This is a genomic window from Sphingobium baderi, assembly GCF_001456115.1.
In the GTDB taxonomy this organism is placed as follows: Bacteria; Pseudomonadota; Alphaproteobacteria; order Sphingomonadales; family Sphingomonadaceae; genus Sphingobium; species Sphingobium baderi_A.
Window position 1 is genome coordinate 3,601,413 of sequence record NZ_CP013264.1, and the last position, 55,824, is coordinate 3,657,236.

General features: G+C 61.6%; 58 protein-coding genes (2 of these 58 running past the window's edge). 36 read left to right on the top strand and 22 right to left on the bottom strand.

The genetic code is table 11. The annotated features are described in order from the left end of the window. On the bottom strand, positions 1-388 hold the 5' end (the start) of the coding sequence (locus ATN00_RS17590; RefSeq protein WP_062067045.1) for an acetyl-CoA C-acetyltransferase. 815 nt of this gene lie to the left of the window's left edge; only the first 388 of its 1,203 coding nucleotides appear in the window; it begins with the start codon at positions 386-388; its stop codon lies beyond the left edge, outside the window. Between the two features lie 154 nt (positions 389-542). Here ATN00_RS17590 and ATN00_RS17595 point away from each other — a divergent pair, with 154 nt between their 5' ends. Further along, complete coding sequence (locus ATN00_RS17595; protein WP_062067048.1) at positions 543-2,213, top strand: class I adenylate-forming enzyme family protein; 1,671 nt, start codon at positions 543-545, stop codon at positions 2,211-2,213. A 42-nt stretch (positions 2,214-2,255) separates the two neighbouring features. Next, a complete protein-coding gene (locus ATN00_RS17600; RefSeq protein WP_062067052.1) occupies positions 2,256-3,038 on the top strand; it encodes an SDR family NAD(P)-dependent oxidoreductase in 783 nt (260 codons plus the stop codon). 7 nt (positions 3,039-3,045) lie between these two features. Here ATN00_RS17600 and ATN00_RS17605 read toward each other — a convergent pair whose 3' ends face one another. Continuing rightward, complete coding sequence (locus ATN00_RS17605; RefSeq protein WP_062067055.1) at positions 3,046-3,756, bottom strand: FCD domain-containing protein; 711 nt, start codon at positions 3,754-3,756, stop codon at positions 3,046-3,048. Positions 3,757-3,883: 127 nt separating this feature from the next. Between ATN00_RS17605 and ATN00_RS17610 the strand changes: the two genes are divergently transcribed. The 10 genes from ATN00_RS17610 to ATN00_RS17655 all read left to right on the top strand — a co-directional run bounded on the left by ATN00_RS17610 (position 3,884) and on the right by ATN00_RS17655 (position 11,636). Further along, positions 3,884-4,735 carry a fumarylacetoacetate hydrolase family protein gene (locus ATN00_RS17610; protein ID WP_062067058.1) on the top strand — a complete coding sequence of 284 codons (852 nt, stop codon included), beginning with the start codon at positions 3,884-3,886 and terminating at the stop codon, positions 4,733-4,735. Positions 4,736-4,787: 52 nt separating this feature from the next. After that, a complete protein-coding gene (locus ATN00_RS17615) occupies positions 4,788-5,741 on the top strand; it encodes a VOC family protein (RefSeq protein WP_062067061.1) in 954 nt (317 codons plus the stop codon). A gap of 5 nt (positions 5,742-5,746) precedes the next feature. Then, positions 5,747-6,487, top strand: a complete 741-nt coding sequence (locus tag ATN00_RS17620; protein ID WP_082635241.1) for an alpha/beta fold hydrolase — start codon at positions 5,747-5,749, stop codon at positions 6,485-6,487. After that, entirely contained in the window at positions 6,484-7,260 is a 777-nt protein-coding gene (locus tag ATN00_RS17625; RefSeq protein ID WP_062067064.1) for an SDR family oxidoreductase, read from the top strand. Before ATN00_RS17620 ends, ATN00_RS17625 begins: the two co-directional genes overlap by 4 nt. A 176-nt stretch (positions 7,261-7,436) precedes the next feature. Then, a complete protein-coding gene (locus ATN00_RS17630; RefSeq protein ID WP_062067067.1) occupies positions 7,437-8,600 on the top strand; it encodes an acyl-CoA dehydrogenase family protein in 1,164 nt (387 codons plus the stop codon). A 9-nt stretch (positions 8,601-8,609) separates the two neighbouring features. Then, entirely contained in the window at positions 8,610-9,068 is a 459-nt protein-coding gene (locus ATN00_RS17635) for a hypothetical protein (protein ID WP_062067070.1), read from the top strand. Further along, the gene (locus ATN00_RS17640; RefSeq protein ID WP_062067074.1) at positions 9,065-9,454 is read left to right on the top strand and encodes a MaoC family dehydratase; all 390 of its coding nucleotides are present in this window, start codon (positions 9,065-9,067) and stop codon (positions 9,452-9,454) included. Before ATN00_RS17635 ends, ATN00_RS17640 begins: the two co-directional genes overlap by 4 nt. A gap of 20 nt (positions 9,455-9,474) precedes the next feature. Then, on the top strand, positions 9,475-10,029 hold the full coding sequence (locus ATN00_RS17645) for a VOC family protein (RefSeq protein WP_231746323.1): 555 nt from the start codon (positions 9,475-9,477) through the stop codon (positions 10,027-10,029). 15 nt (positions 10,030-10,044) lie between these two features. Next, on the top strand, positions 10,045-10,884 hold the full coding sequence (locus ATN00_RS17650) for an alpha/beta fold hydrolase (protein ID WP_062067077.1): 840 nt from the start codon (positions 10,045-10,047) through the stop codon (positions 10,882-10,884). Continuing rightward, positions 10,881-11,636 (top strand): SDR family NAD(P)-dependent oxidoreductase, encoded by a 756-nt coding sequence (locus tag ATN00_RS17655; RefSeq protein ID WP_062067080.1) that lies wholly within the window; start codon positions 10,881-10,883, stop codon positions 11,634-11,636. Before ATN00_RS17650 ends, ATN00_RS17655 begins: the two co-directional genes overlap by 4 nt. 244 nt (positions 11,637-11,880) lie before the next feature. Here ATN00_RS17655 and ATN00_RS17660 read toward each other — a convergent pair whose 3' ends face one another. After that, positions 11,881-12,405 (bottom strand): ester cyclase, encoded by a 525-nt coding sequence (locus ATN00_RS17660; RefSeq protein ID WP_062067083.1) that lies wholly within the window; start codon positions 12,403-12,405, stop codon positions 11,881-11,883. 147 nt (positions 12,406-12,552) lie between these two features. Between ATN00_RS17660 and ATN00_RS17665 the strand changes: the two genes are divergently transcribed. Both ATN00_RS17665 and ATN00_RS17670 read left to right on the top strand, forming a co-directional pair. Then, positions 12,553-13,008 (top strand): nuclear transport factor 2 family protein, encoded by a 456-nt coding sequence (locus ATN00_RS17665; protein WP_062067088.1) that lies wholly within the window; start codon positions 12,553-12,555, stop codon positions 13,006-13,008. A gap of 36 nt (positions 13,009-13,044) precedes the next feature. Beyond that, positions 13,045-15,384, top strand: coding sequence for a membrane-bound PQQ-dependent dehydrogenase, glucose/quinate/shikimate family (locus tag ATN00_RS17670; RefSeq protein WP_062067091.1), 2,340 nt, complete (start codon positions 13,045-13,047; stop codon positions 15,382-15,384). An 11-nt stretch (positions 15,385-15,395) separates the two neighbouring features. Here the strand turns inward: ATN00_RS17670 and ATN00_RS17675 are convergent, their stop codons facing one another. From ATN00_RS17675 to ATN00_RS17685, 3 genes are read right to left on the bottom strand one after another with little or no spacing between them, the layout of a single operon-like run. Then, the gene (locus ATN00_RS17675) at positions 15,396-16,994 is read right to left on the bottom strand and encodes a GMC family oxidoreductase (protein WP_062067095.1); all 1,599 of its coding nucleotides are present in this window, start codon (positions 16,992-16,994) and stop codon (positions 15,396-15,398) included. Positions 16,995-16,998: 4 nt separating this feature from the next. Beyond that, on the bottom strand, positions 16,999-18,147 hold the full coding sequence (locus ATN00_RS17680; protein ID WP_062067098.1) for a serine hydrolase domain-containing protein: 1,149 nt from the start codon (positions 18,145-18,147) through the stop codon (positions 16,999-17,001). After that, positions 18,144-18,461: a putative quinol monooxygenase gene (locus ATN00_RS17685; RefSeq protein WP_062067101.1), complete on the bottom strand. Its 318-nt coding sequence runs from the start codon at positions 18,459-18,461 to the stop codon at positions 18,144-18,146. Before ATN00_RS17685 ends, ATN00_RS17680 begins: the two co-directional genes overlap by 4 nt. Before the next feature lie 144 nt (positions 18,462-18,605). Between ATN00_RS17685 and ATN00_RS17690 the strand changes: the two genes are divergently transcribed. The 3 genes from ATN00_RS17690 to ATN00_RS17700 are packed head-to-tail and all read left to right on the top strand — an operon-like array spanning position 18,606 to position 20,797. After that, entirely contained in the window at positions 18,606-19,055 is a 450-nt protein-coding gene (locus ATN00_RS17690) for a nuclear transport factor 2 family protein (protein ID WP_231746324.1), read from the top strand. Next, positions 19,048-20,049: an NADP-dependent oxidoreductase gene (locus ATN00_RS17695; RefSeq protein WP_062067105.1), complete on the top strand. Its 1,002-nt coding sequence runs from the start codon at positions 19,048-19,050 to the stop codon at positions 20,047-20,049. Before ATN00_RS17690 ends, ATN00_RS17695 begins: the two co-directional genes overlap by 8 nt. A 22-nt stretch (positions 20,050-20,071) precedes the next feature. Further along, positions 20,072-20,797, top strand: coding sequence for an SDR family oxidoreductase (locus ATN00_RS17700; protein ID WP_062067108.1), 726 nt, complete (start codon positions 20,072-20,074; stop codon positions 20,795-20,797). 17 nt (positions 20,798-20,814) lie between these two features. Here the strand turns inward: ATN00_RS17700 and ATN00_RS17705 are convergent, their stop codons facing one another. Next, the gene (locus ATN00_RS17705; RefSeq protein ID WP_197413617.1) at positions 20,815-21,963 is read right to left on the bottom strand and encodes an oxidoreductase; all 1,149 of its coding nucleotides are present in this window, start codon (positions 21,961-21,963) and stop codon (positions 20,815-20,817) included. 114 nt (positions 21,964-22,077) lie between these two features. Continuing rightward, on the bottom strand, positions 22,078-22,284 hold the full coding sequence (locus tag ATN00_RS22990) for a ferredoxin (protein WP_082635242.1): 207 nt from the start codon (positions 22,282-22,284) through the stop codon (positions 22,078-22,080). A 99-nt stretch (positions 22,285-22,383) separates the two neighbouring features. On the opposite strand from ATN00_RS22990, the gene ATN00_RS17715 reads away from it, so the two are divergent. The 7 genes from ATN00_RS17715 (at position 22,384) to ATN00_RS17745 (ending at position 29,224) form a co-directional block, all read left to right on the top strand. Continuing rightward, positions 22,384-23,769 (top strand): aromatic ring-hydroxylating dioxygenase subunit alpha, encoded by a 1,386-nt coding sequence (locus ATN00_RS17715; RefSeq protein ID WP_062067115.1) that lies wholly within the window; start codon positions 22,384-22,386, stop codon positions 23,767-23,769. A gap of 26 nt (positions 23,770-23,795) precedes the next feature. Further along, on the top strand, positions 23,796-24,371 hold the full coding sequence (locus ATN00_RS17720) for an aromatic-ring-hydroxylating dioxygenase subunit beta (RefSeq protein ID WP_062067118.1): 576 nt from the start codon (positions 23,796-23,798) through the stop codon (positions 24,369-24,371). 16 nt (positions 24,372-24,387) lie between these two features. After that, positions 24,388-25,557 carry an NAD(P)/FAD-dependent oxidoreductase gene (locus ATN00_RS17725; RefSeq protein WP_062067120.1) on the top strand — a complete coding sequence of 390 codons (1,170 nt, stop codon included), beginning with the start codon at positions 24,388-24,390 and terminating at the stop codon, positions 25,555-25,557. Further along, a complete protein-coding gene (locus ATN00_RS17730; RefSeq protein WP_062067123.1) occupies positions 25,554-26,366 on the top strand; it encodes an SDR family NAD(P)-dependent oxidoreductase in 813 nt (270 codons plus the stop codon). Before ATN00_RS17725 ends, ATN00_RS17730 begins: the two co-directional genes overlap by 4 nt. Further along, positions 26,363-26,995: a TetR/AcrR family transcriptional regulator gene (locus ATN00_RS17735; RefSeq protein WP_062067125.1), complete on the top strand. Its 633-nt coding sequence runs from the start codon at positions 26,363-26,365 to the stop codon at positions 26,993-26,995. Before ATN00_RS17730 ends, ATN00_RS17735 begins: the two co-directional genes overlap by 4 nt. Positions 26,996-26,999: 4 nt before the next feature. Beyond that, positions 27,000-28,226 carry an acyl-CoA dehydrogenase family protein gene (locus ATN00_RS17740; RefSeq protein WP_231746325.1) on the top strand — a complete coding sequence of 409 codons (1,227 nt, stop codon included), beginning with the start codon at positions 27,000-27,002 and terminating at the stop codon, positions 28,224-28,226. A gap of 104 nt (positions 28,227-28,330) precedes the next feature. Further along, positions 28,331-29,224 carry a quinone oxidoreductase family protein gene (locus tag ATN00_RS17745; protein ID WP_062067128.1) on the top strand — a complete coding sequence of 298 codons (894 nt, stop codon included), beginning with the start codon at positions 28,331-28,333 and terminating at the stop codon, positions 29,222-29,224. Between the two features lie 83 nt (positions 29,225-29,307). Here ATN00_RS17745 and istB read toward each other — a convergent pair whose 3' ends face one another. Then, a complete protein-coding gene (gene istB / locus ATN00_RS17750) occupies positions 29,308-30,075 on the bottom strand; it encodes an IS21-like element ISSsp5 family helper ATPase IstB (RefSeq protein ID WP_007686288.1) in 768 nt (255 codons plus the stop codon). After that, positions 30,072-31,565 carry an IS21 family transposase gene (istA, locus tag ATN00_RS17755; protein ID WP_011950768.1) on the bottom strand — a complete coding sequence of 498 codons (1,494 nt, stop codon included), beginning with the start codon at positions 31,563-31,565 and terminating at the stop codon, positions 30,072-30,074. Before istA ends, istB begins: the two co-directional genes overlap by 4 nt. Before the next feature lie 307 nt (positions 31,566-31,872). On the opposite strand from istA, the gene ATN00_RS17760 reads away from it, so the two are divergent. From ATN00_RS17760 to ATN00_RS17770, 3 genes are read left to right on the top strand one after another with little or no spacing between them, the layout of a single operon-like run. Continuing rightward, positions 31,873-33,249 (top strand): hypothetical protein, encoded by a 1,377-nt coding sequence (locus ATN00_RS17760; protein WP_062067131.1) that lies wholly within the window; start codon positions 31,873-31,875, stop codon positions 33,247-33,249. A gap of 16 nt (positions 33,250-33,265) precedes the next feature. After that, a complete protein-coding gene (locus ATN00_RS17765) occupies positions 33,266-34,678 on the top strand; it encodes an acyl-CoA reductase (RefSeq protein WP_062067134.1) in 1,413 nt (470 codons plus the stop codon). Continuing rightward, positions 34,675-35,754 (top strand): aldo/keto reductase, encoded by a 1,080-nt coding sequence (locus tag ATN00_RS17770; protein ID WP_062067137.1) that lies wholly within the window; start codon positions 34,675-34,677, stop codon positions 35,752-35,754. Before ATN00_RS17765 ends, ATN00_RS17770 begins: the two co-directional genes overlap by 4 nt. 93 nt (positions 35,755-35,847) lie before the next feature. On the opposite strand, the gene ATN00_RS17775 is transcribed toward ATN00_RS17770, so the two are convergent. The 3 genes from ATN00_RS17775 to ATN00_RS17785 are packed head-to-tail and all read right to left on the bottom strand — an operon-like array spanning position 35,848 to position 40,457. Continuing rightward, positions 35,848-37,560, bottom strand: coding sequence for an N-acyl-D-amino-acid deacylase family protein (locus tag ATN00_RS17775; RefSeq protein WP_062067140.1), 1,713 nt, complete (start codon positions 37,558-37,560; stop codon positions 35,848-35,850). A gap of 15 nt (positions 37,561-37,575) precedes the next feature. Continuing rightward, positions 37,576-39,033, bottom strand: coding sequence for an acyl-CoA reductase (locus ATN00_RS17780; RefSeq protein WP_062067143.1), 1,458 nt, complete (start codon positions 39,031-39,033; stop codon positions 37,576-37,578). Positions 39,034-39,041: 8 nt separating this feature from the next. Continuing rightward, positions 39,042-40,457 carry a long-chain-fatty-acid--protein ligase gene (locus ATN00_RS17785; RefSeq protein ID WP_062067146.1) on the bottom strand — a complete coding sequence of 472 codons (1,416 nt, stop codon included), beginning with the start codon at positions 40,455-40,457 and terminating at the stop codon, positions 39,042-39,044. 198 nt (positions 40,458-40,655) lie between these two features. Here ATN00_RS17785 and ATN00_RS17790 point away from each other — a divergent pair, with 198 nt between their 5' ends. Next, positions 40,656-41,057, top strand: coding sequence for a nuclear transport factor 2 family protein (locus tag ATN00_RS17790; RefSeq protein WP_062067148.1), 402 nt, complete (start codon positions 40,656-40,658; stop codon positions 41,055-41,057). Positions 41,058-41,074: 17 nt separating this feature from the next. On the opposite strand, the gene ATN00_RS17795 is transcribed toward ATN00_RS17790, so the two are convergent. Together ATN00_RS17795 and ATN00_RS17800 are read right to left on the bottom strand one after the other, a co-directional pair. Then, a complete protein-coding gene (locus tag ATN00_RS17795; protein WP_062067151.1) occupies positions 41,075-41,956 on the bottom strand; it encodes a helix-turn-helix domain-containing protein in 882 nt (293 codons plus the stop codon). A gap of 84 nt (positions 41,957-42,040) precedes the next feature. Further along, positions 42,041-43,414 (bottom strand): spinster family MFS transporter, encoded by a 1,374-nt coding sequence (locus ATN00_RS17800; protein WP_231746327.1) that lies wholly within the window; start codon positions 43,412-43,414, stop codon positions 42,041-42,043. Between the two features lie 240 nt (positions 43,415-43,654). On the opposite strand from ATN00_RS17800, the gene ATN00_RS17805 reads away from it, so the two are divergent. Next, positions 43,655-44,455 (top strand): SDR family NAD(P)-dependent oxidoreductase, encoded by an 801-nt coding sequence (locus ATN00_RS17805; protein ID WP_062068970.1) that lies wholly within the window; start codon positions 43,655-43,657, stop codon positions 44,453-44,455. Between the two features lie 105 nt (positions 44,456-44,560). Here ATN00_RS17805 and ATN00_RS24235 read toward each other — a convergent pair whose 3' ends face one another. Further along, positions 44,561-44,683, bottom strand: a complete 123-nt coding sequence (locus ATN00_RS24235) for a hypothetical protein (protein ID WP_257720650.1) — start codon at positions 44,681-44,683, stop codon at positions 44,561-44,563. A 101-nt stretch (positions 44,684-44,784) separates the two neighbouring features. Between ATN00_RS24235 and ATN00_RS17810 the strand changes: the two genes are divergently transcribed. Then, positions 44,785-45,837 (top strand): Dyp-type peroxidase, encoded by a 1,053-nt coding sequence (locus tag ATN00_RS17810; protein ID WP_231746328.1) that lies wholly within the window; start codon positions 44,785-44,787, stop codon positions 45,835-45,837. A 1-nt stretch (position 45,838) separates the two neighbouring features. Next, complete coding sequence (locus tag ATN00_RS17815) at positions 45,839-46,651, top strand: family 1 encapsulin nanocompartment shell protein (RefSeq protein ID WP_062067157.1); 813 nt, start codon at positions 45,839-45,841, stop codon at positions 46,649-46,651. 109 nt (positions 46,652-46,760) lie between these two features. On the opposite strand, the gene ATN00_RS17820 is transcribed toward ATN00_RS17815, so the two are convergent. The 3 genes from ATN00_RS17820 to ATN00_RS17830 form a co-directional block, all read right to left on the bottom strand. Continuing rightward, positions 46,761-47,309, bottom strand: coding sequence for a hypothetical protein (locus ATN00_RS17820; protein ID WP_062068972.1), 549 nt, complete (start codon positions 47,307-47,309; stop codon positions 46,761-46,763). Positions 47,310-47,499: 190 nt separating this feature from the next. Further along, positions 47,500-47,751: a hypothetical protein gene (locus ATN00_RS17825; protein ID WP_062067160.1), complete on the bottom strand. Its 252-nt coding sequence runs from the start codon at positions 47,749-47,751 to the stop codon at positions 47,500-47,502. A gap of 90 nt (positions 47,752-47,841) precedes the next feature. Further along, on the bottom strand, positions 47,842-48,057 hold the full coding sequence (locus tag ATN00_RS17830) for a hypothetical protein (RefSeq protein WP_231746329.1): 216 nt from the start codon (positions 48,055-48,057) through the stop codon (positions 47,842-47,844). Between the two features lie 162 nt (positions 48,058-48,219). On the opposite strand from ATN00_RS17830, the gene ATN00_RS17835 reads away from it, so the two are divergent. Then, positions 48,220-49,329, top strand: coding sequence for a sensor histidine kinase (locus ATN00_RS17835; RefSeq protein ID WP_062067163.1), 1,110 nt, complete (start codon positions 48,220-48,222; stop codon positions 49,327-49,329). A 5-nt stretch (positions 49,330-49,334) separates the two neighbouring features. After that, positions 49,335-50,081: a LytR/AlgR family response regulator transcription factor gene (locus ATN00_RS17840; RefSeq protein WP_062067166.1), complete on the top strand. Its 747-nt coding sequence runs from the start codon at positions 49,335-49,337 to the stop codon at positions 50,079-50,081. A gap of 67 nt (positions 50,082-50,148) precedes the next feature. Here ATN00_RS17840 and ATN00_RS17845 read toward each other — a convergent pair whose 3' ends face one another. Next, positions 50,149-50,493, bottom strand: a complete 345-nt coding sequence (locus ATN00_RS17845; protein ID WP_062067168.1) for a UrcA family protein — start codon at positions 50,491-50,493, stop codon at positions 50,149-50,151. 651 nt (positions 50,494-51,144) lie between these two features. Further along, a complete protein-coding gene (locus ATN00_RS17855) occupies positions 51,145-51,717 on the bottom strand; it encodes a septal ring lytic transglycosylase RlpA family protein (protein ID WP_062067172.1) in 573 nt (190 codons plus the stop codon). 136 nt (positions 51,718-51,853) lie between these two features. Here ATN00_RS17855 and uvrA point away from each other — a divergent pair, with 136 nt between their 5' ends. The 3 genes from uvrA (at position 51,854) to ATN00_RS17870 (ending at position 55,672) form a co-directional block, all read left to right on the top strand. Next, positions 51,854-54,772 (top strand): excinuclease ABC subunit UvrA, encoded by a 2,919-nt coding sequence (uvrA, locus tag ATN00_RS17860; protein ID WP_062067173.1) that lies wholly within the window; start codon positions 51,854-51,856, stop codon positions 54,770-54,772. Between the two features lie 213 nt (positions 54,773-54,985). Next, positions 54,986-55,165: a hypothetical protein gene (locus tag ATN00_RS17865; RefSeq protein WP_062067175.1), complete on the top strand. Its 180-nt coding sequence runs from the start codon at positions 54,986-54,988 to the stop codon at positions 55,163-55,165. A gap of 126 nt (positions 55,166-55,291) precedes the next feature. Further along, on the top strand, positions 55,292-55,672 hold the full coding sequence (locus ATN00_RS17870; RefSeq protein WP_062067177.1) for a glycine zipper 2TM domain-containing protein: 381 nt from the start codon (positions 55,292-55,294) through the stop codon (positions 55,670-55,672). Positions 55,673-55,743: 71 nt separating this feature from the next. On the opposite strand, the gene ATN00_RS17875 is transcribed toward ATN00_RS17870, so the two are convergent. After that, on the bottom strand, positions 55,744-55,824 hold the final stretch of the coding sequence (locus ATN00_RS17875) for an electron transfer flavoprotein subunit alpha/FixB family protein (RefSeq protein ID WP_062067179.1). The gene runs 849 nt beyond the window's last position; the window shows 81 of its 930 coding nt (coding positions 850-930); the start codon falls outside the window, past its right edge; it ends in the stop codon at positions 55,744-55,746.

A 55,824-nucleotide genomic window follows, 5' to 3' on the forward strand; every position in this document is an offset into this window, starting at 1 on the left:
CCGAATCATAGCCCATCACCGTGCGGCTCATGGACTCGACCCCGCCGCCGATACCAGCCTGGATCATGCCCGAATGCACCTGCGCGGCAATCAGGCTGACCGCGTCCAGCCCGGTCGCGCAGAAGCGATGGATCTGCTGCCCCGCAACCGTCTGAGCATAACCCGCCTGCAATACCGCCGCACGGGCGAGCACGCCGCCCTGCTCACCAACCGGCTGCGCCATGCCTATGATCACATCATCCAGCAGAGCCGTATCCAGATCGTTGCGCTCCTGCAACGCGCGAAGCAGTTGCGTCGCCATTTCGACCGAGGTGATTTCATGCAGCGCGCCATCGGGGCGGCCTTTGCCGCGGGGCGTCCTAACATGATCGTAGACATAGGCTTCCATAGTGAATTCCCGACCAGTAAAGCAAAAATCTCTATGCTCGCTCTTGGACCCGGAAGGCAAGGCCGCACCTATCCAACGAAAGGCGCAGAGAGGAGCGATGGCTGCAATCTGATCGCCATCAACAGCTGACCGGCATTTTTAGGAGCGGACATCCGTGGTCACACAAGGCGAAGATTGCGCCCCAATTCGTATCTCTGCAACCACTTTGGGCGATCTGCTCCTCAAAGGATGGGACAAGGCCCCGAACAAGGAAGCGCTCGTTTTCCCGGGAGAACGCAAGACATATGACGATGTCGTCCAGAGCGTCCTGAAACGGGCGCGAGGCCTGAAGGCCCTCGGCATCAAGCGCGGCGATCATGTCGGCATCCTCCTGCCGTCCAGCATCGAATTTGTCGAAACGCTGTTCGCCAACGCAATGTGCGGCGCCGTTTCTGTCCTGATGAACGCGCGCTACAAGGCCCCGGAAATGGCCTATGTCGCGGAGAATGCCGATCTGGCAGCGGTCATCACCAACGACATGGTGACCGAACATATCGATTTCGGCTGCCGGCTGACGGAAGCGTTTCCCGACCTGACCGATACGGTTGATCCGACCGCCCTGACGCTCTCCGGCGCGCCCCTTCTCAAGCGAATTATCATGCTGGGAGGCCGCTCCGCTCCCGGATTCGTTGATCAGGCGACGTTCGATGCGGCGGTCGAGACGGTGAGCGAAGCCGATATCCATGCCTGCCGCCTGACGGTCAGGGTTCGTGATACCGCCATGATTCTCTATACGTCAGGGACATCGGCCAATCCCAAGGGCTGCCTGCTCAGTCACGAAGCCGTCACCCGCGAAGCATCGAATCTCGCTCGCTATCGCTGGTCCTTCCAGCCCGACGAACGCGCGTGGTCGCCGCTGCCACTGTTCCATATCGCCGCGATGCTGTGCATGCTCGGCGCGGTCGACGTGGGCGGCACGTTCATCGGCCAGCCGCACTTCGATGCCGGAGAAAGCCTGAAGCAGATCGAAGAGGAAAAGGTGACGATGATGTTCCTTCCCTTCGTCACCTTCCATCAGGCGATGATTACTCACCCCGACTGGACGAAGGCCGACATGTCCTCGGTGCGCCTCCAGAACAGCTGTTTCGCCTTTATGCCGGAACGCGTGGGTCAGGCTTATCGCGATAAAGCCCCGAATATGTTGCAAGTCGGCACCATGGGCATGACCGAGGCGACAGGCATCGCTACAACCGGCGGCTATGCGATGGACCCGGAAATGGGCTTTAAGAAGCTTGGCTTCCCGTTGCCCGGCATCGAGCTGAAGATCGTCGATCCGGAAACCGGCGAAGAAAAGGGCATCGACGAGCGCGGAGAGATTCTCATCCGGGGCTACAACCTCTTCGACGGCTATTACAAGGACCCGGAAAAGACCGCCCAGGCGCTGGACGCAGAGGGCTGGTATCATAGCGCCGATATCGGCTCCATCGACGAGCATGGCCATGCCATGTTCCACGGCCGGTTCAAGGACATGCTGAAAGTGGGCGGTGAAAATGTCGCCGCCGCGGAAGTGGAAACTGTGCTGGCGACCCATCCGGCAGTCCGCCTTGCACAGGTGGTCGGCCTCCCCGATGAACGATTGGCGGAAATCCCCGCCGCTTATGTCGAACGGGAAGACGGCGTCGAAGTCGAGGCGGAGGAACTGATCGCCTATACCAAACAACGTCTGGCGTCCTTCAAGGTGCCGCGCCATATCCGATTCATAGAGGAATGGCCCATGTCGGCGTCCAAGATCCAGAAGTTCAAACTGCGCGGCGCGCTGATGGAAGAGCTGGGCCTGAAGGACTGAGGCACGGCGCATGGATGCCATCTTTATTTTAGGGAGAGTGAAATGCGGGTGATCATCACGGGTGCTGCAAGCGGCATCGGTAGGGCATGCGCCGAATTGCTGGCGGCAGGCTCCGTGATCCCGGGCGAACACCGGATGCTACTCGCCGATCGCGACGCGGCCAATCTTCAGGTCGTGGCGGACGCAATAGGCCCCGCAGCGGCAACCAGCGTAGTCGATCTCGCCGAGCCTGACTGCGGCGACAGGATGGTCGAAGCGGCGCTCGCGCATATGGACGGGATCGACGCCGTCATCAGCAATGCCGGCATCATCATGGGCGGCGCGCTGGTCGAACTGCCGATCAGCGATTTCGACCGCATTTTCGCCATCAACACCCGTTCGTCGTGGCTGCTGGGTAAGGCTGCCCATCCTCACCTCAAGAAGAGCAAGGGCGCTTTCGTAGCCACCGCGTCCATGTCGGCTACCCAGCCCACGCCCGCGCTCGGCTTTTATTCTTCCAGTAAAGCTGCCCTGCTGATGATGATTCGCCAGCTCAGCATCGAATGGGGGCCGGACGGCATCCGCTGCAACACCGTATCGCCAGGCCCCACCTACACGCCAATGACCGCGGCGGGATATAAGGATCAGTCGCGGCGCGACCAGCGAGAGGCCAACATTCCTCTGCGTAAGCTGGGTTTGGCGGAGGATGTGGCCAATGCGATACTGTTCCTCATCAGCCCTCATGCCGGCCATATCAGCGGCGTCGATCTGTTGGTCGATGGCGGCATGAGCAATATGCTGATGCCTGCGAGCGGCGGCGGTACTGGTCAGAACAAGCAAAGCTGAGATGCGGTCAAACGCCCCCACCCGCAACCAGAGCCATTTCGGGAGGGGGACCGCCCTTGGCCTCCTGCCGGTCGATCAGCAGCCTGGCCGTGGCCATGAGATGGTTCGCCAGGAGCGCAGTGGCGCGATCCGCGTCTCTCGCCAACGCTGCCTCAACAATCTCCGCATGTTCGTGAACCAGATCCCGGTCGCCATCAGCCATCGGCACGGTAAGATAACGGTAACGCTCCGACTGGGCATAAAGCCAATCACGCATTCTAAGCAGCCAGGGACTGTCGCACGCCGCCACCAGAGCATGGTGAAAGGCCGCATGTGCACCGGCATACTCCTCGCTCAGGCGGGACGCCTCCTGCGGATCGCGCGTTGGGGTCTTGCTCAGCCGATGCGCCGCGCTGACGATGGACGCCTCCCAGTCCAGCCCCCCTTTCTCAAGGGCTCGCCTGAGACATTGCCCTTCAATGTCGCTGCGGACGGCGACCAGATCGGTGAGGTCACCAATCGAAATGGGCGCTACCCGAAATCCCCGCGCTTCGTCCTGAATTACAAAACCTTCGGACGTGAGCCGAGACAATGCTTCTCGAACAGCACCAAGGCTAAAGCCCTGAGTTTCGGTGATATCCTTGATATTGATCTTCGCTCCGGGCACCAGCCGGCAAGTCAAAAGATCGTCCCGCAACTGCCGATAGGCGCGTTCGGTCAGGCTCAGCTTTTTTGTCATCGGAACAGCTATATCAGCTTCGCAGACCGTGGCAATTCACTTGGATCTATTTTATAACTTGAAATATATTTGGTGATATCACATGCCGCTCACCAAGCGGTTTCGAAAATTTTCAGGAGGATAGAACATGCGGTTGGCAAAGGTGACAAAGGGTGGGACGGTCGGTCTGGCAGTGGACACGGGTGCGGGCGTCAAGGCGCTGTTCGGTGACGCTGCGCTTTATGATCTGGACGCCCTGATCGCCAGCGGCGGCAACGCTCTGACGGACGCCGGCGCCAAGGTCAGCGCTACGGGTGAAGATGTGAAGGTGGAAGACCTGACCTTCCTGTCGCCCTTGGTCAAGGCGCCCAAGATTATCTGCCTTGGCCTCAACTACAAGGATCACGCGGCCGAGGGCGGTTTCCAGGTGCCGGAATTTCCTACGGTATTCGGCCGCTTCAATTCGAGCCTGATCGGGCATGGCGCTCCGATCATCAAACCGGCCTCCTCCGACCAGCTTGATTATGAAGGCGAAATGGTCGCTGTCGTCGGCAAGGGCGGGAAAGATATCAGCAAGGAAGATGCGCTGTCGCACATCGCGGCCTATTCGGTGTTCAATGACGGATCGGTTCGCGACTATCAGCTCAAGACGCCGCAATGGACCGTCGGCAAGAATTTCGACGATACCGGCGCCTTCGGCCCTTGGCTGGTCACCCCGGACGAACTGCCCGCGGGTGGCGCAGGCCTCAAGATCGAAACCCGCCTGAATGGGCAGGTCGTACAAAGCGCCAACACGTCGGACATGGTTTTCGATGTGGCCGACACTGTCGCTCTCCTGTCCACCTGCTTCACCCTGGAGGCGGGCGACGTTCTGGTGATGGGAACCCCGTCCGGCATCGGCCTTGCCCGCAAGCCTCCGCTGTTCATGAAAGACGGCGATGTGTGTGAAGTGGAAATCGAGAAGATCGGCCTGCTGGTGAACCCCATCAAGGCGGCATGACCGAAAGGCCGGGCACCATTCGATAGGCGCCCGGCCAACGAAGGAGGGAAGGATGAACCAGAAAAGCTCTTCAGGACGCCGCGCCAATGTTTTGGGCGTCCATTCCATCGACCATTTCGCGCTTGAAGTGCCCGATCTGGAGGAAGCGCGCAAATTCTATACGCTCTTCGGTCTCGACGTGCGGGACAAGAATGGCGCGCTCGAACTTTATACGGTCGGCAACCCACATCGCTGGGGCGTGCTGAATCAGGGCGGCGCCAAGCGACTACGTTATTTGAGCTTCGGTATTTATGCGGATGAGATGGAAGCGTTTTCGGCCCATCTCGACAGCTGCGGAGTCAGCAAAATCGATGCGCCCGAAGGAGTTGAATCCAACGGCATCTGGTTCGCGGGTTTCGATGGCCTGCCAATCAATGTGCGCGTTGCCGACAAGGCGACGCCATCGGAAAAAAGCCATTTCACTTTCATCAGCTCGGCACCCGGCGAATCCGGCGCCATTCCCAACAGCAAGGCTCCGAAGGTTCACCCTCGCCGCCTTTCGCATTTCGCCATCTTCACAACTGACGTGAACGCTGCAATCGATTATTATGAAAAGACGCTGGGATTGCGCCTTTCCGACAAAAGCGAGCCGGCCGTCGCGTTCCTGCATGGTGTGCATGGCAGCGACCACCATTTGCTTGCCCTCGTGCTGTCGGACCGGCGAGGTATGCATCACAACAGTTGGGATGTCGGCTCCGTGATGGAAGTGGGCTTGGGCGGCGCGACCATGGCGCGGGCAGGCTATGGCCCTAATTGGGGCTTGGGCCAGCATGTGCTGGGCGCCAATTATTTCTACTATGTGCGCGACCCATGGGGCAGCTTCAGCGAATATTCGGCCGATATCGACTTCATTCCGTCTGACGTCGACTGGCCGTCAGCCAATCATGCGCCCGAAGACAGCATGTTCCTGTGGGGGCCTGATCCGTTTCCCGAATTCATCCAGAACACCGAACCGGCGGAGGCCTGATTTTCATGACCACATTCGTTCTTCTTCACGGCGGCGGCATGGGCGGCTGGACATGGAAATATGTCCGTGAACTGCTGGAAGCCAAGGGACACAAGGTCTATACGCCGACATTCACCGGCTTTGGCGAGCGTGAGCATCTGATCGGCCGTGATGTGGGCAATGCGACTCATGTGCGCGACATCGTGAATGTCTTCAAATATGAGGATCTGCACGACGTCGTGCTGGTAGCGCACAGCTATGCCGGCACCGTCGCGCCCGGCGTCATCGCCGAGGTGGGCGACCGCATCGCCAAGGTCATTTATCTCGACGCCATCATACCCCGGTCGGGCGAACGTATCGCCTCCCTCATGGGCTACGTTCCCGAAGACCAACTCGCCGCACTGGACGCGATGCTGGAAGCGGGCGAAGGTCCCATCGGTTCAGGCGTGCACGAAATGCAGCGCGCCGCCGCCAAGGATCACCCGCACCTCATGGACCCGGCGCGCGAAAAATGGCTGCTCGACAATCTGTCGGACCAGCCGATGAAGGCGACGGCCTGCGTCATCTCCGTGGGCGCCGAAACGATCGCGAAGCCTGTCGATTACATCGCGGCGGCCGTCACCGTCATGACCGCCATGCACGATCGGGCGCGGGAACTTGGCTGGACCGTCCATGACCATCCGGGCGACCATGCCCTGCTGGTTGGAGATCCCGAAGGCACGGTCGACCTCATCCTGAAGATCGCCGGCGCGGGAGCCAAGGCATGAACGCGGCGGAACTGTTCTCGGTAAAGGATCGCGTCGCCATCATCACCGGCGGCTCGACCGGAATCGGCCGGCACATCGCCACTGGCTTCGCTGCCGCGGGCGCAAAGGTCTATATCTGCGCCCGGACGGAAGCCAAGGTGATGTCGGCGGCGGCAGAGATTTCCGCGACTACGGGCGGCAATTGCACCGGCCTTGTTGCCGACTTGTCGACCCTTGCCGGGATCGACGCACTGGTCACGGCCGTCTCCGCGCGGGAAAGCGCCGTCCACGTCCTTGTGAACAATGCCGGGACCATGGCGGACGCATCCATCGACGAATATGGCGAGAGCGAATGGGATCCGGTCATCGACCTGAACCTCAAGGCGCCTTTCTTCACGCTCCAGAAATTCCTGCCGTTGCTTCGCGCGGGCGGAACGGCGGAACGGCCCGCATCGATCATCAATATCGGATCAGTTGGTGCCCTGAAGGTGGGGCCGAAGGAAAACTACGCCTATCAGGCCTCGAAAAGCGCCATTCACTGGATGGCGAAGTCGCTCGCCAAGCGGCTTGGCCGCGACAACATCACCGCCAATGTGATCGCCCCTGGCTTCTTCGAATCCGAAATGACGGTCATCTCATCCGATGAAATGCGCAAGATGGTGGTATCCATGGTCCCACGCGGCCGCGTTGGTACGCCGGAGGATCTGGCAGGCACGGCCATCTATCTGGCGTCGCGCGCAGGCGCCTATGTCACCGGATCGGTCATCCCCGTAGAGGGTGGATTGTCGATCTGACATTAAACAGCTTCATTGCGTAGCATCAGTGGCGCGATACATGTGCCGGTTCCCGATCAGTGGGGAATGATGATGGACCGGATGCTTGGCTTCTACCAACGGCCTGCCCTATAGTCCGATAGGTTCGCAATGCGACCGACAGGGGCTTAGTCGAAGCGCTATTAACGGGAATGACAATGGATTTTTCACTCACCGAAGAACAGCAGGCATTCAGGGACATCGTTCGCCGCTGGGTCGATGCGGAAGCGCCCAAGGACTGGATGCGGACGCTGGAAGCCGACGAAGAAAACTATCCCTATGCACTGTGGGACAAGATCGCGGAGCAGGGATTTTTCGGCATAGGCATTCCTGAGGAATATGACGGGCTGGGTGGCGACGTCATGATGCAGATGATCTTCGCCCGCGAATTTGCGCGAACGGCGGGCGGTCTGCTGTGGGTCTGGGGCCTTACCTCATTCGGCGGCGCGAAGACGATCGGCGCGGTCGGCACGGAAGAGCAGAAAAATCGCTGGCTGCGCCCCATGGCGCAGGGCAAGCTCCGCGTCGCGCTGTCGATGACCGAGCCCGATGGCGGCACCGACGTTCTGGGCGCGATGAAGACCCACGCAGAAAAGGTCGATGGCGGCTGGAAACTCAACGGCGCCAAGATGTGGACGACAGGCGCCAAGGCCGCCGATCGCCTGCTCGTCCTCGCGCGCACCGACAAAAATGTCGAGAAGAAGCATCATGGCCTTACCATGTTCTTCGTCGATGCGAAGGCGCCCGGCATCACCGCCTCGCTTCTTCCCAAGCTGGGCATGCGAGCCATGGGTTCGTGCGAGGTTCATTATGAGGATGTCTTCGTCCCCGACGAAGATGTTCTGGGCGAGCCCGGCCAGGCCTGGTATGCGATGCTGCCTACGCTCAACAATGAACGGATCATGGTCGGGGCGCAGTGCCTGGGCGCGATCGATGGCGTACTGGAAGATGCGGTGGAGTATATGCTGCAACGCAAGGCGTTCGGCGGCATCATCGGACGCTTCCAGATTCTGCAACATTATGTGGCGGACATCGCGACCTGGCAGAAGCTCACCGAACTGCTGCTTTACAATGTTGCATGGATGCAGAGCAACGGCATGCCCTGCGGCATCGAAGCGAACATGCTCAAGATGGTCGCTACCGAAAATGCCGTGAAGGCCGCGGATCTGGGCATTCAGATTCTGGGCGGCATGGGCTATTCGGCGGAAACCGACATGCAGCGTTACTGGCGCGATCACCGAATCCTGCGAATGACGCCGATCAGCAACGAAATGGTGCGCAATACAATCGCCGAGAGCCTCGGCCTGCCGCGCTCCTTCTAAGGAACTGCCATGAGCGATCTTGACGATCTTCCTCCTGCCCCGGACGCCGCTGGCACTTCGCTGGATGGCACAAAGGTCTTTGTCATCACGGCCGAGGAAAACGCCGCCTTGTGCCGTTCGACCGGGATAGAGCCCGCCACCGACGGAACCGCGCACCCGATCTATTATTACATCGCGACGCAGGTCGCGATGGGCAAGACGGTTGCCGGCGTGTGCGAGGCGTGCGAATTCGATGTCGAGGACGGCCCGATGATGGGTAGCAGCGGCGTGCGCTTCGACGCTCCCCTTAAGGTGGGGGAAAGCTATAAGGTGACAGGCGAAATCCTCAGTCTCGTCCGCAAGCGCAGCCGCAAGCTTGGTGTCATGGACGTGCTCACCTATCGCCTGCGCCTGCACTTGCTCGATGGGACCAGAGTGCTTGAAACCGACAATGTGTGGGTCCTGCCCCGCAAGGAGTTCGCCGCATGAGCTACGCTATCGGAGACGCACTGCCGCCCTTCACGATCGAAAGCGTCAGCCCCGAGGCCATGAAGCAATGGGCCGTGTTCCTTGCCGATCCAAACCCCATTCATCTCGATGTCGAGGTGGTGAAGGCGAAGGGGCTAGGCGACCGGGTCATCAATCAAGGGCCGATCAACGTCGCCTATATGATGAACATGCTGATGCGCGCCTTTCCCGGCGGCCGGATCAAAACGATGGATTCGCGCTTTCTGGACAATGTCTATGGCGGCGACCGCGCGGTGGTGACAGGCAAGGTCGCGGCCATCGACGGCAATGTCGTGACCTGCGAATTTACGTTGGATGTCGATGGCCGGGGCACGGTCAATTCCGGCACGGCGATCGTGGAAATCTGAGAGATACGAGGAGAAAGTAAATGCCTAGCGGACCTTTTGCCCATGTTTGCATGGTCGTCCGAGACCTGGATAAGGCGATTGAAGACTGGACCAAGATCCTGCGCGTGCTTGATCCCGCATCGCTGGAAGAACGCATCGTGAAATATGACGAGTTCTCCAGCGGCGATGACGCGGGCATGAAATGGGCTACGTTCGTCAACAATGGCGGCACGGAAATCCAGTTCATCCAGCCCGCCCCCGGCACGCCCATGGGCGACCGCCTGGAGAAGGTCGGTGAGCATGTTCATCACCTCTGTTATGCGACCGACGATGTGCCCGGCTCGATGGAAAAGCTGAAGGCGGAAGGATTGCACCTGCCCGGCGGTGGCCAGACCTATAATGATCCGGACATGACCTGGCAGAAGTGGAGCTGGGTCGGCCACAAGAGCACTCATGGCTGCCTGATCGAGGTTGCTTCGCCCTATGAAAGCCGCAACGACGGCAAATGGCACCATGCACCCGGGAAATTCGCCTATAAAGGCCCCGGTGAACATCCCTCGTTCGCCGAAATGGTGCCGCCAGTCGCTGCTGAGTAAGTGCACGGTTCCGGCATGATAACGCCAAAGCGGATAAGCCTGCCGGGTGACGGACTGGAGATGGTTGCGGACGCCTATGGCGACCCGGCCGCTCCGGCCGTCTGCTTTTTCCACGGGGGGGGGCAAAGTCGCCGGTCATGGGCAGGCTCGGCCCGGCACGTTGCACAAGCGGGCTATTATGGCCTGACATTCGATCTGCGCGGCCATGGCGACAGCGGCTGGGCCAGCGATGGCGACTATCTGCTGGAAGCCTATGGCCGCGATGTCGAAGCCATCATCCAGGCCATCGAAGGACCGCTTGCCCTGGTGGGCGCATCACGCGGTGGTCAATCGGCCCTGGTGGGTGGCTCGCACCATCCCGACCGGGTTCGCCTCATCATGCTGGCCGACGTCGCGCCCTATATGGTCGATACGGGAGTGGACGAAATTCGCGGCTTCTTCCGCGCAAGCGATTCCGGCTTCGCATCGCTTGAGGATGCCGCCGACGCGCTACACGTCCATCTTGGCCAGCCCCGCCTTCCCAACGTCTCCGGCCTTGCCAAATCGATGCGCGAGGAAGATGGTCGCCTGTTCTGGCACTGGGATCCGCGCACGACTGCGCCGGAATTTCTCCATCCTCCCTCGGAAGGAGAGACGCTTATTGCGGCAGCTCGCCGCGTCAAATCGCCGCTGATTCTCGTGAAGGCGGAACTGAGCGACATCGTTTCGGACGAAAGCGTCAAGCGCTTCCATGCGCTCACCCCGCAATTGCACGTCGAGATCGCCCGTGGCGTGGGCCACATGTTCACCGGGGACCGCAACGACGCTTTTGCCGAGCGCCTGCTGCACCACCTTGCTATCCACATGCCACTATGAACAAGGGCGCGGCCTTTGTGGTTGGTGGGACGGGTGGCCTTGGCAGCGCCATCTGCCGCCGCCTGTCAACCGAATGGGACAATATCGCCATCGGCTATCGTTCCAGCCGCGAGAAAGCGCTGGCGGTCGCGGCATCCTTGCAGAATGGCATCGGTCAGGCGCTTCCCGTTTCCTGCGATCTATCCAACCGCGACTCCATAGAAGCGGGCATCCGCGCGACCGTCGATCGGTTCGGCACCATCGGCACCATGATCTTTGCCAGCGGGGTCGAGATACCCCAGCCTTTCGTCAGCAAGATCAGCGAAGAGCAATGGCGCGAAGTGATCGAGATCGAACTGATCGGCTTTACCCGCATCGTGTCTGCAACCCTTCCCCATTTCCGTACCCAGGGTTTCGGCAATTTCGTCGCGGTCGTTTCGGTCGCCAATTACTGCTTCCCGCCCGGTGATGCCCTTTCCTCCGTTCCCAAGGCAGGGATGGAAGCATTGGGCCGCGCGGTCGCCAAGGAGGAAGGCCGCTATGGCATTCGGGCCAATATGGTCGCGCCGGGGATCATCGATGCCGGTTTGGGCGCCGATTTCCTCAAGTCGCTTTATTCACCTGAAATATGGGAAACGCAGCGCAAGCGCATAGCCTTGCAATGTTTCGGTAGTGGTGAAGATATCGCTGAATCCGTGGCTTTCCTGGCTTCCGACAAGGCGAAATATGTGACCGGTCAAACCTTGATCGTCGATGGAGGCTTCAGCCTCTAAAAGCCGGCATTGCCGTGACATTATCGCAAGTTCGGGAATTCAGTTCGGGCCAGCTTACGCTACATGGTTGCGCTGCCGCCTGAAGCGTTTTGGGTATCTCCCTAGCGCATACGCCCGCCAGCAGGCGAATAGTACGCTTTCAGATCGCGCAGAGCCTTAATAGAGGCGTAGACGGTTGATCGATCCCTATCCAAAAGCTTGCTGGCCCGGCGCGCTATCGATGCGCGCCGGGCCGGCATGTCGATTATTTGTAAGGATCGACCGGCTGCGGAACGTTGATGACTTCCAGATCCTTCAGCATGGTCAACACGTCGGAGATCGAATAGATATGGTCGATCTTGTCGCCGCGGAAACGCAGCCAGGAGAACCACAGGACATTGAGGTCATTCCCGGTCGGCTGGACGCCCATGTAAGGACCGCCGGTGTGCTTGCCATGGTGGTGGCACAGGACGCAGATCTCGTCCTCGCCGCGGCCCCATGCCTTCAGCGTGCGATAGAGGCTGGGCGGGAAAGTCTTGTAAAGGCCCTGCGGCGAGGTCTTCCAGACATGATAGGTGCCCAGGTCAGGCCGGTTGGGATTGTCATAGGTCATGGTGTCGGTGTTGAAGAACCGGTCCATGCCGTCCCAATCGCCGCGGTTGATGACCTCGTGCAGGTCCATCCAGTGATTGACCATGAACGCCTGCCGCTCGGTCAGCCCGGCGGTGATTTCTGCCCGCTTATCCTTGGACAGGACGAAATCGGCTTCCGTGAACGGGGCAAGGCCCATAATAATCTCCTTGATAAAATGGTCCGCGGGATCGCCCCGGGGGTGCCGTTTCATCCCCATAGCCACCCCCCTCTACACCTACCTAATGGAAGGCGGCGTGCGTCCCGCACTGTGTCAGCAACAATTCTATAGAATAAAGGAGAGGCTATGACACTGACCCTGCAGGAAATGTCTGATCGGTTCGAAATTCAGGACCTGATCGTCGGCTATTGCTACGCTGTCGATACACGCGATTGGGACGCGCTGGACCGCTATTTCACCGAAGATGCGGTGATCGACTATTCGGAAATGGTGGGCATCGTCGGCGGACTGGCGGAAATCAAGACGTTCCTTGCGGAGAGTCTGGCACCGATTCCCGCCTTCCAACACGCGGTTTCGACCACCCAGTATCAGATTGAGGGCGACCGGGCAAAGACCAAGACGGCCTGCTACAATCCGATGACCGTCAGTGACGGCGAAACGACCGATACGCTGGTCTTTGGCCTCTGGTATCATCATGAATTCGTTCGCACCGGGCAAGGCTGGAAGATCAGCCGACTCTATGAACAGAAATGCTATCGGCTGAACGTCCCGGACTGGCTCGCGGCGCAATTGCCCGCCTGATCCTGCCATAGTTTAGCCAGATCCCCGGGGGGCCCGATGCAACGCTTTCTGAATGTTCTTTTCCTTCTGTTGATGTGCCTCGTCGGCCTGTCTCTATTATGGCTGGGAGGACGTCTGGCGTTGCTCGGCGGATCGATCTGGTATGTTTTCTCTGGCCTTGTCATGGTCGTTACGGCCTATCTTGGCTGCCGCAGGTCGGCTCTGTCCGTTACCGTCTATTGGGCTTTTCTGGCAGCCAATCTGTGCTGGGCGCTTTGGGAGGTCGGGTTGGATGGCTGGGCGCTTGCCCCCCGGCTCGCCATGCCTGTCGCCATGGGCCTTTATATGCTCACCCCCTTCTATCGGCGGCACGTCGGGCTTGCCGGACGATTCGTCGGCGCGCGCATCATGTGGCCCGGCCTTTTGCTGCTGTTGGTCGGCGCAGTCGGCACCGCCTTCTGGATCGATCGATCGCCGACGGCCGACAGCGACATCTGGGGAGCCGGGCCTTCGCAAACGACCGATGGCGACTGGATCGCCTATGGGAACGATCGCGGCGGATCGCGCTTTTCGCCGCTGGCTCAGATCACACCTGCCAATGTGGGCAATCTGGAAAAGGCCTGGACCTTTCACACCGGAAAGCTGAGCGACGGCAAGCAGGGCTCCGCCTTTCAGGCCAACCCGCTCAAGGTGAGCAATCGCCTGTTCCTCTGCGCTGGCAATAATGATGTGATCGCGCTCGATCCGGAAACGGGTCGGCAATTGTGGCGGCATCATCTGAAGACCGATCTTGCGGGCGTCTATGGTCTCGTCTGCCGCGGCGTCACTTATTATCGCGTCCCGCAGGCAACGGGGGTTTGCGCCGAGCGCATCTATACCGCGACGCTTGACGCCCGGCTGATCGCACTCGACGCCGCGACCGGCAGCCTCTGCCCCGGCTTCGGACGGGGCGGCCAGGTGGATCTGAAGGTCGGATTGGGCAACGTCGACAAGGGCTATTATTTCGTTACCTCGCCCCCCGCGCTGGTACGGGGCCGCCTCGTGCTAGGCGGTTGGGTGATGGATGGCCAGAAAATCAAGGAACCTTCAGGCGTCGTCCGGGCATTCGATGCCGTCACGGGCGATTTTTCCTGGGCTTTCGACATTGGTCGACCCGACGAGCACGGCCTGCCGCCATCCGGCGCTATCTTTACGCCTGGCACGCCCAATAGCTGGGCACCGATGAGTTCGGACGAAGCACTGGGGCTTGTCTATGTACCCACAGGCAATGCCACGCCGGATTATTTCGGGGGGCATCGCACGGCCAATGATGACCGTTATTCCAGTGCCGTGCTGGCGCTGGACGCGGAAAGCGGCGCGGTACGCTGGTCGTTCCAGACAACGCATCATGACCTGTGGGACTATGATGTTCCTGCCCAGCCCACCCTGGTCGATCTTCCCGGCGGCGTGCGCGGTCTGCTCCAGCCGACCAAGCGCGGGGAAATCTTCTTCCTCGACCGCGCAACCGGCAAGCCCATATTGCCGGTTGAGGAACGCCCCGTCCCTCAGGGCGCCGTCCCCGGCGAACGGCTGTCGAAGACCCAGCCCTATTCGGTCGCCATCCCCAGCTTCGGCGGCCCTCGCCCTACAGAAAGGGGCATGTGGGGCCTCACCCCCATCGATCAGGCGATGTGCCGCATCCGTTTTCGGCAGGCACGCTTCGATGGCGACATGACGCCTCTGTCGACCGATCATCCGACCGTCACCTGGCCAGGTTATCTGGGCGGGATCGACTGGGGCGGCGTATCGGTCGACCCCCGGCGCGGCCTGATGATCGTGAACAACAATCAGGTCGCCAACTATAATCGCCTGATACCAAGGGCCGATGCCGACCGGCAGGGCATCAAACCGATGAACGCCGAGCATATGAGCGATGTCGGCGGTCCGGTCGCGCAGATGGGCGTGCCCTACGCCGCCCATATCGCACCTTTCCTCTCGCCGCTGGCCATTCCCTGCCAACAGCCACCTTATGGGCGCATCAACGCCGTCGATCTCAAAACCGGCAAACTGGTCTGGAGCAGGATATTCGGCACCTCACGCGACAGCGGCCCGCTGGCCCTGCCGACTTTCGTGCCCATTCCCATGGGCGTGCCCAATATTGGTGGATCGGTCGCAACGGCGAGCGGCCTCACCTTCATCGGCGCGACGCAGGAACATATGTTCCGCGCCTATGAGACGGCAACGGGCCGCCTGCTCTGGAAGGCGCGACTGCCTGCTGGCGGCAACGCCTCCCCTTCCACCTACTGGTCCGATGCCAGCGGCCGCCAGTTCGTGGTGATCGCGGCAGGCGGACACGGCGCAATGCTGTCGGGCGCAAGCGACGAACTGGTCGCCTACGCCCTGCCTAAGCGGGAATAGACGCAAGCCTTTTAGGCGTCGGACAGAATCATGTCCGATGCCTTTTCGGCGATCATCATCGTAGCGGCATAGGTGTTGGCTGACGGGATAACCGGGATGATGGAGGCATCCACCACCCGCAGCCCGTCCAACCCATGAACCCGCAACCGATCATCCACCACCGTCATCGGATCGCTAGCCGGTCCCATTTTGGCGGTTCCGACCAAATGATAGCTGCTGTTGCCATATTGGCGGGCGAAATCCAGCCATTCGTCGTCACTCTGGACATCCGGCCCGGGGAAAAGTTCACCTTCAATCATCGGCGCCAGCGGCGCGGCAGACAGGATCGCGCGCGCTTCCCGCAACGCCGCGATCAGGACAGCGCGATCCTTCTCCACTCCCAGATAATCGGGATCGAGCAGCGGCACATCCATCGGGTCCGCCGATGCTATCCGTACATGGCCCCGGCTTTCGGGGCGCATCTGCCACGCCCCGCAGGTCATGCCGGGAAAATCGTCAAGCCGTCCGATAAAGCCCTGTTTGTAGCTGCCTGGCGTGAAAACCAGGCTGTAGTCGGTCATGTCGAAGGCCGGGTCGCTGCGCCCAAACACATGCACCAGCGCGGGCGACAGCGCGAGTATACTCGGCCGTCCGCTCATCCAGCGCAGCACCTGGCCGACCAGAGGCAGACCCCGCACATGGGCGTTCAGGCTGTCCACGCCCTCGCGCAGCCGGACCACAAGGCGTGGACTGTAATGATCATGGAAATTCTCACCCACACCGGGCAGGGCGTGCAGCACCGGAATACCATGGCGCTGCAACAACGCCGCAGGACCGATGCCTGACAATTGGAGCAGCTTGGGCGTATTGGTCGTTCCAGCCGCCAGAATAACGCTCCGCCGCGCCATCACCTCCTTCGTCTCGCCATGCTGCCGATAAGCGACGCCGCTCGCGCGTTTTCCTTCCATCAGGATGCGCGTTGCCAGTGCATGAGTTCGCACCACGGCGCCCATCCGCCTTGCAGGATGCAGAAAGGCGGTAGCTGTGCTGGCGCGCCGCCCCCCTGCGATTGCGCTTTGATAGCGGCCCACGCCTTCCTGCCGGGCGCCATTATAATCGGGATTATAGGGATGCCCCCGCTCGGCTGCGGAATCGATGAAAGCATCGACCACCGCGCTCGGCCAAGGCGATGTGCTCACGCCCAAGCGCCCCTCGCGCCCGCGATAGGCATCGTCGCCCTCCCCTTCCCGTCGCTCGGTCCGGCGGAAATAGGGCAATATGTCATCATAACCCCAGCCACGATTGCCCAGCTGCGCCCAATGATCGAAGTCGGCGCGCTGACCGCGATTATAGACCATGCCGTTGACGCTGCTCGATCCGCCCAGAACCTTGCCCTGCGTATATTGGATCGGCCGATCGCCGCTGTGGGGATTGGGCGTGCTCGCCAGCTGCCAGGTGACGTCGGGATCGAACAACGTCTTGATGAACCCGGCGGGCACGCGATGATAGAATTTGCTATCGGACGGCCCCGCTTCCAGCACGCATATGCTGCGCCCCGCCTCGGTCAGCCGCCACGCCAATATGCCCGCGGCCGTCCCGCCGCCGACGATCACATGATCGAAAACCTCCATGCATTCAGACGCCCAGGCTGGAGCGTATGACGTCGGCGATTTCGTACAGAGGATGATCCTCGCAACTGCGCGGGCGCATCATCCGGTTATGGCAGAAGGCAACGGCAAGACCCGTATCAGGATCGGCCCAGCCCAGCGAGCCACCCGCGCCGGGGACGCAGATCGTGCGCTCGCCCTTTGCAGGACAAGTCAGCGGCGTGGTGGGCGAATACATCCAGAAACCACCCTGGCTGAGTGGCATTGGCGCGTTGAAGTAAACCGGATCCGGCGCCTCACTGTTGGCGCGCGGCAGGCAGGCCGCATCGACCCTCTCCTTCGACAATAGCCGCTTCCCGTCCAGAGCGCCGCCATTGGCCCAGATTGCCCAGAAGCGCGCCTCACTACGCGCATTGAAGATGCCGCCGACCGCCGCCACCGCCGCGCGGCGCACCGCAGGCCGTTCGAACACGTCGGGGATCAGGCGCACATTATTGGGCAGCGCCATCGCAAAATAGCTGTCGTCGGGAAAGCTGGCCGACGACCCTTCATCCACCAGCGTGGCGACGCGCCGTTCGGCCTCGTCGGGCATGCCGATCCACAGATCGGTGATGCCATAGGGTTCGCATATCTCTTCCTGGACGAAGCGTCCGAAGTCCCGCCTTTGCGAATCGGTTCGCCGCACCACCTCGCCCAATACCCAGCCAAAGGACATCGCCTGGTAGGCCGGCTTGTCGCGCGGTAATATGGGAGTCAGGCCGGCGATGCCGCGCGCCATGAAATCCCAGTCGCACATGGATTCCGGCGTCGTTCCGGGCGGCATCTGCGGCGTGCCCGTGTGGTGGTTGAGCGCGTCGCGGACGGTGATGGTTTCCTTGCCGTTCTGCGCGAATTCCGGCCAATAGTCCGCGATGGGCCGGTCATATTCCACCAACCCCTTTTCTGCCTGCACATGGACCGCCGTCGACACGACAGCCTTGGACACGGAAAACACGTTGAACAAGGTATCGGCATCGACAGGACGACCGCTTTCCCGATCGGCTACCCCCGCCCAGCAATCGATCACCAGTTCCTCGCCCAGATAGGCGGCCACTTGAATGCCGATTTCGCCCTTTTCGGCAATGGCGCGGTGCAACGCCTGCCGAACCGCTTGATTGACCGCGCTGTCCATCGTCATGCCTTTTTCTCATAGGGTTGGAAAGGACCTGTTCTCCGGTTGATCGACACGATTGTCCCGCATCCCGGCAATTGCTCCAGGAACCGGGCAAGGGGCGCGCCTTTGCAATGTGCCAGATAGGCGCTTTCACTCTCCCACAATTCCAGGATGTGGAATTTCAGCGGATCATCCAGCGCGACCGTGGCGCGATAGGTGGCGCATCCCGGTTCCGCCTCCGATCCGGCAACCGTCTGGCCAAGCAAGCTCACCAAAGCCCCGCGATTGGCCTCCGTCGTCGTCAGGGCGACGTCAATCAATATCATGTCTTCGGCCACCGCATTTTTCTTCTCCTACGGACAGACGATATACGCGCTCGCCAATTATTCATAAATAGCAGGATCATGCAGGCCAATCCTATCCTTTGGCGGGCAAGATTGAACGGCGCCTCTCTATGTTTCTGCTGGAAACAAGGGGAGAGAATGAAGATGCCCGCACATGACAGCCTGGTGAGACGCTTGCCCGTCGGCGCTGACGACGAACGTGCGATCGAACATGTGCTGCTGCGTTATGCCACTGGCATCGATACGCGTGACTGGCCGTTGTTTCGCACCTGCTTCGCCCATGATTGCGAAGCCGATTATGGCAGCTTCGGGCGCTGGCGCGGTCCGCGCGAAATCGCAGAATATATGGCGGCCGCGCACCGTAACATGGGGCTGACATTACACCGCATCACCAATATCGTGATAGAGAACCGCAACAACCAGGTGCATGCGCGCAGCTATGTGGACGCGATCCTGCCCGAAGCGGCTCAGGGTGGCGTGACCCATCGCGCGACTGGCTTTTATGACGACTGCCTGGTCCGCACCTCGGACGGGTGGAAAATTTCGCGACGAAAATTCACCCTCGTGAAGGCCGGAATGGATGATTGATCTCAACCGCCAAGTCATATTGACGTCTCGGCCCGCGGGAATCGCGCAGGCCGAAAATTTCGCCATTCGCCAAGCGCCGATCGAACAGCCTGCCCAGGGCCAGATACTGGTGCGGAATCATTATCTGTCGATTGAACCGGCCATGCGCGGCTGGATTGCCGACGCGGGCAACTACGCCGTTCCCGTGGCCATCGGTTCGGTCATGCGCAGCCTTGCCTCAGGCCAGGTACTGGCGTCCGCGCATCCGGATTATGCGGTCGGCGATCATGTAACGGGCTGGTTCGGGTGGCAGGATTATGCCTGCGTCGCGGCGGATCAGGTGGTCCAGCGTACCACGGAGCGGGAGATGCGGGCATCGCTCGGCATTCTCGGTATCAACGGCATGACGGCCTACCTGGCTCTCACCCTGACCGGCCAGCCCAGCGCGGGTGAGACCGTGCTGGTGTCGACCGCGGCCGGCGCGGTTGGATCAGCAGTTGGCCAGATCGCCCGCATCCTTGGCTGCCGCACGATCGGTATAGCCGGAGGGCCGGAGAAGGTGCGGCGCTGCGTGGAAGACTATGGCTATGACCACGCCATCGATTACCGCGCGCAGGATGTGGGGGCGGCGATCGCGGAATATGCGCCGCAGGGCATCGACGTTTATTTCGACAATGTCGCCGGTGGGATCAGCGATTCGGTTCTGCCTCATCTGGCGCTGCGCGGGCGTGTGATCGTATGCGGAACTGCATCGATAGACCGCTGGGCGCCATGGCCAACGGGGCCACGCATTGAACGCCACCTGCTGGTCAAGCGGGCCCGAATGGAAGGTTTCGTCATCTTCGATCATGTCGATCGCTATGCCGACGCGGCGGCGCAATTGCGCGCATGGATCGCGGAAGGCCGGATCACATGGCGCGAAGACATATTGGATGGGATCGAAGCTTGCCCCGATGCGCTCGCCGGTCTCTATCGCGGGGAAAATGACGGCAAGAGGCTGATCCGTCTCGTCTGATCTGGGAAGAGGAAATCACGTCATGAATAATCTGGAAGGGCAGATCGCCATCGTCACCGGCGCGTCTTCGGGCATCGGCGCGGCCAGCGCCCGCGCGCTTGCCGAAGCGGGCGCAACTCTTGTGCTGGTCGCACGGCGGGCCGACCGTCTCTCTGCGCTGGCCGAGGAACTTGGCCGTGGAAGCACTGCATTTGCCGCCGACATGGCGGATCCAGACGCCCCCCAACGGTTACACGACTTCGTCCTCGAGCGATTTGGTCGCGCCGACATTCTGGTCAACAATGCCGGGATGCTGCACGCCGCGCCGATCGACGCATTCGACCTCGACCAGCTACGCCCCATGATCGCGATCAACTATGAAGCGGTGGTCCGTGCCAGCACTCTTTTCGCGCGCACGATGAAGGCCGCGGGCAAGGGGCAGATCATCAACATTTCCAGCATCGGTGCAAACATCACCGCTCCGGGCGTAGGTGTTTATGGCGGGCTGAAACGGGCACTGGAATCATTTACCGATTGCCTGAGAGTCGAACTGGCCGGGACGGGAGTCAAAGTAGGCATCGTTGCGCCCGGCACCACCAGCACGGAAATCTTCGAGGATATGAAGGCCAGAGGCCAACCCTCATGGGATAGCTTCATCCCGCCGATGCAGCCCCAGGATATTGCCGATGCGGTCGTCGTCATCGCACAGCAGTCCGAACGAACCAACATCGCACGCATTCACGTCTATGCGGCGGCGGACAGCTATTAAGATCGAACCAGCGGCCTTCAATCCAGCGTGGCGTAGGCGTCGAGCCGAAAAGGCTTGACCTCTCCGCCATGCCGCATCTTGGAAACCCATTGCGGATCCATCAGCAGAGCGCGGCCAACCGCGATCAGATCGAATTCGCCCTGCGCCATCCTGTCTGCCACCAATGACAGATTATCGGTCATGACCGTCGGCTGGGCGAAGGAGGATTGCAGATCCTTGCTGAGGCCCACGCCACCAACCGCTATGGTGGGTTTCCCTGTCAGCCTCCTGATCCATCCCGCAAGGCCCATGTCAGCCCCTTCGAAAGCCGGTGTCGTGAAGATGCGGGTGCTTGCGTCGAACACATCGATTCCCGCCGCGACGAGAGGCGCCAGCATGGCTTCCAACTCACCAGGCGTTTCCGCATTGCGCGCGTCATAATCCTGAAGCTTCCACTGGGAGAAGCGGAAGATAATCGGAAAATCAGGCCCAGTCGCGGACCGAATCGCGCGAACCAGTGCGGCCGCGAAGCCTGCCCGCTCGGCAGCTCCACCGCCCCAGCGATCCTCGCGCATATTGGTGTGCCGCCACAGGAAACTGTCGATTAGATAGCCGTGCGCCCCGTGCAATGCCACGCCGTCAAAGCCTACCGCCTTCGCATTGACTGCGCTGCGGACGAAAGCGGCGATGATGTCTCCTATCTCGCTGTCGGTGAGCGGCGCTGTGGGCTCACGCACCAGTTCCAGATATTCCGGCGGAACCATCGCCTTGTCGATCGGGCCCCACACACCAGAGGGGCGCGCCGAAGGAGCATCAGGATGATAACCCGTTCCCGGCACGCGGATGACCCCCTGATGCCATAGCTGGGGTATGATGAGCCCACCCGCTTCATGCACTCCGGCGACGATTTCGCGCCAGCGCGCCAGGGTTTCCTCGCCATGCAGAACAGGCGAAGCGCCGCCGCCCATCGTTTCCCGTCCCACCGCGGAGGGATGATCCACCCCTACCCCTTCGGTGATGATCAGTCCGACATCGGCTTCAGCCCGCCGCCGGTAATAGCCGGCCACTCCCTCGGACGGGATTCCGCCGGGAGAGAAATTGCGAGTCATAGGCGCCATCACGAAACGGTTGCGGAGTTTCAGCGAACCGATCGCATATGGCGTAAACAACATGTCGGCCTGTTCCATCGGTGCAATCCTCTCCTGTGCCTGCCGGACGACGGTGCAGCAGGAAGCCTGCGCCGAAAACCTATCCAGTGACAGGACATGGACATGCCGGAACGGCCCATCCCTGAGTCCGAATCAGACTTCTTCGATTGCGAGGGCGGCCTGCGGGCAGGCTTCGGCACCTTCACGGGCGCGCTCTTCCAATCCTTCGGGGACGATTTCGTCATCTACGTACACAATACCGTTGGCATCGAGTTTGTAAATTTCGGGACAGATTTCAGCGCAAATCCCATAGCCGCAACAGGCCGGCTTATCGATCACAACTTTCAACTTCTGGCTCATCAGCCTCTCCTTCCAACCTAAGCAACATTACACCTTGAACAGATTTAGTTCAATATGTATAACACGACTCAATCTAAGGAAATCCTTGAGGAGAGCAAGATGCTGCACAATGCCGGGCTGACGCTTAGTGATGGAACGACTCTGGACGACCTCATCAATCGTGACATGAATGAGGTGTCGTTGCGAGTGATGAACGACAAGGAGCTTTACGAGCTGGAGATGGAGCGCGTCTTCGCGCGCACCTGGCTCCTCCTTGGTCATGAATCGGAGATTCCCAAGGCGGGCGACTATGTCATGCGTGACATGGCGGAAGACAATGTGATCGTTTCGCGTGATCGCAGTGGCGAAATCCATGTGATGCTCAACGTCTGCCCCCATCGCGGGATGAAGGTCTGCACGGCCGAAGCGGGCAATGCCCAGGCTCACCGTTGCATCTATCACGGCTGGGCCTTCCGCTCTGACGGCAGCTTCATCGGCGCGCCTATCGAAAAGGAGCAGATGCACGGCAACAAGCGTTCCAAGGACGAATTGGGCCTCAAGAAGGCGCGCGTTCATCTCTATGGCGGGTTGATCTTCGCCACCTGGAACAAGGAACTCTCGTTCGAGGATTATCTGGGCGACGCCAAATTCTATCTCGACCAGCTTTTCTGCCGCACCGACAACGGCCTTGAGATGCTTGGCCCGCCGCAACGCTTCGTTCTGCCCTGCAACTGGAAGATTCCCGGCGAACAGTCCGGATCGGATGGCTTCCACACGCTGACCCTGCATCGCTCGCTGATGGAAGGCGGGATCATGGGCGGCACGCCGGAGTCGATCTATGACAATGCGCCCGGCATGTACGGCGTCGATCTTTCCGTTCCGCAAGGTCACACGCTGCGCTGCCTTGAAGCGGCACAGACCTTCAAGATGTTCGCCGACGTCAGCTTTGAAGGCAAGTCGACGGAAGAACGCCTGAACCTGTTGCCGCCTCCGGGCATCACCAAGGAACTGATCCCGCAACTCTTCAAGAATCTGTCGGAAGATCAGGTCAGCCAGCTTGCGAACATCCCTCCCCAGGTCGGTGGCATGTTCCCGAATATCCTGATCGCGTTCATCTTCGCGCCTCGCATGGATGGCGGCGCGTCGGGCGCGCTGTCGCTACACACCTATGTGCCCAAGGGGCCGGACAAAGTGGAATTCGTGAACTTCATCTTCGCGGAGAAGGACGCGCCGGAAGATGTGAAGCGCGACATGCTCCAGAACGCCATCTGGTCGACCGGCACATCGGGAACGATCGAGCAGGATGATGCCGATACATGGCCGCAGATCATGCGTAATTCGCGCGGTCACATGAGCAAGTCCATCACCCTCAAATATCAGGCGCTCCATGGCCATGAACGTCCAGAAGGCTGGGTCGGCGGCGGGGATCTCTACCCCGGCTTCACCAAGGACGATACGCAATGGGCCTGGTGGATGGCCTATTACAACCTGATGGCCGACGCCTGAGCCGCGCGAAAGAGAGGATCATATCTATGGTGAACTACGCGACCGCCGCCATCGACAAGACTAGCGTCATGCGCGGCCTGGTGTCCACCAAGCGCGTGCCGCTGGGGTCGGAAGTCTATAACCGCCTGCTCGAAACCCTCTATGACGAGGCCGCCGCGCTCGACGAACGCCGTTTCGACGACTGGGTCGCCTATCTGGAAAAGGATCTGAGCTACACCGCGCCTCTGCGCCTCACCCGCAACGGCCCCAACAAGGACCGGGACGTGGTGCGGACGATGAAGCATTTCGACGAAAATTACGGATCGATCCTGATGCGGACCGGCCGCCTGTCGAAAAGCGCCTGGGCTGAAGATCCGCCATCGCGCACTCGCCGCTTCGTCACCAATGTCCGCATCGCTGAAAGCGAGACGGCCGGGGAATATGAAGTGGTGAGCTACCTCTATGTGGAGCGCAGCCGCATGGACAATCCGGAAAATGAGACGATCAGCGCTGAACGCCGCGATATCTGGCGGCTGGTCGATGGCGCATACAAGCTGGCAAGCCGGGAAATCATCGTCGACCAGTCTACAATCGGCATGTCCAACTTCGCCATCTTCCTCTGATCGGAGCCAGCATTCGGTGACGGGAACCCCGCATATCGTGGTCGTCGGTAGCGGCCTTGCCGGATATGGCGTCCTGCGCGAGCTTCGCAAGCTTGCGCCGGACGCCCGGCTGACGCTCGTCACGCAGGATGATGGGCATTTCTATTCCAAGCCTGCGCTGTCGACCGCGCTTGCCAAGGGCAAGGTCGCCGAAACGCTCATCACCACACCGGCTGAGAAAATGGCGGCGCAGCTGAAGCTCGACCTGCGGGCCGGGCGCATTGTCGAAGCCATTGATCCGCAGGACAAGGCCGTTCTGACCACCGGCGGGCCGATCTTCTACGACAAGCTGGTGCTCGCATTGGGTGCCGATCCGGTCCGTCCGCCGATTGACGGCGACGCCGCGCATCGTGCGCTCGCGGTCAACAATCTCGATAATTATCGCGAATTTCGGGAAGCGCTGCCCGATAGCGCCCGCGTGCTCGTCATGGGCGGCGGGCTTGTCGGCACCGAATTTGCCAACGACCTTTCGGCAAGCGGTTATCAGCCGGTGGTCGTCGACATGCTCGGCCACCCCCTGGCCCAGCTCGTGCCGCCGGGCGTCGGCGACATGATTCGCGATGCGCTTTTGGAAAAGGGCGTGGAGTGGCATCTGGGCCGCAAGGTCCTCGCCATCCACAAGAGCGAAAGTGGTATCCGGGCCGAACTTGACAATGGCATGGCGATCGATGCCGCGGCGGTTCTTTCCGCTGTTGGCCTGCGTCCGCACATCCAGTTGGCGCAGGACGCGGGACTGGAAGTCGCGCGAGGCATCAAGGTCGATCAGACCGGCCGCACCAGTGATCCCGACATCTATGCGATCGGCGATTGCGCGGAATATCCACAGGGGCTGGCCGCCTATGTGACGCCGATCATGGCAGCAGCACGCGCCATCGCACCCAGTGCGCTCGGCACGCCGACGGATATTCGCTTCCCGCCACTTTCCGTGCAGGTCAAAACCACGGCCTATCCCGTCGTCTTGCTGCCCGCGCCGATGGGCGTGGAAGGCCAGTGGCAGGAAATCGCCAACGACGAGCGCGGCATCAAATATCACTATCTGGATGCAGCGGGGGCCATCCGCGGCTATGTTTTCACGAAGGATTATTGCCAGGAACGCATGGACATGGATCGTGCGCTGAGCGAACAGATAACAGGAGTAGCTGCGTGACAGGTTTGGTGCAGGACAAGGTTGCAATCGTCACCGGCGGAGCCAAGGGTCTGGGCCATGGCATTTCCCGCTGTCTTGCCCAGGCAGGCGCGAACCTGCTCATCACCGGCCGGGATGGCTCCGCTGCTGAAGCCGTCGCGGCGGAAATCACGAAAACATCCGGCGTCCGCGCCGTGGGCATGTCCGCTGACATGGGCGTCAAGTCCGAAGTCGAAGCGATGATCGACCGCGCCGTCAGCGAATTTGGCGGACTAGACATCCTCGTCAACAATGCATCGCAGCTTTCACCCAATATTCTGCTTGAACAGAAGACGGACGATATGCTCCAGCGGACGTTGGAAATCGGCACCTGGGGCAGCTGGTGGGCCATGCGCGCCGCCTTCCCTCACATGAAAGCGCGCGGCGGTGGCTCGATCGTCAATTTCTATTCGATCGACGCGCAGACCGGCGCCTGGCTTCATGCCGATTATAATATGAACAAGGGTGCGATCCTCGGCCTTACCCGCAGCGCGGCGGTCGAATGGGGCCGGTTCAACATCCGCACGAACGCCATCGCGCCCACAGGCATGGGTCAGGTTTTCTCGGAACTTGCCGAAAATGTGCCCGGCTTCCTTGAGATGGCGACCGCCAGCAATCCCCTCAAGCGCGCGGGCGATCCGGAAAAGGACATCGGCCCCGTCGTTCTCTTCCTTGCGTCGGAAATGTCCCGCTTCGTGAATGGGGAACTCATCAATGTGGATGGCGGCCAACATTTGCCCGGCTATGTGAGCGTGCCGCACAATCTCGCGGAGATGGAAGCCCAGACATGAAGTTGATGCCGCACACCGACTGGAGCGAAATCGTCGCCACCGATCAGTCTGGCAGCGTCCAGAAGATCATGGACGGCACCTTGCGCGCGATCAGCAGCATGGGGACGCGCCGCCTGTCGATGAGCGACATCAGCGAAAGCAGCGGCGTCTCACGGGGCACGCTCTACCGCTACTTCGCCTCCAAGGAGGAAGTGCTGGCTGCTGTCAGCGAATATATTTGCAGCAGTTTCGAAAAAGGCATTGTGGAATCGGGCGAAGGCATAGCCGATCCGATCGAACGCTTTCGCGCGGTGATGGGCTTTTACGGCCGTTTCACGATCGAACGCTCGCCCGAAGGGATTTTCGAGGTCGAACCGGCGTTTCACCTCAATTTCCTACGGTGCCATTTCAGCCGGCACAAGGCCGCCGTCCAGCTTGCGCTCAATCCGGTGCTCGATTATTTCGAGATGCTTACGGGCAGTCGGATCAACCGTGACGTCTTCTGCGACACGATGGTCCGTCTGCAACTGAGCACCCTCATCATTCCCGCTACACCTGAATGGCTAGCGATCTGGAACAGCGCGCCTGATCGCTTATGCGAATGGGCGTTGCAAATCGCCGGCCACCATGCTGAACATAAGAAAGGATGAACTGATGGCTACTGCCCCCAAGGCGGATTCTGAAATCCAGTGCGGCTTCGCCGAAAAGGCGGTCGCCGACGCGATGGTGGAGAAGGCGCGCGGTTTTCGCGAATTCCTGCAAAGCGAGGCGCCCCAAGGCGAAAAGCGGCGCAATCCCACCCCCGCCGTGGACAAGATGCTGAAGGAGGAAGGTTTCCTCCGCATGCTCCTGCCGCAGCGTCTGGGCGGCATGGGCATGTCGACGACGGATTTCTGCCGCGTGCAGATGGAAATTGCCAAGGGCGACCCTGCCATCAGCTGGGTCATCCAGATTATCAACGGGACAAGCTGGATCACCAGCCTTGCGCCCGACGGCGTGCAGGACGCCGTATTCGGCCAAGGTCCGCAGCCGGTCTGCGGCGCTTACAACCCGCCCGGCAAAGCCCGCAAGGTCGATGGCGGCTGGATCATCAACGGCAAATGGCCCTATATGTCCGGCTCGCGCCAGTCGACCTGGGCGCAGCAGGGCGTGGTGCTGGAAGGCTATGACGGCCCCGTCGTTCCTGGCATCAGCATGTGCTATCTGCCGATGGACAGCATGACCATCGAAGACACATGGTTCGTGTCCGGCATGCAAGGCACTGGTTCCGACACGGCCATCGCCAAGGACGTTTTCATCCCTGACGCGCAGATGGTGTTGATGGACGAACGCGCCGGACAGATCGATCGGACCAAGCGTAATTTCGGCGCTCCTTCCGACCTGCTGCCCGCCGTGCCAGTCGTCCGCACCACCGGCATTGCCCAGTTGATCGGCGCGGTCGATGCGATGCTGGAAATCGTCACAGCCGAATCTCCCAAGAAGCCGGTGCTGACAACCATCATCGGCCCACGCACCAGCTCGGGCGCCTATATGCGCGATCTGGGCGAGGCTGCAGCGATGATCGATACCGCCAAGCTGATCCTGTTCGACCTTACCGCCAAACTGGATCGCGTCGGTCTGGGCGAGGAATTCACGCTCGCGGAAAAGGCCAAGCAGCGGGCGGGCGGCGCGCAGATGATCGAACTCGTCCATAGCGCCAGCGAATCGCTGATGTTCCAGGCCGGTTCCTCTGGCTTTGCTCTGGACAAGCCGATCAACCGCTACTGGCGCGATATTTCGATGGCGCTGCGGCATATTCAGAATATTCCGACCATCGGCTATGAAATCTACGGCCGCAACCTGACCGGGGCCGACCCGATCTCGCCTCCGGGCGCTTATTGAGGTCAACATTTCATAGTCGAAGCAGGGCTGCCCGGTCGAAAGAGCGCGCAGCCCTCTTCACTTCTGCGGCCCAGCCGCACCCACCATATTCACAGGGGCATGACATGCGCGCCGCACTGATCGACACCGATGGCCGCTTTTCCCTCGCCGATCATCCCGAACCCGTCGCTGAGCCCGGCCACCGCATTGTCGAGGTTTCGGCGGCCGGAATTGGCCCCACCGACCTCATGCGCGCGAAGGGGTTTTTCGGTCCTGTCAGCGCACCCTATGTTCCGGGTGGCGAAGGCGTCGGACGGCTCGATGACGGACAGCGCGTCTATTTCGGGCATAGCAAAGCGCCCTTTGGCGCCATCGCGGAACGCACGCTCGTGCCGGAGGAAGAAATCTGGCCAGCGCCCGATGGCCTGTCCGACGACCAGTTGATCGCTCTTGCCATCTCCGGCACCGGCGCACTGATCCCGCTCGAAGAAGCCAGGATAGCGAAGGGCGAGTCCGTCCTCATCCTGGGCGCGACCGGTCCGGTGGGCCAAATAGGCGCGCAGGTCGCCCGGCTACTGGGCGCAGGCCGCGTCGTCGTTGCGGCGCGCAACCGTGACAGGCTTCAGGCCATGCAGGCCGCCGGTCATGCGGACGCCATCGCCATATTGGGTGAAGGGGACGATGAGGCCGCACTGAAAGCCGTTGCGGAAGGCGGCTATGATGTCGTGCTCGACATTATCTATGGTCCTCCGGCCGAAGCGGCGATGCGCGCCACCCGTCCCGGCGCGCGGATGATGAGCATAGGCGTTCAGGCAGGGCCCACGGTGACGCTTTCCCTGCGCGATCTCGTTTTCCGCAGTCATGTCGGCGTCGGCACCGGGCAACGACCGGCGAACGAGCGCCGCGCGGCTTATGACCGGCTGATCGACATGGCGATGACACGGGGGCTTACTGTCGACACCTGCCGCCATGCCTTTGCTGTCAACGGCGGAGCAAAAGTCGGCCATTCGGCGGCGTAAAACCAGGCCATCGTGTTACATGCCGGGGGGAGTGGCGTGAGGGCGTAGCCCGAGGGCCACTCCCCCCGGCATTGGTGTAATTTTCAGGGTCTGGTTTTGGCCTTGCGGGCCCGGCTGTGCGCGAGGCGATAGCTTTCGCCGTTCATCTCGAGGATGCTGACGTGATGGGTCAGGCGATCGAGGAGCGCGCCTGTGAGACGCTCAGATCCGAAGGTTTCGGTCCATTCGTCGAAGGGCAGGTTGCTGGTGATGAAGGTGGAGCCGCGTTCGTAACGCTGGGAGATCAGCTCGAACAACAGTTCGGCGCCGGTCTTGGAGAGCGGCACAAAGCCCAGTTCGTCGATGATGAGCAGCTTGTATCCGGCCATCTGCTTCTGGAAGCGCAGAAGACGGCGCTCGTCGCGGGCCTCCATCATTTCGCTGACCAGCGCTGCCGCGGTGGTGAAGCCCACCGACAGTCCTTTCTGGCATGCTGCCAGTCCGAGCCCCAACGCTACGTGCGTCTTTCCGGTGCCTGATGGCCCCAGAGCGATGGCGTTCTCACGCCGCTCGATCCACTCGCAGCGCGCCATCTCGAGCACCTGCATCTTGTTGAGCCTGGGGATGGCGGCGAAGTCGAAGCTGTCGAGGCTTTTGACGGCGGGGAAGCGCGCGGCCTTGATGCGCCGCTCGACCATGCGACGCTCCCTGTCGATCATTTCCATCTCGACGAGGCGGGCGAGGAAGCGGATATGATCGACGCCTTCAGCGGCACATTGCCGCGCGAGCTTGTGATGCTCACGCAGGCACGTAGGCAGCTTGAGCGCCTTGAGATGGTGAGCGAGAAGGATCTCCGGGGCCTGATCGCTCATGCGGCCTCCTGCCGGTCGGAGAGCAGGCTCAGATAGGCTCTGGCAAAGGTCTTCTCGACCGTGGTGCGTGGCAGGAAGGGATAGACGTCCAGGTCCAGCCTGGGCGGTACGCGTTCGATCCGGCACAGGACGAGGTGCTTGACGGCATCGAAGCCGATGGCGCCAAGATCGATGGCCTGTTCGACCGCCGCCTGGAGATCGGCGAGGGTGAACGTTTCCAGCAGGCGCAGTACCTGCACATATTCGCGCCTGCCATGTTTGTGCATGCGCCCTTCCATCAACCGCTGCAGTGTCGTGAACGCTTCGGGCAGGTCCCAGCCCTGCAAAGGCGCAGCCTGGTCGAATGCGTTGATCTTCTGCTCGATCAGCGGGAGATAATGGAGCGGGTCGAAGACAACCTCCTCGCGGGCATAGCAACGAGGATGACGGGCGATGACTTCGCTGCGGCAGCCGATCACCACCTCATCGACATAGGCCCTGATCCAGACCTCCTGATGGCCCCAGGCCACCGGAACCGAATAATCGTTGGTCCTGTAGCGCACCAGGGATTGCGAGGAGACCCGCCCGCCTTTCTGATCGCAGGCCTCGAAGGGTGTAGCGGGCAGAGGCTGCATGGCCGCGAGATCGCGCTGCAGCCGCTCACCGATCGTCTCGCTCTGCCCGCGCACCTTGTCCTGCTGGCGCTTGCGGCATTGCTCCTCCAGCCACAGGTTGAACGCCTCCCAGGTCGGGAACTTCGGGATCGGCACCATGAAGTTGCGCCGGCAATAGCCTACCAGCCCCTCCACATTGCCTTTCTCGTTCCCCTTGCCCGGGCGAGCATAGCGGTCGCGGATCACGTAATGTGACAGGAAAGCGCTGAACAGCGTGGCACGCTGCCGCGTGCCGTCGGGCAGGATCTTCGTCACAAGGCAGCGATCGTTGTCATAGACGATCGAGCGCGGTACCGCGCCGAAAAACGCGAAGGCATGCACGTGTCCGTCCACCCAGGCCTCCGCCACCGCCGCCGGATAGGCCCGCACATAGCAGGCATCACTGTGCGGCAGATCGAGCGCGAAGAAGTAGGCCTTCTGCTCCACCCCGCCGATCTCCACCAGCGCTTCCCCGAAATCGGCCTGCGCATCTCCCGCAGGGTGCGCCAGCGGCACGAACATCTCCCGGCTGCGCTGTTCGCGCTCCCGGATGTAATCCTTGATGATCGTATAGCCGCCGGTGAAACCATGCTCGGTGCGCAAACGGTCGAATACCCGCTTCGCCGTATGGCGTTGCTTGCGCGGGACACTGCGGTCACCCTCAAGCCATCCATCAATGATCGCCACAAACCCGTCCAGCTTCGGGCGCTGCGGTACGGACTGGCGCCGGTAACCCGGCGGCGATGAAAACGACAGCATCTTGCGTACCGTTTCGCGCGACACATTGAAACGCTTCGCCGCCGCCCGTTGGCTCATGCCATCCGCGCAAGCCAGACGGACCTGAAGATAAAGTTCCACGCTGTAGATCCCCACACCTCCCTGACTCGGCAGAAAGGCTTCAAGGTGGACGACTTTTACGCCGCCCGCAGCAGGACTATCCCGCCGCTACCGTGGTCGAATATTGCTCCGCCGTTCTCAATAGCCTGTGCATAGGCGCGCTTCGGGTCGCGACCAACAACAGATGCCCGCAACGGATCAGCGCCGCCATGCCGCGCGTGGCCGAAAGGTCGCGCTGAAAACAGTATGTCCTTCTCATGAAAGCGAATGGAGCGGCAGAAAATCGGGCGCCTCCTATATTCCTGATTGATGCTTGGAGGAGTTTTGCATGAGTGCCGTTGACGAACTGATCGCCCTTGCCCAGTCGCCCGATCCATTCCGCAATGCGCCGGACAATCTGGCGGAACTGCAACTGGAGGCCGCGCGCGAGCGCTTCACGGAACGACGGCAGCAGATCCGGGTGCTCGACAAGCGCGCGCGTGAAGCCGGTATCGACAGCGTCGACAGCTTTGCCGACCTCGTGCCCCTGCTCTTCGCTCACACCAACTACAAAAGCTATCCCGAGGCCTTTGTAGACAATGGCCAGTGGAAGCATATGAACATATGGCTCGGCACGCTCAGCAGCTATCCGACCGACAATATCGACGTTTCGGATGTCCGCGATATCGACGACTGGCTGGATCGCGCCAAGGCCGCGGGCCATCATGTTTTCGCGTCGAGCGGGACGTCGGGCAAATCCTCCTTCCTCGACCAGTCAACGCAGGATCGCGATCTTTCGCTCGCCGCATGCATCGCGGCGGCGGATCTTTCCACGCCCGCTTATGCTCCCGATAACGCGCGGTCGGTCTTCACGATGATGCCGCCGCGCGGCACGCACAAGATGATCGAATTTTGCAACGCGCATTTCCCCCGCTGGGCCGCGCCGGGCGAGTTTCATCGCCTGAGCGAAGACCCGATCCGCGCATTCGACGCCATGCGGCCGGCGCAGCTCCGCCGCCTGCTGGCTGCGGGCAAGGTCGGTCCCGGCGAGATCGCAGCCTATGAAGCGGAGGTCGAAGCGCGCCAGGTCAAGCGGGCGGGCGAATTCGATGCTTGGATGGACCTGCTCGAAAGCCGCCGGGATCGCCCGCTCTACATCGGCGTCATGTATGGCGTCGCATGGCAAATCGTTCAGGCACTGCGCGCGCGCGGGGTCAAGGATGGCGATTTCCATCCCGACACGCTGATGAGCTTTGGTGGAGGCACCAAGGGCGCGGCCGTCCCGCCCGACTATAAGGAACAGATTATGGGCTTTTTCGGCGTGACGCCGGATCGCATCACCAGTTCCTATGCGATGGTGGAAATGAGCGGCTTCTGCGCCAAGATCCAGCCGACCGAATCCTATGCGATGCCGCCATGGATCATCCCCCTCATCCTCGACAAGCCAGGCGAAAAGCTGCTCGGCACGACCACGGATAGCGGCACGGTCGAAGGCCGCATGGCGTTTTTCGACATACTGGCCGACGGCCGCTGGGGCGGCGTCATTTCCGGGGACAAGGTGCAGGTCGAGTTCTGCTCCGGCCTTGAAGGGGTGAAGACCCCGGTGGTCCACGCAATCGCCCGTTACGCCGATCTGGAGGAAGGCGAGGATAAGCTCAGCTGCGCGGGGTCGATCGATTCCTATGTGCGTGGGTCCATCTCCTCACCCCAGCCCGTCGCGGCCTGAAGCACAGGAGGCAGACATGCTGCATGAAATCATCGCCGATAACGACAAACTGCTCGTTCCCCATGTGATCAAAGGCGTCGTCCAACTGGATGCCGCCGTCGAACATCGCTCGCGCGGCAGCGGCAGTTCGGTCATGACGCCATCGATTGACCTCGACTCGCTGATCTGGCCGCGCAGCGAGGCAGGCCCCGCTTTCGACACGCCGCTGTCGGAAATCGTGGATTTCCTCGTCGAAGTGGGCAAGGCGCTCGATTTCGACCGGAATATCTACCTTCAGGAAGCTGCCGCCTATAATCTGCGCTGCAACAATCTGGGCGCGCGCATCCTTGAAAATTGCTACCGCGATATCGCCTGGTTCTTCACGCGCGAAGCGGTCGAGGCCGAAGCGGAACAATCGCTGGGATCGACCGATGTGCTCGATGGATGGGCGCGGCGCGACGTGCAGGGCGCGTCCTTCGACATCCGCGCCTTCCCGCCGCGCATGGTGCATGTGCTGGCCGGAAACGCGCCCATCGTGCCGCCGGTCACGATCGTCCGGGGCGCCATCAGCAAGGGCGTGCATCTGATGAAAATGCCGTCGAACGACATGTTCACGGCGACCGCCCTGTTGCGGACGATGGCTGACGTCGGCCCCAACCACCCCGTGACCCGCTCCTTTTCGGCAGCCTATTGGCGCGGCGGCGACGCCAGCATCGAAAATCACATCCTGCGCTCGCAATATTTCGACAAGCTGGCCGTCTGGGGCGGCGAAGCGGCGGTGCGCCACGCCATGAAATATGCCGCGCCGGGCTTTGAGATCATGTCCTTCGATCCCAAAGTGTCGATTTCGCTGATCGGCAGCGAAGCCTTTGACGGCACGCCGCTGGCGACCATCGCCGAACGAAGCGCCGCTGACATCATCGCCTTCAATCAGGATGCGTGCAGTTGCGCCCGCTTCCAGTTCATCGAAGGGTCGAGCGATCAGGTCGATGCCTATTGCGAGGCACTGGTCGAGGCGATGGGCAAGGATATTCGCTATGGCGCCGGCGTTGACGGTCCGTTGCCGCCCCCCATGCTGGTCGACGAACTGGACATGCTGAGCAATCTGGAGCCGGTCTATCGCGTGTTCGGCCAGCCCGATGGCCGGGGCATGGTCATCCGCTCCAGCGAGCCTGTGTCGTTCAACCCCGGCGGAAAGCTGGTCAATGTCGTCACGGTCGATCGCCTCGCCGACGCGATCCAGCATGTGACGGTGGCCACCCAATCGGTCGGCGTCTACCCGCAATCCCGCATTGCCGAGGTGCGCGACGGCCTTTCCTCGGCAGGTGCCCAGCGCATCGTCGGCCTTGGCAATATCAACAACGGAAAATTCGGCGGCCTGCCGCACGATGGGGGATGGCCGGTGCACAAGATGATGCATTGGGTCGTCACCGAAGCAGCGAAAGATTGAAAAGACCTATGACACAGACGAACACTCAGGCGCTGTCGCTCGATACCTATCGCCTGCTCGGCCGCTCGGGATTGCGGGTTTCGCCGCTGGCGCTGGGCACGATGACCTTTGGCGAGGAATGGGGCGCGGATGAGAAGGAATCGCGCCGGATATTCGATAGCTATGTGGATCAGGGCGGCAATTTCATCGATACGGCGGGCTATTATGCCGATGGCGCATCGGAAACGCTGACCGGTAAATTCGCCGAGGCCAAGCGCGAACGGCTGGTCCTGTCGACCAAATACTCGCTGACCCGCTCGGTCGGAGATCCCAATGCCGCCGGCAACAGCCGCCGCAACATGGTGCAGACGGTCGAAACCAGCCTGAAGCGGCTGCGTACGGACCGGATCGACCTGTTCTTCCTGCATGTCTGGGACGACACCACGCCCACGGATGAAATTCTGCGCGCGTTCGACGATCTCGTGACGCAGGGCAAGATCCTGTATCTTGGCCTGTCGGACACGCCCGCCTGGCAGATGGCCCGGTTGCAGACCATGGCGGAGTTGCGTGGCTGGAGCCAGCTTGTGGCCCTTCAGGCTGAGTATAATCTGATCGAACGCACGGCCGAGCGCGACCTGATCCCCGCCGCCAAGGCGCTGGGTATTGGCGTCATGCCATGGTCTCCACTGGCAAGCGGGATGCTGTCCGGCAAATATGCGACCGGCGGCAGCGCGCATGACAGCGAAGCGGGCGGCCGCGGCGCCATGTTGCAAGCGGCTGGCCGGGTCGATGCCCGCGTGGTGGCGATCGCTGATGCGGTGAAGGCGACCGCCGATGAAATGGGCGTGACCTCCGCGCAAGTAGCGATCGCATGGACCCTTGCCAATCCGGCGGTGGTGTCGCCGCTGGTGGGCGCGCGCACCATGCGGCAATATGAAGATAATATCGCCGCGCTGGGCGTATCCCTCGATGCGGCGCAGTTGGAGCGCCTGGACGCGGCCAGCCAGACCCCGCTCGGCTTCCCGCACGATTTCCTCGCTTCGCCCTTCATCCGTCATGGATTGACCGGCGGCACCACCATCCAGCCACGCGCTTAACTCCAGGTCTGGCGGAAACGCCAGACGGCCCGGAAAATACGAAACGCAAATGCTTGGAGCATGATCCGTCACATCGGACGGATCATGCTCCCATCATGCCGCGCGAACCAGTTTTCCGGGACGCGCGCCGGTATCGATCCCGTCCCGGCGGGTCACTACCCCGCTGACCATCGTGGCGCGATAGCCGGTCGCATGCTGCGCCAGACGGCGGCCTCCGCCGGGGAGGTCATAGACGACATGAGGGGCATGCAACCTGATCGCATCATGATCGATCACGTTGATATCCGCTTTCAGGCCGACCTTCACCCGCCCCCGGTCTCGCAGTCCGAGAAAATCGGCATTATCGGCGCTCAGCGCCTTCACGGCGGCGGGAATCGTCAGCCTCTCTCCCGCACGGTCGCGGGTCCAGTATGACAGCATCGTCGTCGGGTAACTGGCGTCGCAGATGATGCCGTAATGCGCGCCGCCATCCCCAAGCCCCACTATGCTGTATGGATCGCGCATCATGGCAAGCGCCGGCTCCAGCGACCGTTCCGCATAGTTGGAAAAAGGCATCAGGATCAGCGCGTGGCCATCCTGTTCGAGCATCAGGTCATAAACCAGTTCCACCGGACTGACGCCGCGCTTGGCGGCCAGCGCGGCGATGCTCCCGTCCGGCGAAGGTTCATAATCAGGTTCTGCGCCCAGCGGATAGATATTGTCCCACGTCCGCAACAGGCGATGCAGCGGCGTCGGCGTCTCGTCCGGCTCCTCCGCGATCAGCCGCGCGCGAAAAGCGGGATCGCGCATGATCGCGAGCTTTTCCGCCAACGGCCGCTCCGCAATCGCGCGATAGCTCGCACAATGGCTGAAAGCGTTTGCGGATGTCGACAAGCCGCACATCGCCCCCATCGGCCTTGGGAAAACCTGCGCCAGCACTGGCGCCGCTCCGCTTCCATTATGCTGGGCAAGCGCATCCATGGTGCGCCGCCAACCCTGCGGATCGGTCGACCATTGGGCCAATGAATAGGTCACGGGGCGACCGGACTCATGGGCCATGCGCTTCATCAGATCGATGTCGCTTTCCCAATCGGCGGTATCGAGATTGGGGATCATCTGAAGCACGCCGCGCCCCGTTTCGCCCACGGATCGAGCAATCGCCGCCAGTTCGTCGCTCTCCGCCTGGAAAGACGGGATGAAGGCGCCGTCGCCGCGCCGGTGGACCAGCGAACGCGACGTGGCGAAACCCAGCGCGCCGGCCGCCATCCCTTCCTCGACAAGCTGCGTCATCCGGGCGATGTCCGCCGGGGTCGCCGGCTCGCGATCCAGACCGCGCTGCCCCATGGCGTAGACGCGCAACGGCGAATGCGGGATATAGGCGCCGACATCGGCATCCCAGGCCCGCGCTTCGAGTGAACGCAGATAATCTGGGAAACTTTCCCAGTTCCAGGGCAGGCCCTTCGCCATAACGGCTTCGGGGATGTCCTCCACCCCCTCCATGACATTGACGAGCGCTTCGCGATCCTCCGCCCGGCACGGCGCGAAGCCAACGCCGCAATTACCGATGACAACGGTGGTGACGCCATGCTCGGCGGAAGGGACAAGGCTGTCCGACCAGGTGACCTGCCCGTCATAATGGGTGTGGACATCGACGAAGCCCGGCGTAACCAGAAGCCCGCGCGCGTCAATCTCCTCCCTGCCCTGCCCCACGGCGGAACCGACGGCCGCGATGCGACCGTCGACAATGGCGATGTCCGCCTCGAACGGCTCGCCACCATCCCCATCGACTATCGTTCCGCCCCGGATCACCAGATCAGCGTCGGCCATGTCCATTCCTCTCGCTCAGCCTGCCAGCGCCGCCAGCATCTCGCCCGACGCCTGTTCCTCGGTCACCCATTTCACCATGCGGCGAACCGGCTCGATCGCGTCCTGCTTTTCCATATTATGCTGCATCGTCGCCGCGCCGCCCAGCGACACGATCCGCTGCGCGCCCTGAAAGGCTAGACGGTCGCGCAATTCATCCTTCAGGCTTTCGGGGAAAATGCCGATCGTCTGGGTATAGGCATTGACCGCGCTGACAGCCGTTTCCCTGCTGTCGATGGGCACGATATTGCCCACCCGGCAGGCGAGCGTGCGGGAAAAGTCGACCGGATAATCCTCCTGGCTGACGATCACCGCGCCCTCGTTGGTCCGGCCGCCGAAGATGCGATAATCCTCGTCATTGAGGCGGATACCGTCAATCTCTGCCTTGAGCGCACCGTCGAACGCCTTATGCGGCGTGCTCAGATGATCGGGCAGACGCTGGAGCGCGTCAAAGGTCATTTGCCCCAGCCGATTGGCGCGCTCCAGCCCGGCTTCATCCGTGCCGCTTTCGACATAGATGACGCGAGCAGACACACAGCCTTCCTGGTTCTGCGCGCCGATGTCGAGCGCCAGACGGCGCGCCACCTGATCCAGCGTCGCGTCATCGGCGAAGGCTTCGCGGCCGATGATCGTGCCCGACAGCTTGGGATCTTGCGTGATAAGGTCGATGCCCGGTTGCAGATAGCGGGTGATGTGCTTCACCGAATCGAACCCGCCCCAGGCCACGATCTTCTCGATCCCGCGCGGGTCGTAGATCGCCGATTCCACCTGCTCATCGCCGCCCTTCCAATAGGCGACGGAAACATGTTTGGAGAGCGGATGGTCGGGGTCCATCTCCACCATCGTGCGTACCAGCGCGGCAGCGGTCAGCGGATCGTTGGACGGCAGCTTGATGATCGCGTCGGACCGGGTCAGCGCATTGCGGATCACCGTCAGGATCGACACGATGGGCGCATTGCCCGCGATCACATGCACGGTCCGTGCGCCGAAGGCGCGGGTGCGGGCGGTCAGGCCCGGAAAGACGCTCGGCCCCTGATCCACCCAGCCTTCCAGATAGTCGATGCCGCAGGCCCGTTCCATCATGCGCCGCATTTCCGTCCGGTCAAAGCCAGCGCCGATATGCTGGAAATGAGTACGCAGGATGCTTTCCGACAGGCCGGAGGTCCGGCAAGACAGGCGAAACGCATCCTGCAAATGCCGGTTCTGTCCGAAATCCAGTCGCTGCCCCAGGGCAACGAGGAAATCGAGTATCTCGTCAAAGCTCAGCGCATAGAGATCCGCCATGGACGAAGGCGTCCTGAGCGGCAGGCGGGCGACATGTTTGCCTATGTCAGGCGCCGAAAAGCTGACGCCGCCCCGGCGGCCGCCATAGCTGATCTCTGCATCATCGATAATCTGGCCCCGGATGATGAGGGGAACGCGGAAATCGTCGGTCATGGTTCTTCTCACATCGACAGTTCGGCAAGGAATTCGAGCGCGCGGTCATGCGCTTCGGGCGCGCCGGCGCAGACGATGCGGTCATCGCCGCCCTCCTTCTCGCTATAGCGGCGCACCGGCGGAATGACGTGCGGCCCGGTGCGGCCACAGGCGCAGGGCTTTTCCCAGCCCGACAGCGTGATCTCATCGCCTGTCACCAGCCCGGCCCAATAGGTGTTGGGCATCAGGTCGAACGAAGCGAAGCGGCCGGTCAGGCCATCCTTGCGCGGCAAGGGCTTGCCGGTTTCCGGATCCAGCAGGAACGGGATCTGGATCGGCGGGATGTGATAATGGCCGTGCTCGCACATCATCGACAGACCCATCTGTTCGGACGTGGCGTACATTTCATAGATGGTGTCGAAACCCAGAAACTCCAGCACCCGCTCGCGCCAGTCGTCGGGCAGTTCCTTGCCCTTCTTACCGCCGCCGGTCAGCAGCACGCTGCCTTTGCCAAAGACGTTCTTGAGGCCGCGCTTCAGCCCCTCTTCCGCCCAGTCGTAGAGGATCGCCCACATCGCCGTCACATAGACGTCGCGCCCGCCGAAGCGCCGCTGGGCCTCGCTGAAGAAATGCTTGAGATCGTCGGGCCGGCGGCGCTCCAGTTCCAGCAGAGCGTCCCGCCGTTCCAGCAGAACCGGCGGAATGTCGAGCATTCCCGCCTCGCCTCGTGCCTCCGCCGCACGCAACCGGCCTCCGAGCGAGGCGATATCCGCGCTGAAGCGGGCGTCCGGATAGAGGAACAGGGCGTTTTCCTCGCCCTTGGCATAAAGGTCGATCTGAATGCCGTTGCCGCGCTGCGTTGCCGCCGCGCCATAGCGATAGCCCGGAATGATGATCGGCATTCCGTCCTTCAAGATGTCCGGCCCGCGATCGGGCCACCAGTCGCGGATGATGATCGCGGAATGGATGATCGTTTCGCGCCATTGCGCCTTGGTGCGCGGCACGAAGCTCAGCTTTCCGGTCGTGCCGGACGTGTGCTGGACGGTGAGGTCGGTCTCCGCGTCGAGCAGGTCGATCCAGTCGTCGATCGTTTCGATGCCCGACGCGTCGACATGGGAAATGTCACTGGTCGTCAGGCCCGCGAGCCATTTGGTCAGCTTGTCGAAACGGCTGCGCTCCAGATAGCTGATGGGATAGGATTTGTAGACGGTGTGTGGAAACAGCAACGGCGCCAGATCGTCGATCGTCTCGATCTTGTCGATTCCCTGCTCGCGCGCGAGTTTGTCCAGCACGGACAGGCCGGGTCGAAGTTCGGCAAAGCGCTTGCGCGCGCCTTCCAGATGCAGCCGGTCGATTTCATCCCGGCTGAGCGTGAAAGCCTGTGCATAGGGCGCGTCATGGAAACTGGTGGGATCGGCGATCAGTTGATCTAGATAGCTGGTCATGGAATGAGAGTCCGTCTTTCTGTCGAAGATGGATTGTGGCGGTCGCCGCGCCCTCACTGCAATGCCGATGCCTACAGCCGAAGTGCCCAAACATCGTCAGGCGGACATGATGCGCCCATATTCCATTCTGCGCGACCAACATGGCGTTGCGCTGCCGTCACGGAGGCAGCATGAAGCAGGGAGAAGGAGAAGGAAGTCATGGGATTGAGCGTTGAAGACCGGCTGGACATCTACGATCTGTTCGCGCGCTACTGCCAATATGTCGATGCCGGCAGGGCAGCCGAATGGGTGGCGTTGTTCACCGACGACGGCTGCTTTGATATTGTTGGCCAGATGACCCTGCGCGGCGCCGAACAACTGGCCGGCATGCCCGCGATGCTGGCGGAAAATAGCGGCGGCAAATGGCGGCACCAGATCACCGACATCATGATCGACGCGGGGACGAGCGAGGATGTCGCTATCATTGGAGCCTCCGGTCTGGTGACTGACTGGAACAATGGCGGCCGCGCCCTCATGTTCTCCAATTATGACGCGACGCTTCGCAAAACGGGCGGCCGCTGGAAAATCGAGAAACTGACCGCCACCATGATGGGAGGCTGAACCGTGAGGAACGCGGTCTAGCTGCCGCGTTCCTCACGATATTCACGGGGGGTCATGCCGGTCGCCTTGCGGAAGGCCGCGGAAAAGGCTGCCGCGCTCTGAAAGCCGCAATTACCGGCAATCACCTTGATCATCGCATCGTCCTGCGCGAGTTGCTCCTGCGCCCGGGCAATTCGGCGGCCAGCAATATAGTCGGTCAAGGTCGTGCCGGTCGTGGCCTTGAACGTCCGCATGAGGTGACGCGGGCTGGTGCGGATTTCCGTCGCAAGGTCAGCGACGGAAAGCGTGCTGGCCAGTTCCGCTTCTATCCTGTCCTTGATCCGGCGCAGCCGCCAGCCCGGCATTTGCCCATAAACGCCGCGGTCGTCATATTGGGCATGACGAAAATGTCTGCACAGTTCGACAACCAGCAACAGAGCCATGCTTTCGAGCAATATGTCCTGCCCGAAGCCGGGGTTACGCAATTCCTCTACCAGTCGGGCAAGTCCCTGACGCACACGGCCGATCTGCACGTCCTGGCATGGCGTCAGATCGGCGATGCTGTCCTCCTCGAACAATTGCATTGCCCGCTCATTGGCGAATGTCAGGCATAGCAGACTGTGCTCGCCCGGCTCGCTGAGCGCCGCAAAAGCGCCGCCCTTGGGCAGAAAGACGATGTCGCCCGGCGGGTCGGCCAACTGGCGGTCGTTGCTGTAGAAACGCGACGTGGGACAGCGCGGGCCGATGGAAAAATCGAGATAATAGGAATCGGGCTGGAATACCGCCCTGCTGCTCTGCGTCCAGCCGAAATGGCGGATGTCCGCAAAAATACCATTGGCATGGACTTGTTGTTCGACATGGAAATGCGAAGCCGTGTGCGGCGCGCACATCGGCAGAGCATTGCCGGCTTCTATCTGCATCCTCAAACCTCCTGCCCTTGGTCGAGTCTTTCTCCGACCTGGAAAGGCAGAGCCATTATTTGCCAGTTGGCCTCGGATAGCAAGTCATGGCTGGTCCCGGTCGGCCACATCGGCCGTCATCCACCGGCTCGCCAGGGCGAACAGACCGGCGGCGAGAATGAAGAAACATGATCCGAAGCTGAGCGACAGGCGCAATCCCTGCGCGCTCGCCGCCTCGCAAGCCTGCGTTGCGCGCTTCGCACAATCCGCAAGGTCAAGACCTGCCGCTCCCCGCGCGGCTTCCGCCAGAATGTCGCTGACAAGTCCCACCAGCGGCGGGCCAAGGCCATAACCCATGACAGAGCTGGTGGCGATGATGATCGCCGACGCCATCGCCCGCATGTGGGGCGGCGCCACATCCTGTCCATGTGCATACATGGCGGGCATGTAGAAATGCTGCCCCATCGAAGCCAGGATCATCAGGCCGACGGCAAGGCTCACCGCCGGTATCTGGAACGCGATGGCGTAGAGCATGCCGCACCACAGCAGGCTGACGGAGGGAAGCCATGCCTTGATCCGCGGATAGCGGCGATGCCCCAGGTCCATCGCGGGGCCGCCGATCAACGTGAACAATATGCCCACACCACCGATCACCAGCCCCATCAGCAGAGACGCGTTTGCCAACGACAGGCCATGCGCCCGCATCAGAAACGAAACCATATATTGCTGGTTGGCATAGCTGCCGATGCCCGCGACTCCGCCCGCCAGAGCCACCAGGGCAAAGCTGCGGCGACGCAGCAGGTGACGGAACGTAAAGAGGAAGGATGGCGAAGAGGATGGATGGGTCCGGGCCGGCTCGGGCACGGTTGCGCCAAACAGGATCGCCAGCAGGATACCCGCCGCGCCGCAAATGATGAAGGCCGCGCGCCAGCCATAGGAACCGATCAGGGCGCCGCCGACCACTGCCGCGAACATGGCTCCAAAAGGACCGGCAACCGCGAATATGGCGATGACCGTCGTCCGCCGCTCGGCCGGGAAAGCGTCGGAAATCAGCGAGTGGGATGCAGGGGTGCATCCTGCTTCGCCGATGCTGACCGCCGCCCTGCCGATCAGCATCTGGACGAAATTGGCCGCCATCCCGCAAAAGGCGGTCATGGCGCTCCACAATGTCAGCGAAATGGCGATGATCCTGACCCGCCGGCCCCGGTCAGCCGCCCGCGCGATCGGAAAGCTGAAAAGCGTGTAGAGGATGGCGAAGGCCGGCCCACCGATCAGGCCAAGCTGAAAATCGCTGAGACCAAGGTCGATCTTGATCAGTTCCTGCGCGACCGAAAAGAGCAGACGATCGATATAATTGAGGCAGTTCAGCAGAAACAGGGCGATGATGGTCCAGAGCAGAACCGACCGGCTGGCGGTCGGCGAAGGCTTTCCATGAGGCACCGCCCCCTGTGCGGTGCCCGCAGTTGATGGATTGTGCATCGCTCGTCCCGCCCGGTTATGAATTCTTTCCAGACCATTAGGGCAATGCAGCGCCCCATGCTTCCTTCAGAACTATCGCTCACGCGACGAATATCGCCTGGCGGACAGATTAATCGTCTATCGAACCTGCCAAAAGGTAGAAGGCATGGCCTGCTCATGGACCATGATGACCCACGGCTGAAAGGCGGGCCGCATGGCGGCGCCCCCGTCAGCCACAGCGATGAGAGGAATGATCCGAAGATGAAAAGACTCGAGAACAAGGTCGCGATCGTCACGGGCGGAGGCGGCGGCATAGGCGCGGCCGTCGCCCGCCGTCTGGTTTCCGAAGGCGCGAGCGTGGTCATCGCCGATCTGTTCGAAGATGCCGCGGCCAAGGCCGCCGAGCCGCTGGGCGACAAGGCGCTCGCCGTGCAGTTCGATGCCGCGAACCCGCAATCGGTCAAGGATATGGTGGACCGGACGGTCGGCCATTTCGGCCGTGTCGACATCCTTCACAACAACGCCGCGATGACCGATCCGGTCAAAAGCCCGCAAGACACCACCGCACCCGATATTCCGCTGCCGATCTGGCAGGAAATTCTCGACATCAACCTGACCGGCTATCTGCTGGGCTGCAAATATGCGATCCCGCACATGGTGGCCGGCGGCGGCGGGTCGATCATCAATACGGCGTCCAATTCCGGCACCGCGGGCGATCTGGCGCGGATCGCCTATGGCTCGACCAAGGCGGCGATCATCGGCTTGACCAAATATGTCGCAACCCAGCATGGCCGGCAGAATATCCGCTGCAACAGCATCGCTCCCGGCGTCGTGCTGACCCCGGCGCTGGAAAAAACGGTGCCGGGGCTCAAGGAAATCATCCAGCGGCACATATTGACGCCCGAATTCGGCACGCCCGATGATATCGCGGCCCTCGTGGCCTTTCTGGCATCGGACGAATCCCGCTACATCACCGGGGAGAACATCTCCATTTCCGGCGGCGGACTGGTGCATCAGCCCCATTACGCCGATCTGCTCGCATTTATGGAAGCAGGGGATTAACGGTTGGACCGGGCCAGCGGCATGTGATCTATCCATGTCGCTGGCCCGGCCGCGCTCACCTTTCAAAGACGGCGTCGCCATCCGGCGACCCTTTCGCGCCCGGGCCTATATATAGACCAGCATCTTGGCCTTGCCCGCATCCTGCGCCGCGATCTTCATCGACACTGGCGCAGCGGCAGGTTCATACAGAAGCGAAACGGAAAGCGGGTCATCCGCTTCCATCGCCACATCGGCAAGAACGCCTGAAACAGCCCTTTACATGGCTGGAATCATCGACATGATCGGGGCCTGGAGAAAGCGACCGGCAAAGCCCGATGGGGAGTGAATTTGTGGAATCCATAGAAAGTCAGCCGGTTGCAGCAAAGCTCTCCCGTTCGGCGATCTTCCTTGTCGCAACCCTGAACGACACGCCCCAAGGCCTTCAAAAGGTGCGGGCATTTTGCGCGGACCTTTCCGCCTTCATACGCGCCGTGGGCTTTCGCGACCTGGATGGAGGCTTGTCCTGCGTCATGGGTTTCGGCTCGGACGCCTGGGACCGGCTCTTCGGCGCGCCGCGTCCCCAGGAATTGCATCCCTTCCAGGAAATACAGGGCGTCCACCACGCGGTGTCGACGCCGGGCGACATCCTCTTTCACATTCGTGCGATGAGCATGGACCTTTGCTTTGAACTTGCGACGCAGATCATGATCCGGATCGGATCGGCGGTCACGATCGTGGATGAAACGCACGGGTTCAAATATTTCGACGATCGCGACCTTCTTGGCTTTGTCGACGGAACCGAAAATCCCGTCGGCCCCGCCTGTATCGATGCTGCGGTCATCGGGGATGAGGATCCCGATTTCGCCGGCGGCAGCTATGTGATCGTGCAGAAATATCTTCACGACCTCGCCAAGTGGGAGGCGATCCCGGTCGAACAGCAGGAAGGGATCGTTGGACGAAAGAAGCTTTCGGACATTGAACTGGAAGAGGCCGCCAAACCCACCTTCGCGCATAATGTGCTGACCAGCATCAACGACGACGCCGGCAATTCGCTCGATATCGTGCGGGACAACATGCCCTTCGGCGACATCGGCAAGGGTGAGTTCGGCACCTATTTCATCGGCTATGCCCGATCGCCCAGCCGCACCGAACGGATGCTTCGGAACATGTTCATCGGCGATCCGCCGGGAAATTACGACCGCCTCCTGGATGTCAGCCGGGCCGTCACGGGGAGCCTGTTCTTCGTCCCCACGGCATCGTTTCTGGACAATGTATCGGCGCAAGCGGCAACATCGCCCGAAACGGACGTGCAGCCCGTCACAGATCAATCCGCGGCCGATGCAGAACCGGCGGCGCGATCGAACGGATCATTGGGTATTGGATCTTTGAAGAGCGAGGACTGACATGAACAATCTTCATCGCGAACTGGCGCCCATTTCCGAGAGCGCATGGGCCCAGATCGAGCAGGAGGCCGGACGGACGCTCAAGCGTTATCTGGGCGCGCGGAAGGTGGTGGATCTGATCGGTCCCAAGGGTTTCGACCTCTCTTCCGTGGGGACCGGGCACACGCGCGACATTCCACCGCTCTGCGACGGGCTCAAGGTCGCCCAGCGGCAGGTTGTCCCGGTCCTTGAACTGCGGGTTCCCTTCAGGCTCACGCGCAAGGCGATAGATGATGTCGAGCGCGGCTCGAACGATTCCGACTGGCAACCGCTCAAGGACGCAGCGCGGACGATCGCCTTCGCGGAGGACCACGTCATCATCGAGGGGTATCCGCAAGGCGGCATCGACGGCATGCGCCAGGTCACAAGCAATCCAAAGCTCACCTTGCCCAGCGATATTCAGGGCTATCCCGATGCCGTCGCGGAAGCGGTGAACGCGCTTCGGCTCGCCGGCGTCAACGGACCCTATGCGCTGGTGCTGGGATCAGATGCCTATACCAGCATCACCGGCGGCAGCGACGAAGGCTATCCCATTCTCAAACATATCCAGCGGCTGGTCGACAAGGACATCATCTGGAGTCCCGCGATCAAAGGCGGCGTGGTCGTCACGACCCGCGGCGGCGATTTCGACCTTACGATCGGTCAGGACCTTTCCATCGGCTATCTCAGCCATTCGGCCGATGACGTCGAACTCTATTTTCAGGAAACGCTGACCTACCAGACCCAGACGGCTGAGGCATCCGTGATCCTCGATCCGCCTGTGCAGGCCGATTGACGGGCGCTTATCGTTCGATAACGAACAGGCGGCGCGCAAGCCTCAGCCTGCCGTGTTCCACACAATATTCGTCATGCGATCCGCTTTCGCCAAGCGGATCGCCCGCGGTTCAGTTCGCCTTGCTCAGGTCCACCTTGTCGACCCATTCGGGATAGAAGGTCGGCTCCCGATTGGACCATCCGATCGCCGTCGCCGCCGCTTCGCTGATCGATTGGAGCAGCGCGCGCCGCTTCTCTGGATGCAGGTGCGGCAGGCTCGCCGCCGCGCAGAAAGCGCCGGGCAGCCAAGGCCGGGCCCCCGCCCCCAACAGCCGCTCATAAAGGAAACGATAGGCCGAAAAGCTTCCCAGCCGATCCTGCCCCAGATCGAAGGCCGACACGATCACCAGCGGCGCCATGAACGGCTCCATCTGATCCAGGCCGCTATCGTCCGGAACCCGCGCCTTGATTTCGTCCAGCCGCCCATAGATGCGGGCCTGGGCGCGGATGGAGGCTTCCTCCACCATGTCGCGCGACCACAGCTTCATCGCGTCGCGGCGATGCAGCCCTATGTCCAGAGATCGCCTGATATAGCGTTGCGTCGCGCTGGTGAAGCTGGCGAATTCGCGAAGTTCCGCCAGGGTAATGGCGCCATCCGCAGGTCTTGCACTCGTGCCCATGCTCATGCCCTCCGACTTCCAGTCGTCCTGCAGAACATGCACGCCTTATGGTTACTGAAGGCTTAAGCGCCTGTTCCACCGACATTCACAGGGAATCAGATTTCGTTTTGCGGCGCAACATCATTTTTTCGCTATGCGGCGGATGGAGGCGATTTCCATCCGCTCTTGTCTCAGAAAAATCGAGAGAAAATCAATCCGCGCGGCCTTCCAGCACCGCGCCGATCATGCTGCGCCATACGGCGACATCGCCCGCCTGCGCCATCTGCATATCGGGTTCACGCAGGGTATGGAGAATGGCATAGGCGTCATCGACGTGCCGATGCCATGTCGCATCCACCGCGCTCGACGCATGCGGATCGTTGCCTTCACCATTCAGGCTCAGTTGGCGTCCGGCAAGAACGCGGGCGATACGCTCAATCGCAGGCGTGGCAGATGTCGGCATAAACGGCTCTCCTTCCAAAGGGGCGGCCTGGTGTTTTTCCGCCTTGAAAGCCGCCCTTGCCCTCATATTAACATGTTTCCCGCAGGGCCGCTATTGGCCCCGCTCCTTCTTATATCCCGAAGATGGCACCGGATCGCCATTGTCGCCCGGCATGGTGGCGGCCGGGGGATCGGATGCATCCATCGAATCCTTCAGTCCTTCCTCCAGCTTCTCTTCCGTCGTGACGGCATGGTCCTGCGCGTCGGTCGGTCGCTTGTCACCCGCCTCCTCCCGGCTGTTGGGCCGGATATCGCTCTTGTCGGACATAATGGCTCTCCTTGTTGGACCGGAACACCGGCCCTCTGCCAAAGGAAAACGGATGCCCATGGGCGGGGGTTCCGTCAGGCGCTTCGACCAATGGTCAGCGTCTTTCGACCAGCTACACGACAGACACGCGACAGCGGATGCCCTTTGGCGTAGACCGGCAATATGACGTTTCTTCCCGAAGACGGCGAACGCGGCGTGCCGCCCGCCATTGCGCTCTATTCCATCCTCGGCTTCTGGCTCTTCTACGCCATCCTCGTGTCGCTGCGCGCCGCCGTCATGGGATTTGAGGCGCAGGACGCGCTGGCCGCGCGGCGCATGGTGGTGACGGTGATCGGCGTCGTCGCCACATGGGTTCTCTATCTGGCGCTGCGCCGGTTCGATCATAAGCCGCTCAGCGTCCGCGTCGTCGCGGCCTTTTCGCTGGCGGCTCCCTTTGCGCTGGCGATGGCGGCGGCGAATTTCTACATCTTCAACGTCTATGATCCCGTGGGCCTGTTCCCGGATTCCGATCCGGCGAAATATGAAAAAGCGGGCTACGCCCTCATGTCGATCGTGGAAGACGCGATCAGCCGCTATTTCTTCCTCGCCGCCTGGGCCGGTCTGTATCTGGCCATTTCCTATGCCAGCGAAGCGCATCGCGTCGAACGCCGCGCCGCGCGCCTCGAACGCGCGGCGCAACAGGCGGAACTGCGCTCGCTGCGTTATCAGGTAAACCCGCATTTCCTGTTCAACACGCTCAATTCCCTGTCCTCCCTCGTCATGAAAGATCGGCGGGACGAGGCGGAGCAGATGATACTCTCCCTATCCAACTTCTACCGCACCAGCCTGACCGGCGATCCGCTGGAAGATGTGCCGCTGGAAGAGGAAGTGCATCTTCAGAAGCTCTATCTCGACATCGAAGCCGTCCGTTTCCCCGACCGCCTCATCACGCGCATCGATGTGCCCCCATCCCTGCTTCACGCCTGCGTGCCGGGCCTGATCCTTCAGCCGCTGGTGGAAAATGCGATCAAATATGGCGTGTCGCGCACGTCCGCATCCGTCACCATCACCATCGCCGCGTGTGAGCAGGATGGGATGCTCCGCCTCACCGTCACCGATGACGGCGACAAGCCGCCCAGCGCATCGGACGGCGGCAACGGCATCGGCCTCGCCAATGTGCGCGACCGGCTGGCCGCCCGCTTTGGCGATGAAGGCCGCATATATTATGGTCCGCGTGAGGGCGGCGGCTTTGCGGTCGAACTTGCCCTTCCGATCATCCGACGGGGCTGCTGAAACCTATGACCTCCATCCGCACCATGATCGTCGATGACGAACCGCTGGCCGTTGAACGCCTCCAGATGCTCTGCGCCCGCGAACCGCGCATCGCGCTGGCGGGCACGGCCAATGACGGGGAAGCCGCGCTTCGCCTGATAGAAGGGTTGCAACCCGACCTGGTGATGCTGGACATCGCCATGCCGCTGCTCGACGGCATCGGCGTGGCGCGCGCGATCGGCCGCATGGGATTGCGCCCAGCCGTGATCTTCGTCACCGCCTTTGAAGGCTTCGCGGTGGAAGCGTTCGATCTCGCCGCGGTCGATTATCTGCTCAAGCCTGTGGCGCATGACCGCCTTTCCCGCGCGATCGACCGCGTCGAACTCGCGCTGCAAAGCCGCGCGCTGGCCAGCCCCGCGCCGTCAGCCGAACCGGAACCTGAATGGGCGGAGGAATTCTGGGTGCCGCACCGCTCCGAACTGGTCCGCATCGCCGCCGGCCAGATCGACCGGATCGAGGCGGAGCGCGACTATATGCGCCTGCATGTGGGCGCTCACAGCTATCTGCTGCACCAGACCATCAGTTCGCTGGAGGAAAGGCTGGACCCGCAGCGTTTCGTCCGGCTCCACCGCTCGCATATCGTCCGGCGCGACCATATCGTCCGGCTGCGTCATGACGGCAGCGGCGTCTGGTTCGCCTGCCTCGCCTTGGGCGGGGAAATCCGCATCGGCCGCACGTTCCTTGCCAACGCGCGGGCCATGACGGGACGCTGACGTCCAAGCGGCGCACAGAAAAAGGCCCGACAATGCCGGGCCTTTTTCCTTTCTGGGACCGCGCCCTTCAATTGGCGAAAGCGGAATGCGGGGCTTTCCCCGCCTCGGCATAGCGCGCCTTGGTTTCCGCCCGGGCGATGGCGGCGGCGACCGGCGCCTTGACATGGGCGATGGCCGCGCTGCGGCAACGGGTGGCTTCGGCCAGATCCCGGCTTCCGCACACCCTGCCGGCGGCGCGCCCGATACGGCTTTGCAATTCCCTTTGATCCGCTGCCTGCGACAGGTCCAGATCGCCGAAACGGACCTCAAAAGTGCGGCCGTTGGACATAAAGGTTTCCGCGCTGGCGCTGCCCGCGATCAGCGAAGCGGCGGCAAAGGCGGCAATGGAAAGGGTCTTCAAGGGGGCAAACATGGCAAAGTCTCCTCAACTGCTTGTCTTGCCGGTTCGTCGCTCGGGGGGATTGAGCGACAAACCGGGGATGAAAACGGAGGCTCGATCAGTGGGGGAAAGCGCGTCGCCGCCGTTGCCCTTTCCTTTTACGGCGGTGGCGGGCGCGATGCCTGCCGCCTTCGATGGACGGCGCGCTTCATCGCCCAACGGCACATCCATCGACAAAAGGCAGATAGCGCCGGACAAAAGACATGACGAACGACATGAACACCCGGACAAGCGACATTTCCGTAACGGAAACTCCGAATCGAAACGGTCAGGCGCATAACGAAAACGCCCCCGGCGCAAGGGAAGGCCGGGGGCGTATCCAGGATGCTGTCGGGCACTCCAGGATTTCGAAACTGTCATCTATCAGACGACACGCTCACGCGTTAACCGTCTCTGAACAGGGGGAAACCCCCTCTTGGGATGCCTCATGATAGTCGAGAAACGCCATTCACCCGGCGCCAATCGACAGTCGGCCGCCAATTTCCGCTCGACAGCGTCCCCAGGGGACGAACGGGCTGCCTGCGGCTACCAACGACATTTGGCAGGTGAAACCATTAACGCTACGTTTCCGTAACGTCAATTGGCTTTGCGTCCTATTTTGGGAAACAGGACAGGGGATATTACCTATTTTCCAGCCACCAGTTGCGCCCGCCACTTTACCAGCACGGACTCGGGAACGCGAGGCCTTTCCGGTGCATCCTTGCCTTCGCGCAGCTTTTTCCGGTCTTTTTCCGGTGGGTTGGCAATGCGAACGCGCACCGGCGCCACCCCCTGGACATGCATGCCAAGCTGTTCCGCGGCACCCCGAGATAAGTCAATGATTCTGCCATTTCTGGCGAAGGGTCCGCGATCATTTATCCGCACCAATATCGTGCGCCCGCTGTCCAGAGACGTCACCTCGACATAGCTCGGCAGCGGCAAGGTCGTGTGCGCGGCAGTCACCGCCTTGGGCCGAAATCGTTCGCCATTGGCTGTCTGATTGCCCGATTCGCTGCCATACCAGCTCGCATAGCCCAGATAGTCATAGGTTGGATCGGCCGCGGGCACATAGGTCACGCCCCGCACGCTATAGGGCTTGCCGATCTTCACCGGCACGTCGCTTACCGGCCTGTATCGCACACCCCCGCCACAGGCCGCCAGCAGCACCGTCGCAGCCAGCACGCCGCCGCGCATCCCTTTCGCCATTCCACCGCTCATGCGGCGGACCCTAATGCGCCGCGCGGCGGGATGGAACCCCCGCGCCCTTCCCTTTCCCGCAACCGATCCTATCTTGGCGGACAGATGCGAAACGCGCACTTGCCCCAATAGAACAAATCTGGAACAAGAAGACCCCATGAGTCTCACGCATATTTCCGTGCGCGGCGCGCGCGAGCATAATCTCAAGGGCGTGGATGTCGACCTGCCCCGCGATGCGCTGGTGGTCATCACCGGCCTGTCGGGTTCGGGCAAGTCCTCCCTGGCCTTCGACACCATCTATGCCGAGGGACAGCGCCGCTATGTGGAGTCGCTCTCCGCTTATGCGCGTCAGTTCCTGGAGATGATGCAAAAGCCCGATGTCGAGCATATCGAGGGTCTGTCCCCCGCCATCTCCATCGAGCAGAAGACGACCAGCCGCAATCCGCGCTCCACTGTCGCCACGGTTACGGAAATCTACGACTATATGCGCCTGCTTTGGGCGCGCGTCGGTATCCCCTATTCGCCTGCCACCGGCCTTCCCATCGCCGCGCAGACCGTCAGCCAGATGGTCGACCGCGTGATGCAATTGCCCGAAGGCACCCGCTTCTACCTGCTCGCCCCCGTCGTGCGCGGCCGCAAGGGCGAATATCGCAAGGAACTGGCAGAGTGGCAGAAGGCGGGCTACACCCGCGTCCGCATCGACGGGGAAATATATCTGATCGAGGACGCACCCGCGCTCGACAAGAAATATAAGCATGACATCGAAGTCGTGGTCGACCGCCTCGCCGTCGAACCCGACATGGGCACCCGCCTCGCCGACAGTTTCGAGCAGGCGCTCAAGCTGGCGGACGGTCTCGCCTTTGTGGACCTCGCTGACGGCGTCGTCCCGGGCCGCGAAGACGAAGCGCAATCCGCCGACAAGAAGATGAAAGGCGCCGGCATCCCCGCCAACCGCATCGTCTTCTCGGAAAAATTCGCCTGCCCGGTCAGCGGCTTCACCATCGCGGAGATCGAGCCGCGCCTCTTCTCCTTCAACGCGCCGATGGGCGCCTGCCCGGCCTGCGATGGCCTGGGCGAACGGCAGGAGTTCGACCCCGAACTGGTCGTTCCCAACGAAGCCCTTTCCCTCAAGAAGGGCGCGGTCGTCCCCTGGGCCAAGTCCAACCCGCCCAGCCCCTATTATATGCAGGTGCTTGGCTCCTTGGCGAAGGAGTTCGGTTTCTCCCTCGAAACGCCGTGGCAAGACCTTCCCGGCGAGGTGAAGCTCATCATTCTCCACGGCACCGGCGGCAAGCCTGTCACCCTGCGCTTCGTCGACGGCAAGAAAAGCTACGAAGTCCGCAAGCCGTTCGAAGGCGTGATCGGCAATCTCAACCGCCGTCTGCTCCAGACCGAATCCGCCTGGATGCGCGAGGAATTGAGCAAATATCAGACCGCCATGCCCTGCGAGACATGTGACGGCGCGCGCCTCAAGCCCGAAGCTCTCGCGGTCAAGATCGCCGGTGAGGACATTTCCATGTCCACCCGCCGCAGCGTGGTCGATGCGCTCGCCTTCTTCTCCACCCTGCCCGACAAGCTCACCGACCAGCAGAACCAGATCGCCCGCGCCATCCTCAAGGAAATCGTCGAGCGTCTCGGCTTCCTCAACAATGTCGGCCTCGACTATCTGAACCTCGACCGCACCAGCGGCACCCTCTCAGGCGGCGAATCCCAGCGCATCCGCCTCGCCTCGCAGATCGGCAGCGGTTTGTCGGGCGTTCTCTACGTCCTCGACGAACCTTCCATCGGCCTCCACCAGCGCGACAATGACCGCCTGCTTATTACCCTCAAACGCCTGCGCGATCTCGGCAACACCGTCATCGTCGTGGAGCATGATGAGGATGCGATCCGCGCTGCCGATTATATCGTCGACATGGGACCGGGCGCGGGCGTTCATGGCGGCGCGATCGTGGCGCAGGGCAGTCTCAACGAACTGCTCGCCCATCGCGACAGCCTCACGGCCGATTACCTCAACGGCACCCGCCGCATCGAAGTGCCCGTCAAGCGCCGCAAGGGCACGGGCAAGAAGCTTACCGTCCACAATGCTCGCGCCAACAATCTGCGCGGCGTCACGGCGTCGATCCCGCTCGGCACCTTCACCTGCATCACCGGCGTTTCCGGCTCCGGCAAGTCCAGCTTCACCATCGACACCCTCTACGCCGCCTCCGCCCGCGCCCTCAACGGCGCGCGCATCGTCGCGGGCGCGCATGACAAGGTGACGGGCCTCGAATATTGCGACAAGGTCATCGACATCGACCAGTCGCCCATTGGCCGCACCCCACGCTCCAACCCCGCGACTTACACGGGGGCCTTCACCAACATCCGCGACTGGTTCGCGGGTCTGCCCGAAGCGCAGGCGCGCGGTTACAAGCCAGGCCGTTTCTCCTTCAACGTCAAGGGCGGCCGTTGCGAAGCCTGTCAGGGCGACGGCGTGCTCAAGATTGAGATGCACTTCCTCCCGGACGTCTATGTGACCTGCGACGTCTGCCACGGCGCCCGCTACAATCGCGAGACTCTCGAAGTGAAGTTCAAGGGCAAGTCCATCGCCGACGTGCTCGACATGACGGTCGAGGACGCGGTGGAGTTCTTCAAGGCCGTGCCGCCCATCCGCGACAAGATGGCGATGCTGGCCGAAGTGGGGCTGGGCTATGTCAAGGTCGGCCAGCAGGCCACAACCCTGTCCGGCGGCGAAGCCCAGCGCGTCAAGCTGGCCAAGGAACTCTCCCGCCGCGCCACCGGCAACACGCTCTACATATTGGACGAGCCCACCACCGGTCTCCATTTCGAGGACGTCCGCAAGCTGCTGGAAGTCCTCCACGCCCTTGTCGAGCAGGGCAACAGCGTGGTGGTGATCGAACATAATCTGGATGTCATCAAGACCGCCGACTGGATCATCGACATGGGACCAGAAGGCGGCGTCAAGGGCGGCGAAGTGGTGGCCGAAGGCGCGCCGGAAAAGGTCGCGAAGAACAGCCGCAGTTTCACCGGACGCTATCTCGCCCCCTTGCTGGGACTGGAGGCCGTGGCGGCGGAATGAGCCATGAGGGGCCATCCCGATTTTCCAACATATGTAGGAAAATGCCCCACCTGCGGCCTCAGGCAAACTGGTTTCAGTTCTCTACTTCCCTCTGTAAAAGACCGCCCGCCGCCTCTTCTCTTCCATTCGCCGCGCCCTTTCCCTTGACCCGGAACAGGAACGCCCGACGGCCCGTTGTCCGGCTCGACCGTTTCACAGGCCAAGGAGTTCTCCATGATCCGCACCCTCATCTTCGGCGCCATCGCAGGCTATGTCGGCAAGAAGCTCTATGACGAAGGCAAGCTGACAGCCTTCAAGGACGACCTCAACACCCGCTACAATCAGGCGAAGGCCGACCTCGTCACCCGGCAGGCGCCGGGGAATCCCACGCCATCCTCATCCACCATTCCGTAATGCCGGCCCGCAGTTTTCCGCTGATCACCGAAACATTGCGCGCATCTCGTGCCACATGATGTGACAGAGCTACGCAACCTTCCCCGCTCCGAAGGGTTGGTGAAAAGCCAATAAGGAGGAATGTTTATGCGCACCCCCATTCTCGCCATTGCCCTGGTCGCCATGTTGCCGCTCGGCGCCTGCGCTTCTGACGGCTATGGCGACCGTTATGGCTATGACCGGCCCGGCAGCTATGATCGCCCCAGCCATCGCGGCGACCGCCGTGACGGGCAACGGCATCACCGTCGGCTTGGCGACAATGACAGCATCTACCGCGACCGTGATGGCCGCTATTATTGCAAGCGTGATGACGGCACTACTGGCACAATCGTGGGTGCTCTGGCGGGCGGGGTTTTGGGCAATGTGATCGCTCCGGGCGGTTCCAAGACGCTTGGTACGATCCTGGGCGGTGCGGGCGGCGCGCTGGCAGGCCGCGCTATCGACCGTAACGACATCAATTGCGAATAAACCAAGAGGAAAAGCAAGAATAAAGGGCGCGATCTTCGGATCGCGCCCTTTCCCTATTTGTCGAAAGCCGATTACAGCTTTTCGGTGAGTTCCGGGACGATCTTGAACAGATCGCCGACAAGGCCGATGTCCGCGACCTGGAAGATCGGCGC

Bases quoted from the DNA above. Each gene is read 5' to 3' on its own strand.
- ATN00_RS17600 (WP_062067052.1), top strand. From the start codon at position 2,256: ATGCGGGTGATCATCACGGGTGCTGCAAGCGGCATCGGTAGGGCATGC.
- ATN00_RS17605 (WP_062067055.1), bottom strand. From the start codon at position 3,756: ATGACAAAAAAGCTGAGCCTGACCGAACGCGCCTATCGGCAGTTGCGG.
- ATN00_RS17610 (WP_062067058.1), top strand. From the start codon at position 3,884: ATGCGGTTGGCAAAGGTGACAAAGGGTGGGACGGTCGGTCTGGCAGTG.
- ATN00_RS17615 (WP_062067061.1), top strand. From the start codon at position 4,788: ATGAACCAGAAAAGCTCTTCAGGACGCCGCGCCAATGTTTTGGGCGTC.
- ATN00_RS17620 (WP_082635241.1), top strand. From the start codon at position 5,747: ATGACCACATTCGTTCTTCTTCACGGCGGCGGCATGGGCGGCTGGACA.
- ATN00_RS17625 (WP_062067064.1), top strand. From the start codon at position 6,484: ATGAACGCGGCGGAACTGTTCTCGGTAAAGGATCGCGTCGCCATCATC.
- ATN00_RS17630 (WP_062067067.1), top strand. From the start codon at position 7,437: ATGGATTTTTCACTCACCGAAGAACAGCAGGCATTCAGGGACATCGTT.
- ATN00_RS17635 (WP_062067070.1), top strand. From the start codon at position 8,610: ATGAGCGATCTTGACGATCTTCCTCCTGCCCCGGACGCCGCTGGCACT.
- ATN00_RS17640 (WP_062067074.1), top strand. From the start codon at position 9,065: ATGAGCTACGCTATCGGAGACGCACTGCCGCCCTTCACGATCGAAAGC.
- ATN00_RS17645 (WP_231746323.1), top strand. From the start codon at position 9,475: ATGCCTAGCGGACCTTTTGCCCATGTTTGCATGGTCGTCCGAGACCTG.
- ATN00_RS17650 (WP_062067077.1), top strand. From the start codon at position 10,045: ATGATAACGCCAAAGCGGATAAGCCTGCCGGGTGACGGACTGGAGATG.
- ATN00_RS17655 (WP_062067080.1), top strand. From the start codon at position 10,881: ATGAACAAGGGCGCGGCCTTTGTGGTTGGTGGGACGGGTGGCCTTGGC.
- ATN00_RS17660 (WP_062067083.1), bottom strand. From the start codon at position 12,405: ATGGGCCTTGCCCCGTTCACGGAAGCCGATTTCGTCCTGTCCAAGGAT.
- ATN00_RS17665 (WP_062067088.1), top strand. From the start codon at position 12,553: ATGACACTGACCCTGCAGGAAATGTCTGATCGGTTCGAAATTCAGGAC.
- ATN00_RS17670 (WP_062067091.1), top strand. From the start codon at position 13,045: ATGCAACGCTTTCTGAATGTTCTTTTCCTTCTGTTGATGTGCCTCGTC.
- ATN00_RS17675 (WP_062067095.1), bottom strand. From the start codon at position 16,994: ATGGAGGTTTTCGATCATGTGATCGTCGGCGGCGGGACGGCCGCGGGC.
- ATN00_RS17680 (WP_062067098.1), bottom strand. From the start codon at position 18,147: ATGACGATGGACAGCGCGGTCAATCAAGCGGTTCGGCAGGCGTTGCAC.
- ATN00_RS17690 (WP_231746324.1), top strand. From the start codon at position 18,606: ATGAAGATGCCCGCACATGACAGCCTGGTGAGACGCTTGCCCGTCGGC.
- ATN00_RS17695 (WP_062067105.1), top strand. From the start codon at position 19,048: ATGATTGATCTCAACCGCCAAGTCATATTGACGTCTCGGCCCGCGGGA.
- ATN00_RS17700 (WP_062067108.1), top strand. From the start codon at position 20,072: ATGAATAATCTGGAAGGGCAGATCGCCATCGTCACCGGCGCGTCTTCG.
- ATN00_RS17705 (WP_197413617.1), bottom strand. From the start codon at position 21,963: ATGGAACAGGCCGACATGTTGTTTACGCCATATGCGATCGGTTCGCTG.
- ATN00_RS22990 (WP_082635242.1), bottom strand. From the start codon at position 22,284: ATGAGCCAGAAGTTGAAAGTTGTGATCGATAAGCCGGCCTGTTGCGGC.
- ATN00_RS17715 (WP_062067115.1), top strand. From the start codon at position 22,384: ATGCTGCACAATGCCGGGCTGACGCTTAGTGATGGAACGACTCTGGAC.
- ATN00_RS17720 (WP_062067118.1), top strand. From the start codon at position 23,796: ATGGTGAACTACGCGACCGCCGCCATCGACAAGACTAGCGTCATGCGC.
- ATN00_RS17735 (WP_062067125.1), top strand. From the start codon at position 26,363: ATGAAGTTGATGCCGCACACCGACTGGAGCGAAATCGTCGCCACCGAT.
- ATN00_RS17740 (WP_231746325.1), top strand. From the start codon at position 27,000: ATGGCTACTGCCCCCAAGGCGGATTCTGAAATCCAGTGCGGCTTCGCC.
- ATN00_RS17745 (WP_062067128.1), top strand. From the start codon at position 28,331: ATGCGCGCCGCACTGATCGACACCGATGGCCGCTTTTCCCTCGCCGAT.
- istB (WP_007686288.1), bottom strand. From the start codon at position 30,075: ATGAGCGATCAGGCCCCGGAGATCCTTCTCGCTCACCATCTCAAGGCG.
- ATN00_RS17760 (WP_062067131.1), top strand. From the start codon at position 31,873: ATGAGTGCCGTTGACGAACTGATCGCCCTTGCCCAGTCGCCCGATCCA.
- ATN00_RS17765 (WP_062067134.1), top strand. From the start codon at position 33,266: ATGCTGCATGAAATCATCGCCGATAACGACAAACTGCTCGTTCCCCAT.
- ATN00_RS17775 (WP_062067140.1), bottom strand. From the start codon at position 37,560: ATGGCCGACGCTGATCTGGTGATCCGGGGCGGAACGATAGTCGATGGG.
- ATN00_RS17780 (WP_062067143.1), bottom strand. From the start codon at position 39,033: ATGACCGACGATTTCCGCGTTCCCCTCATCATCCGGGGCCAGATTATC.
- ATN00_RS17785 (WP_062067146.1), bottom strand. From the start codon at position 40,457: ATGACCAGCTATCTAGATCAACTGATCGCCGATCCCACCAGTTTCCAT.
- ATN00_RS17790 (WP_062067148.1), top strand. From the start codon at position 40,656: ATGGGATTGAGCGTTGAAGACCGGCTGGACATCTACGATCTGTTCGCG.
- ATN00_RS17795 (WP_062067151.1), bottom strand. From the start codon at position 41,956: ATGCAGATAGAAGCCGGCAATGCTCTGCCGATGTGCGCGCCGCACACG.
- ATN00_RS17800 (WP_231746327.1), bottom strand. From the start codon at position 43,414: ATGCACAATCCATCAACTGCGGGCACCGCACAGGGGGCGGTGCCTCAT.
- ATN00_RS17805 (WP_062068970.1), top strand. From the start codon at position 43,655: ATGAAAAGACTCGAGAACAAGGTCGCGATCGTCACGGGCGGAGGCGGC.
- ATN00_RS17815 (WP_062067157.1), top strand. From the start codon at position 45,839: ATGAACAATCTTCATCGCGAACTGGCGCCCATTTCCGAGAGCGCATGG.
- ATN00_RS17820 (WP_062068972.1), bottom strand. From the start codon at position 47,309: ATGGGCACGAGTGCAAGACCTGCGGATGGCGCCATTACCCTGGCGGAA.
- ATN00_RS17825 (WP_062067160.1), bottom strand. From the start codon at position 47,751: ATGCCGACATCTGCCACGCCTGCGATTGAGCGTATCGCCCGCGTTCTT.
- ATN00_RS17830 (WP_231746329.1), bottom strand. From the start codon at position 48,057: ATGTCCGACAAGAGCGATATCCGGCCCAACAGCCGGGAGGAGGCGGGT.
- ATN00_RS17835 (WP_062067163.1), top strand. From the start codon at position 48,220: ATGACGTTTCTTCCCGAAGACGGCGAACGCGGCGTGCCGCCCGCCATT.
- ATN00_RS17840 (WP_062067166.1), top strand. From the start codon at position 49,335: ATGACCTCCATCCGCACCATGATCGTCGATGACGAACCGCTGGCCGTT.
- ATN00_RS17845 (WP_062067168.1), bottom strand. From the start codon at position 50,493: ATGTTTGCCCCCTTGAAGACCCTTTCCATTGCCGCCTTTGCCGCCGCT.
- ATN00_RS17855 (WP_062067172.1), bottom strand. From the start codon at position 51,717: ATGAGCGGTGGAATGGCGAAAGGGATGCGCGGCGGCGTGCTGGCTGCG.
- uvrA (WP_062067173.1), top strand. From the start codon at position 51,854: ATGAGTCTCACGCATATTTCCGTGCGCGGCGCGCGCGAGCATAATCTC.
- ATN00_RS17865 (WP_062067175.1), top strand. From the start codon at position 54,986: ATGATCCGCACCCTCATCTTCGGCGCCATCGCAGGCTATGTCGGCAAG.
- ATN00_RS17870 (WP_062067177.1), top strand. From the start codon at position 55,292: ATGCGCACCCCCATTCTCGCCATTGCCCTGGTCGCCATGTTGCCGCTC.